The organism is Aeromonas sp. s10 (assembly GCF_040907975.1).
GTDB classification, from domain to species: Bacteria; Pseudomonadota; Gammaproteobacteria; order Enterobacterales; family Aeromonadaceae; genus Aeromonas; species Aeromonas caviae.
This window is the reverse complement of sequence record NZ_JBFOCV010000017.1, coordinates 1-53976: the sequence shown is the minus strand read 5'-3', so window position 1 is coordinate 53976 and position 53976 is coordinate 1. Positions and strand designations below refer to the sequence as shown.

Here is a 53976-nt window from a genome sequence, read left to right as displayed (position 1 = left end):
CCGCCCTCCCCCCCAGCGCCGCTGAATTTAGCCCTTGGGCCGGGGGACTTCGCCTGTTAAAATTCCGCACTTGAAATTTTCCAGGGCCAAGCCGCCCGAACTAGCGAAGGTCTACCGCGATGCGTACCAGCCAATATCTGCTTTCCACTCTCAAGGAAACCCCCTCCGACGCTGAAGTTGTCAGCCACCAGCTGATGCTGCGCGCCGGGATGATCCGCAAACTCGCTTCCGGCATGTACGCCTGGCTGCCGACCGGCCTGCGGGTCCTGAAGAAGATTGAAAACATCGTCCGCGAAGAGATGAACAATGCGGGTGCCGTCGAAGTATCCATGCCGGTGGTACAGCCCGCCGAGCTGTGGCAGGAGTCCGGCCGCTGGGATGACTACGGCCCCGAGCTGTGCCGCCTGACCGACCGTCACAACCGCCCCTTCGTGCTGGGTCCGACCCACGAAGAGGTGATCACCGCGCTGGTCCGTTACGAAGTGAACAGCTACAAGCAACTGCCGCTGAATCTGTACCAGATCCAGACCAAGTTCCGCGATGAAGTGCGCCCCCGTTTCGGCGTGATGCGTGGCCGCGAATTCCTGATGAAGGATGCCTACTCCTTCCACATCGACAAGGCCTCCCTGGTCGATACCTATGAGAAGATGCATGCGGCCTACTGCACCGCCTTCACTCGCATGGGTCTGAACTTCCGCCCGGTGCAGGCCGATACCGGCTCCATCGGGGGCACCGGCTCCCACGAATTCCAGGTGCTGGCCGAGAGCGGTGAAGACTTGATCGCCTTCTCCGATACATCCGATTACGCCGCCAACATCGAGATGGCCGAAGCCCTGGCACCGGCTGGCGAGCGCGCTGCCGCAACCAAAGCCCTGACCAAGGTGGCCACCCCGGCCGTCCACACCATCGACGAAGTGGCCGCTTTCCTGAACGTGGCGCCGACCGCCATCGCCAAGACCCTGCTGGTACTGGCCGAGGAAGACGAGCACGGCAAACAGGCCGTCATCGCCCTGGTACTGCGTGGCGACCACGAGCTGAACGAAATCAAGGCCGAGAAGCTTTCTGGCGTGGCTAACCCGCTGACCTTCGCCAATGACGAGCAGATCAAAGCGGCCGCCGGTTGCGATGCAGGCTCCATCGGCCCGGTCGGCTTTGCCGGTCGCATCATCGTCGATCGCAGCGCCGCCCATCTGAGCGATTTTGTTTGCGGCGCCAACGAGACCGGTTTCCACCTGACCGGTGCCAACTGGGATCGCGACATCACCTCTTTTGAGGTTGCCGACCTGCGCAACGTGGTAGAAGGCGACCCGAGCCCGTGCGGCCAGGGCAAGCTGCTGCTCAAGCGCGGTATCGAAGTGGGCCACATCTTCCAGCTGGGTACCAAGTACTCCGAAGCGATGAAGGCGAGCGTGCTGAACGAAGGCGGCAAGTCCGTCACCATGGAGATGGGTTGCTACGGTATCGGGGTTTCCCGTCTGGTGGCTGCGGCCATCGAGCAGAACAACGACCAGTACGGCATCATCTGGCCGGATGCCATCGCCCCGTTCGAAGTGGCCATCGTGCCGATGAACATGCACAAGTCCGAGCGCGTGGCCGAGCAGGCGCAGCAGTTCTACGCCGAGCTCAAAGCCGCCGGTGTGGACGTGCTGTTTGACGACCGCAAGGAGCGCCCGGGTGTGATGTTCGCCGACATGGAGCTGATCGGTGTGCCCCACGCCATCGTCATCGGTGACCGTGGTCTCGACAACGGCGTGGTGGAGTACAAGTGCCGCCGCTCCGGCGAGAAGCAGGAAGTGGCGATCAAAGAGATCGTTGCCCTGCTCAAGGCCAAGCTGGGTCGCTGATAACGCGACACCGCCTTTCGCTTTTCATAGGAAAGCCCCGAGTGCCACGGCACTCGGGGCTTTTTATATGGCTCTCAGCCATGATGCACAAAAATGCGTCTCCAGCGTGAACCAATGAGATAACTGCATTGCCCTGTACACGGCACGGCTGATTTCCTAGACTGGCGCTCTTTACCCAGCTTGCCCGAGAAGTTATGTCCATCGCCTCAGCCAATACCGTTGTCGTGCTCGACTTCGAGACCACAGGGCTTTCACCCGGACAAGGGGATAGAGCCATCGAGATCGGTGCCGTCAGAATCAAGGATGGCCATATCAGTGAGCGTTTCTCGGCATTGATGAATCCGGGCTTCAACGTGAGCAGCTTCATCGAGCAATATACCGGGATCAGCAATGCCATGCTGAAACAGGCTCCCCCCTGTAACGAGGTGATGGCGGATTTCGTCGACTTTATCGGTGATGACAATCTGGTCGCCCACAACGCCTCCTTCGACAAGCGCTTTCTGGATGCGGAAATAGAGCGATTGCCGGCGCAATACCGCGGCCAGTTCGCCTGTTCCCTGCTGCTATCGAGGCGCCTGTTTCCCGATGCCCCGGATCACAAGCTGGGTACCCTGGTGCAATACCGGAGCCTGCCCAATGACGGGGTGTTTCACCGTGCCCTGGCGGATGCAGAGGTGACGGCCCACCTCTGGCTTGCCTTGTTGGAAGAGCTGGCGTGCCGACATGGCATTATCGACCCGGACTTTGAATTGCTGCTGACCCTTGGCAAGAAGCCAAAACAGGTGATTCCATCCTTCCTGCGGGAATATGCGACTCGGAAATAATATGTGCCGACATGCATCATCAATCATCCATGCCATGTCGGCACTGAATTTACCCGCCTTCACATCCATGATGGCCCGGCGTAAAGAGAGGCAGGCAAGCAGATAATTTAGCACTGCACATCAATGAAAAAGCGCGCCAAATGGCGCGCTTTTTGTTTCCTTGTCATCTGGCGACCGGGCCGGTTCACGGCGCTTCAGGCATTGCGACCGATAAAGAGATCCGTCACATGGCAGCTACTTCTCGCGGCCAGCGCATCCAGCATGTAGGCTGCCGCGTCTTCCGGCGTCATGAAGCCACTCGAATCCACGTGATCCGAATTCTCCCAGAACTCGCTGCGGATCCCGCTCGGATAGAGGTTCACCAGTCGCAGGGGAGCACTCTTCAGCTCGGCCCGCAAGGATTCGAGAAAGCCGCGCATCCCCCATTTGGAGGCGCAATAGAGGCTCTCGTTGGCCTTGCCGGTCTGGGCGGCGGAGGAGAGCACATTCGCCAGCACGCCGCCCTTGTCGCCGATGAGGCGCACCGTCTGCTGGGCCACCAGTATGGTGGAGATGAGATTGCTCTCCACCACCCGGCGGATCTGCTCGGCGGTGTAGACACCCACCGGGCCGAACTCGCCGACACCGGCACAGTGGATCACCATGTCGGGCAGGCCGCCCCACTCCACCGCAGCGGCAAAGGCGACATCCACCTCTTCGTGGTGTGCGAGATCGGCGGCAATGCCGATCACCGCCTTGCCGAGCAGCTCTTCCTGCTCCTGCAGTTTCTGGTAACGGCGACCCATCATGGAAACCTGATGGCCGCGTTCAACCAGCCCTATGGTCAGGGCGCGGCCCAGTCCGGACCCCGCGCCAGTCACTATGATGTGGCCCATGTGTGCTCCTCAGGGAGATCAGAAGGTGAATTCACCACCGATGAACCAGCCGTCGATGGTCTGATCGACGCGGTCGAAGTCCATCTCGGCCTCACGCCAGCCAGCGCGGATCTTGAGCGGCACGGAAGAGAACTTGTAGGAACCGCCCAGACGGTAGTCGTAGTTGTCGGCATCCTGCACGCGGGCATCGCCGAAGGCGGCAAAGCCGGTCCCCGGGATACGCACTTCGGCGCCGGTGTAGGCCATCAGCACATCTTTGTCATAGGAGTAGTGCTGGGTGTTGAAATCACCGTCGTAGCGACGACCGGTCAGACCCAGATCGATCTGGAACAGGTCGTTGTTGAACAGGCGATAGTAGAGGCTCAGGTCGTAAGCCAGCAGATCGTTGTTGAAGCTGCCGCCGCTGCTGCTGAAGTCGGACATTTCGAACTTGGCGTTGGGCAGCAGCAGGATGCCGTGCTCCAGTTGCAGGTAGCCGCTCCAGTTGTAGTTCTCGTCGTAGCTGCCATCGGCACCCACGCTGCTGACCTGGCCACTTCCCTGGGCATTCCACAGATCGGCACCCGCCGCAAAACGCCAGTCATTGGCGGCCATGGCCCCATGGCTGAGCAGAGCCATCACAGTGCCGGCAATCAGGGTCTTCTTCATCACTTCGCTCCATTTTGGACTGGAAAGGCCATCATTTTACCCGCTGGGCAAGGAATACCTAGAGTAAAAAGCTGAACAAGCGTCCATAAATGTCAGTGCTTCATCCCTTTCATGGGTTCGACCGGCTTCACGGGCAGGCTCAGTGACAGCGTCTGCCCATCGTCCAGGGTCAGGGTCAGCGGGAAGGGCGTGCCCTGGGCCAAGGTATGGATGTCGAACAACATGATGTGCAGGCTGCCGGGCTTGAGCACGGCCTCCCCCTTGGCCGGGATCTCGATGCTCTCCACCTGGCGCATCTTCATGACGCCGTTCTCGTGCAAATGGGTGTGCAGCTCGACACGGCCCGCCTCAGGGGACGCTCCCGCCACCAGTTTCACCGGTTTGTCCCCATCGTTCCTGAGCACCATGAATGCCGCCGTGTTCGGCGAGCCAGGGGGCAGCAGGCGCACATAACCATCGACCGCGTCGACCTTGGCCAGGGCCGGGGCGGCCAGAAGCAGTGCCATGGTGGAATAAAACGCACGTTTAAACATGGTTGAAATCCTTTTATGATGTTGTTAAACGAGACAAAGCTTACCCCTGTGGCAAGCTTTTGACAGCCCCCGACAACAAGGATTCAGACATGGCCCTCACAATTCTGGCCGAACAGCAGGACGGCTTGCTCACCCTGACCTTCAATCGACCGGAAAAGCGCAATGCCCTCAACACGCAGACGTATCTGGCGCTGACCGACGCACTGCGCCAGGCCGCCCGGGACGAAGAGGTCCATGTGCTGCTGTTGCAGGGCCAGGCGGAGTGCTTCACCGCCGGCAACGATCTGGCCGACTTTGTTGGCAAGCACGCCCTTGAGCCGGACGATCCCATCCTGCAATTTCTGCACACCCTGGCCGACTTCCCCAAACCGGTGATCGCCGCCGTGGGCGGCCCGGCAGTCGGCATAGGCACTACCCTGCTGCTGCACTGCGACCTGGTCTATCTGGCTGACAACGCCCGGCTGCAGCTGCCTTTCGTCGAGCTGGGACTGGTGCCGGAGTTTGCCGCCAGCCTGCTGCTGCCACGCGCCGTCGGTCACCTCAAGGCGGCGGAACTGTTGCTGCTGGCAGAGGCCATCGATGGAGAAGAGGCGCTGCGTCTCGGGCTCGCCAACCGGGTGCTGGCCCCGGCGGACCTGCTCCCCTTCGCTCGGGAGCAGGGACTGAAACTGGCGGCCAAGCCGCCGATGGCGCTCCAGAAGAGCAAGGCGCTGCTCAAGCAGGAGCTCAAACAGGCGGTGCATTTCGTCATCGACCTGGAAGCGCGCGCCTTCGCCCAGGCCCTGCAAGGGGAAGAGGCGCAAAGCCGCATCGCCAGCAAGCTGCAAAAACGGCGCTGAACTCAGTTGAGACGGAACCGGCCTATCAGCTCGCAGCCCTGCACCCTGTCCTGCACCTGGATAAGCCGGGCAATCTCCGGATTGGGGTGGCGCTTCAAGAAGGAGAGCAGGGCAGCGCGACAGCAGCCCAGCTCGCTGATGAGGGATTCGCACTCCCGGTTGGGGCACTGGGGCACCAGGGCGGTGACCAGCTCGGAGGCGAGCTTGAGGTAGCGCAGTTCATAGGCGGGCTCTTCCATGGCACGCCAGAAGTCGGCCATGCGGTGACAGGTGGCGACCCGCATGCTGGCCAGTTCGTCCAGATCCCCGGAGGCCAGCTCATAGACTTCCCCCAGGGCCTGCTGATAGAGGCAGATCGCCGTGCCCAGAGCCCCCATGCCAAGGGCATTCTCCGCCTCCAGCATGTAACGTTGCCAGTTCTGATGTTCCATGTTCCTCTCCTTTGCCGACACGAGTGGAGTCTGTATCATGGCCAATCGAGAACAAATATCAACCAGACCCTTTGTGCTGGTTTTTATAGCACTTGGCTACCTGGGGGCGTCTCGATTACGATCCTCACCCTCGATATTCAACTGCATGCATCACTCATGACGCCTCGTCTCCCTCAAATGCTGGGCTGCTCCCTGCTCTGCATCCCCCGCATGCTGGTCTGGATCTATTAGCTGCGCTCAATCGAACGCCACTAACCAGATCCATCAACAAGAGGGAATACCAAGATGAAACCCTGCAAGCACTGGTCTCAGGTCGAATATCTGCACCTGACTGTGACCAATCCCAACATCTGTCTCAAAGGGAAGCACAGCTACTACTCCGGCGCCTGGGACGGTCCGTTCGAAGACGCCGCCGTACGCTATCTACATGGCGACAGCTTTAGCCGCCATCCCGACACTGGCTGGGAACCGCTATGGCATATCGACAGACTTCACATCGGCGACTACGTGCAGATCGCCGCAGGTGTGAAGATCCTGATGGGGGGCAACCATACCCACAATACCGACTTCATCAGTACTTATCCGTTTCTGGAGATGGAGGCACTCAAGCGCAGTTATCGACCGGCTGGCGATACCCGCATAGGCAATGATGTCTGGATCGGCATGGACACGATGATTATGCCCGGAGTCAGTATTGGTGATGGTGCCATCATTGCAGCGCGCTCGCTGGTCAATCAGGATGTCCCCCCCTACGCCATGGTCGCAGGGACGCCCGCCAAAGTCCTGCGAATGCGTTTCGGCGATGACGACATCGTGCGACTGCAGGCGCTGGCCTGGTGGGACTGGCCCGATGAAAAGGTACAGGCGCTGCTCCCCTGGATCCAGCAAGGGGAAGTGTCCCTGCTAGAGCAAGCGGCCAAGCAGTGGCAAGAGCATTCGAGCCCACTCACTGGGCGCTGAATACAAAAAAGGGCGACCCGGTGTCGCCCTCTCTTGTGAATATATTTGCTCATTTCGCAATTTGTGACGGATTGACGCGACACTGCTTGCCGGGGTAACCAGGCAGATCCGCCGCCTTGCTGCTGCACGCCAGCCGTTTGGCTTCGGCGAGGCGATCCGCGAGGTTGACCTCATCGATCGGCTGCCAGGCCATCTGCTGGCCGAGCCAGCTGGCCCAGGCAAACTCGACGAAGTAGACCTGATCCTTCTTGCTGAAGTAGCCCGCATCCTGCAACAGCCCCGCCAGGGTGCGGTAGGGATAATCCGGCAACTCACCGATATGGCCGGGCAACTGCTCGGGAGTCAGGGGTTGACCCCGTTCATCCTTGAGCCAGGCCCAGTGGTTGTTCTGCATCTGGCTCCAGAAATTGGCCCTGTCCTGCAACCGTGCAATCACCTTGACCCTGACCTGCTTCACCCCCTGCTGCCACAGCGCCTTGGTCAAGTGGTGCCTGTCCACCAGCCAGTAGCCCCCATCCGGCGCGATGACGATAGGGATCTCTTTCTTTTTCATCAGCTTGTCGAGCTGCTTCTCGCTCTTGTCCGCCAGCTCCCGGGCTGTGGTATCCACCTGCAACTGCCCCACGCCGCCCTGGGTGGGGTGCAGCGCCTCTATGTTCACTTCGCACCAGCTTCCCACCGGGCTGCTCTTCTCGCACGGGGACAACGCCCAGGCGCCCTGGCTCAGCACGCAGGCCAACAAGATCCATGCTCTCATCACTCTCTCCTTTTCCTGGCGCTCACGGCGCCCCCTCGTTGACAGCCGCATCGGATATCATGGGACTCATGCTGGCGGTCTGACCAGCAAAGGGGATATCATGATTTCCCATCTGCCGGCGATGCATTCTCGCCGAGTTTTCTCCCCGCTTCACACATTTTGAAGGATTCACCATGAAAGGATGGAGCCCCCTGCTGGCCCTGCTGGGCTGTGCCTGCGTCCAGGCCGCCGATGTGCCGCCCGGTACCCCACTCGCCGCTGAACAGGCCGTCGTCCGTCATCTCAAGGATGAACCGGCGAGCCTGAGCCCCCTCAAGCTGGTGGGACTGCCGGAGCTGCAGGTCCTCAGGGACCTTTACGAGGGGCTGCTGACCCAGGGACCGGACGGCAAGGTGCTGCCCGGGGTGGCCGCGAGCTGGGAGAACAAGGACAACCGGCAGTTCACATTCCATCTGAGGCAGGATGCCCGCTGGTCCAACGGCGACCCCGTGCGCGCCGCCGACTTCGTCTATGGCTGGCGCAAGCTGGTTGACCCCAGGGAAGCCGCCACTTTCGCCTGGTTCGCCCAGCTCGCCCGCTTCGACAAGGTGGACGACATAGTGGCAGGCAAGCTGGCCCCCGATGCGCTCGGGGTGGAGGCCGTCGATGACCATACCCTGAAGGTGACCCTCTCCCAGCCGGTGCCCTATTTCCTGAGCCTGCTGACCCATCCCAGCCTGTCGCCCCTGCACCGGGCCAGCATGGAACAATATGGCAACCAGTGGACCCAGCCCGGCAAGCTGGTGGGCAACGGCGCCTTCGTGCTGAGTCACCGGGTGGTGAACGAGAAACTGGAGCTGACGCCCAATCCCTACTACTGGGATCGCGCCCACACGGTGCTGACCCGCGTCACCTTCGTGCCCATCAACCAGGAGAGCGCGGCCACCCACCGCTATCTGGCCGGGGATCTGCACATCACCGAATCCTTCCCCAAGGAGCAGTACCAGAGCCTGATGGCCCAGATCCCGGGGGAGGTCTATACCCCGGAACAGCTCGGCACCTACTACTACGCCTTCAACACCCAGCGCCCGCCCCTCAATGATGTGCGGGTGCGCCAGGCGCTCTCCTACACCATCGACAGGGGCCTGATTGCCGACAAGGTGCTGGGCACCGGGGAGAAACCGGCCTACCACTTCACCCCGGACGTGACCGCCGACTTCGACCCCAAGCCCAATCTGCTCTCCACCAGCAGTCAGCAGGCGCTGGACGAGCGTGCCAGAGCCCTGCTGAAAGAAGCGGGCTACGGCCCAAGTAATCCCCTCAAGCTGACCCTGCTCTACAACACGGCGGAAATTCACAAGAAGATGGCGCTGGCCATCGCCAACCTGTGGAAACAGAAGCTGGGGGCCCGGGTCGAGCTCACCAACCAGGAGTGGAAGACCTATCTCGACAGCCGTCAAAGCGGCCAGTTCGAGGTGATCCGCTCCTCCTGGGTCGCCGATTACAACGACCCCTCCGCCTTCCTCGGGCTCTGGGGATCGGGCCACAGCGGCAACATGGCCCGGTTCGCCAACCCGGCTTACGACAAGCTGCTGGCGCAGGCGGCCAACAGTCAGGATCCCGCAGAACGGGCCCGCCTGTTCGATGAGGCCGAGGCCATCTTGCAGAAGGAGGCCCCCATCGCCCCCATCTACCAGTACACCAATGCCCGGCTCATCAAGCCCTGGCTCAAGGGGTATCCCATCAACAACCCGGAAGACGTGGCCTACAGCCGTCAGCTCTACCTCGTCAAACACTGAGTCCGGGGAGGGGTCGGGACATCTGACCCCTCCTGGCACTGTTCCTGTTCAAGTTCCCGGCATAAAATGCCGCCTCTTTTCATTCATCAACCCCGTGATCCGATCCTGCCATGCGTGCTCTGCTCCTGATTGCCCTGTTTGTTGCCCTTCCCGCCAAGGCCGCCGATGAAACCGAATGCCGCCAGGCCTTCCTCGAATGGATGTTGAGCCAGCAGAAGCAGTTCAGCGACCGCAAGGCCAGCAAGATGGAGCGGCGCAATGCCGAACGAGCCATCGATCAGGCCCGGGATGCCTTCGCCAAGCAGGAGAGTTTCTGCCAGGCCATGGCCTGGGTCGCCAGCGCAGAAGACAATGACCCCCGCTTCAAGCCGAGGACGGGGGAGATCCACGACTTCACTCCCCGCGGCTGAGCCGCCATCTACGACTTTTTTCAGCCTTTCCCGTGTTGATTTATTGACCCAAGCCAAGGTGGTGTAACAGTCCGCATCTACAATGACGCCGTAACAATCACAAAAATAAAAAATAACTTTATCAGTTACTTGGCTCATTCAGGATGCGCACATGACCACAACCCGGCACGAAGGGGAGATCCGTTTCCCCGATCACATATCACTGATCTCGACCACGGATCCCGCCAGTCACATCACTTATGCCAACCAGCACTTTTGCGATGTGGCGGGCTACAGCGCGACCGAAATGGAAGGGGAGCCCCACAATCTGGTCCGCCACCCCGACATGCCCAAGGCCGCGTTCGCCGACATGTGGCGCCGCCTGCAACAAGGCAAGAGCTGGATGGGGCTGGTAAAGAACCGCGCCAAGAGTGGTCAGTTCTACTGGGTCAACGCCTACGTCACGCCGATTCTCAACGATCAGCAGCAGATCATCGAATACCAGTCGGTCCGCACCCGTCCCCAGGATCACGACATCGCCTGGGCAGAGCAGCTCTATGCCCGGATCCGTGACGGCAAGGCACTGCCCTGGCTGACCCGGCTGACCCTGGAGCCGGGGCAGCTGTGTCTGCTGCTCTCTGGCACCGCCCTGCTCGGCATGGGGGCCAGTCTGGTCACCGGCCAGCCGGGGTGGGGAGTCATCACTCTGCTCTGCTTGCTGGCCCAGATGGGACATGGCTGGCATCTGCAACGGCGGCTGGCCAGGCTGCTGGCCACGGCGGGCGAGGAGCAGGGCAGCGCCCTTTGCCAGGTACTCTATGCCAGGCGTCAGGACAGCCTGGCCGCCCTTGAACTGCTGCTGCGCATGAAGAAGGCGGAGCTGCGCGCCGTGGTAGGTCGCAGCGCGGACACCAACCAGCAGATCCTGCAGGCGGCGGAGGATGACAGGGGGCATATCCAGACCATAGACACTCACCTGCAACAGCAGCGGGCCCAGAGCGAGCAACTGGCGGCGGCCATCACCCAGATGAGCCAGTCCATCCGCGATGTGGCTGACAATGCCCACCAGGCCAATGCGCTGGTGGGCGAGGTCCAGCAGGTGTCCGCCAGTGGCCAGCAGGCGCTGGCCACCACCCGGGATTCGGTCGACAGGCTTCATCAGGAGCTGGACGCCAGCCAGGGCGTGCTGGCGCGCCTGACCCAGGACAGCCAGAAGATCAACGGCATTCTGGAGGTGATCGGGCAGATTGCGGATCAGACCAACCTGCTCTCCCTCAATGCGGCCATCGAGGCGGCACGGGCCGGTGAACAGGGGCGCGGCTTTGCGGTGGTGGCCGACGAGATACGGGCCCTGGCCCAGAAGACCCGCAGTTCCACCGGCGAGATAAGCGACATGATAGGGGCGCTGCAACAGAGCACCCGGCAACTGTCCGATGGCATGGAGCAGGGGGCCCAGACATCAGTGCTCTGCCAGCAGCACATGGGGGCCACCGCCGAGGTGCTCGACCAGATCAACCGGATGCTGGCCCGGGTGACCCACACCAGCGACGAGATAGCCCAGGCGGTGAGCCAGCAGGCGGATGTCACCAGCACCCTGGATCAGGGGATCCACCAGATCCACCAACTGGCGAGCCACACCGCGGACAACAGCCGTCAGGCCCTCGATGGCATCACCCTGCTGGTGGAGCGGCTGCAAAACCTCTCCCGCCTGATCAACCAGTTCCACGACTGACCCCCTTGCCGTGTAGTTTGGCGCGCCCCCGGGCGCGCTGCCGATCTCTCCTCTCCTTCACGACGACAGGCTCCCGCCGGGGGCAGGAAGTCCGTCTCAGGATTTGCCCTTGAACTGCTTGATGCTGCGCTTGCCCTGGGTGCGACGGTTCGCCTGCTTGTCTCTTGGCGCCCGTTTGCTCTCCCCGCTGGCGGGTTTGTCGGTCACCGGGAAACCTGCCAGCGCCGCCAGGGGCAGGGGCCGACCGGTCAGGGCCCGGATCCCCTCGAGCGCCTCCCCATCCCCGTGGCAGGTAAGGGAGATGGCCAGACCGCTCTGTCCGGCACGGGCGGTACGACCGATACGATGCACGTAGACGGGCGCATGCTCCGGCAGATCCAGATTGATCACCACGGGCAATGCCTCCACGTGGATGCCGCGCGCCATCAGGTCCGTGGCCACCAGCACCCGCACCCTGCCCTCCTTGAAATCCGCCAGCGCCTGCTCCCGCGTGGCCTGATCCTTGTTTCCGTGCAGGGCCGCCACCGTCATGCCAGCCCTGGCGAGTTTCTTGGCCACCCCGTCCGCGTCGTCCCTGGCACTGATGAAGACCAGCACCTGGGGCCACTCTCCGGCCTCCAGCAGGGCGATCAGCGCAGGCACCTTGCTGCTCCTGTTGACCAGATAGAGCCGCTCCTCGATGTCGTTCACCAGGCTGTTGAGCGGCTCGGCCTCGATGCGCACCGGATCCTGCAGCAGGCCCGAGGCCAGGCTCTCCAGCTCGACCGGCAAGGTGGCGGAGAAGAGCATCTGCTGCCGCGCCTCCGGCATTGCCTTCATCAGCCACTGGATATCGGGCCAGAACCCCATCTCCAGCAGGCGATCCGCTTCATCCAGCACCAGCATGCGCAGGGCACCCAGCCCCAGCGTCTGCTGGGCCAGCAAGTCCCGCAACCGTCCGGGGGTCGCCACCAGCAGTTGGGGGCCGAGAGCCAGTTCCCGCTCCTGCCACTCCTGGGCCACCCCGCCACACAGGGTCAGAAGGCGCACCCCCAACCCGTCGGCAATCTCCTGCAGGGCGGCGCTCACCTGGCTTGCCAGCTCCCGGGTGGGGACCAGTACCAATCCCTGTACCCGGTCGCTGGCTGCGTCCAGCCTCTGCAGCAGCGGCAGGCCGAATGCCAGGGTCTTGCCACTGCCGGTCCTGGCCAGGGCAAGCAGATCCCGTCCTGACAAGGCAGCAGGAATGGCTAGCTGCTGAATGGGGGTCGGTTTTTCCAGCGCGGCGGGCAGCAGGGGCAACAGGGCGGGGTCAAGGGCGAGTTCGTCAAACGTCATGGGGATCGCAGATACAGGCTGAACGAGGATGTGGAGGCGAAGTCTAGCCAGACCCACCCCATAAGTAAAAGGTTCGGGAGCGCAATAAAAACGGCCTGCCCCGTGTGAACGGGGCAGGCCGTCAGGCAATCAGCCTGTGGCGCGACTTACAGAACGGCCAGGGCGGCGGCGTAGTTCGGCTCGTCGGCGACTTCGGCCACCAGCTCGCTGTGCAGCACCTTGTCGTGCTCATCCAGTACCACGATGGCACGGGCAGCCAGACCCACCAGCGGGCCGGAGGAGAAGGCCACGCCGTAGTCCTGCAGGAAGGAGACGCCACGCAGGGTGGAGAGGTTCACCACCTTGTCCAGACCCTCGGCGCCGCAGAAACGGGCCTGGGCGAACGGCAGGTCGGCAGAGATGCACAGCACGACGGTGTTGTTCAGGGCGCTTGCCTGCTCGTTGAACTTGCGCACGGAAGTGGCGCAGGTCGGGGTGTCGACGCTCGGGAAGATGTTCAGGATCTTGCGCTTGCCGGCGAAAGTCGCCAGGGTCGCATCGGACAGATCGCCAGCAACCAGGGAGAAGGGCTTGGCCTGCTCACCGGCAACGGGGAAGTGGCCGGAGACGGAGACGGGGTTGCCTTGCAGGGTGACGGTATTGCTCATGTTAGGTCCTTGATGATTGATGTGGGATCCAGGGTCCCCAGTATAGGCCCGCCACGGGATGACAAACACCCGCTAATGAAAGGGATTTGGCATCCCTTTGCGTCCCCCCTGCTCCAGGGGCAGATCAGCGGCCACTGACATGGACCCGGACAAAGAGGAGAAGAGGGCTTGACCTTGGACTTTACACCAAGGTTTACACTCGGCGCAGTCATCCAGGATCCCGCAGGGGCGGGATCCCTCAAGAGGAACGCATCATGAGCAAATCCTGCTGCAGCCATCAACACGCCGCCGCCCCCATCAAGGCCGTCAGCAAGGCCGCCACCCCACAGGCCGGGCACAGCCACACCAGCCACTGCTGCGACAACGGGGCACAGGCCAGTGGTGTCGCCAACCCGACCCGCCACGATCATCAGGGGCAAAGTGGCGCAGACGGCCCGGGTGATGAAGAGCCCCCCAGAGGCACTTGCGCCACCGACACAGCCCACGGCCACGAACACGACCACGACCACGACCACGATCATCATGAGCAGGGGCACGAGCACGCCCACACGACCGCCGCGACCGAGCCGCCGCTGGCTAGCCCCGAGCAGAACAGCCGCCGCCATAGCTGGCAGGTGCTGGGCATGGATTGTCCCAGCTGTGCCCGCAAGATAGAGACCGCCGTCAGCCGGGTGGAGGGCGTGCAACAGGCCCGCGTGCTGTTTGCCACCGAGAAGCTGGTGGTGGATCTGGCCCCCGGCCTCTCCCCCGACCCCGTTACCGCCGCCGTGCTGGCCGCCGGCTTCCAGCTCAAAGGGGGAGTTCAGAACACGGCTCGCAGCGAACCGGGCCGCAGCCCGCTGATGCAGAGAGTCAGCAACCTGCTGGGCAAATACTGGCAGCCCCTGTCGCTCGCCGGATTGATGGGGGGGGCGGCCCTGCTGCCGAGCCAGCTCGGTCAGCCGCTCTTTACCCTGGCCACCCTCTGGGGCCTGTGGCCCGTCGCCCGCAAGGCATGGGCACTGACCAGAAGCGGCTCCCCCTTCGCCATCGAGACCCTGATGACGGTCGCCGCCGTGGGGGCCCTGTTCCTCGGCGAAACCGCCGAAGCGGCCATGGTGCTGCTGCTGTTCATGCTGGGGGAACATCTGGAGGCCTACGCCGCCGGCCGCGCCCGCGCCGGGGTCACCGCCCTGATGGCGCTGGTGCCCGACAAGGCGCTGCGCATCCGCACCACTGCCGAGGGCGAGGTGCGCGAAGAGGTCGCTGCCGACCAGCTGCGCCCCGGTGACATCATCGAAATCGCCCCGGGTGCCCGCCTGGCCGCCGATGCCCGCCTGCTCGACCCCCTCGGTGCCTTTGACGAGAGCGCCCTGACCGGTGAATCCATCCCGGTGGAGCGCCGTCAGGGTGACAAGGTGCCCGCCGGCAGCCTGGCGGCGGATCGGGTGCTGCGCCTCGAGGTGGTGTCCGAACCCGGCAACAACGCCATCGACCGCATTTTGCATCTCATCGAAGAGGCCGAGACCCAGCGCGCCCCCATCGAGCGCTTCATCGACCGCTTCAGCCGCTGGTATACCCCGGCCATGATGCTGGTCGCCCTGCTGGTGGTGCTGGTACCGCCGCTCGCCTTCGGCCAGAGCTGGGACGAGTGGGTCTATCGCGGGCTGGCGCTGCTGCTGATCGGTTGCCCCTGCGCCCTGGTCATCTCCACTCCGGCAGCGGTCACCTCGGCGCTGGCGGCAGCCACCCGGCAGGGGGCCCTCATCAAGGGGGGCGCCGCGCTGGAGCGGTTGGCCCACATCGATACCCTGGCCTTCGACAAGACCGGCACCCTGACCCTGGGCAAGCCGCAGCTGACCGAGCTGGTGAGCCTCAATGGCCAGCCTGAGGCCGAGCTGCTGGCGCTGGCGGCCGCCATCGAGCAGGGCTCCCACCACCCGCTGGCCCGCGCCGTGGTGACGGCGGCCAACGAACGGGGCCTCAGCCTCGCCGCCGCCCAGGAGCTGCGCGCCCTGCCCGGCATGGGGGTAGAGGGTCGCATCGACGGCGCCCTCTGGCAGTTGCTGGCGCCGAGCCGGGTCGCCACCCTGGATGCGGCGATGCAGGCCCGGGTCGCCACCCTGGAGCAGCAAGGCAAGACAGTGGTGGTGCTCGGTCAGCCTGACGCCGCCCCGGCCGCCCTGCTGGCCCTGCGCGACCAGATCCGGCCGGAGGCGGCTGCGGCGCTGCAAGAGCTCAACCAGCTTGGCCTGCAGAGCATCATGCTGACCGGGGACAACCCCCGCGCCGCCGAGGCGATCGCCACCGAGCTCGGCATGGGCTGGCGCGCCGGCCTGCTGCCGGAAGGCAAGGTAGAGGAGATAAGCCAGCTCGCCAGCACCCGCAAGGTGGCCATGATCGGCGACGGCATCAACGACGCCCCGGCCATGAAGCGGGCCAGCATAGGCATCGCCATGGGAGGCGGTACCGACGTGGCGCTGGAGACCGCCGATGCGGCACTGACCCACAACCAGCTCGGCGGGGTCGCCGCCATGATCCGGCTCTCCCGCGCGGCGCTGGCCAACATCCACCAGAACATCGCGCTGGCGCTGGGGCTCAAGGCCATCTTCCTGGTCACCAGCCTGCTCGGCATCACCGGCCTGTGGATTGCGGTGCTGGCCGACACCGGCGCCACCGCCCTGGTCACCGCCAACGCCCTGCGCCTGCTGCGAAAACGCTAGTCCGGCCGTTAACGGTACAACCAACAGCCGCCCCAACGGGGCGGCTTTTTTATTGCCTCGCCCACAGCAAAGAAAAAGCGCGGCTGCCGGTCGGCAGTCGCGCTTTGCTTACTCTCTCGGTGTTATCCCGCCCTTGGCGAGGCGGAATTCAACCCGGGGCTGCCGAGCCAGCCCCGGGCTCGATGGGAAAGACTTACTTGGCGCTGCACTCCTGGATGATGACGCTGCCCACCTCGCCGGAAGTCTGGGTCGGGTCAACCTTCACCAGGAAGCTCCACAGACCCTGTTCCAGCGTGATGCTGTTGTTGCCCATGCCGCCGTCGCCGTGCTGGAGCGGGTAAACCTGCTCGGGCTCCAGTGCGATCAGGGTGCCACCGGCATCCTTCACGAAGAACTGCTTGCTCCAGTTGCCATCGTCGTTGGCAAACTTGAAGTCAAAGCTGCCCGCGTAGTTGAAGGCGGCCTGATAGATGGCGAGGTTGCCTTCCATCCCCTTGTAGCTCAGCTGGTAGGCCGGCTGGGCGTTCCAGTCGCTCAGACTGCCACGCACATAGAGCGGGAAGCCGAGCGGATTGCCCGCGACGGTATCCAGCACCTTGCAGCTCTGCGCCGGTTCGGTGTAGCTGACACTCAGGGTCGGCTTGTCCTTGTTCATGGCGGTAAAGACGAACTTGTAGGTGCCAGCCTTCTCCACGTTGAACGGCAGATCCCCGCCATTGGCACAGAGCGTATTGACCTGGCCGGTCGCAAGCTGGTCGGTATCGCTGCACTTGCCGTAATTGACGGGGCCGCTCCACTCGTTGCCAGCGATCTTCACCTGGGTCGACCCCAGCTGATCCGCCGTCACCTCGGTGGTGAACTCATAGGTGAAGTTGCCACTGAAGTTCATCTTGTTGACCGGATCCCACTGATTCAGGAAACCGCGCACGAACACCTCGGTGTCACCGAAGGGAGGCAAGGTGCTCAGATCCGTCTTCTTGCTCACCGGCAGCCCCGCGCCCTGGGCACCGCTCTGCGGCTTGACGAACACCGCCGCCGACCAGGCGCCAAGGGTCAGCTGACCGCTGTCATTGGCCGCACCGCTGGCGATGCTGTCGGAGTCACGGTGGGCACCGCTCAGGACCATGCCGGTCAGATCGATGGGCTGATCCTTGCCGTCACGGAAATCGCCGATGCTCTGGGGCTGATTGGTGGCGTTGATCATCACCACCAGGCCGTCGATGGCCGGATCCAGATCCGCACCGGCGCCCACCCCGTCATCCACGCTCATCACGATGAGACCCGGGATCTGCTCAGGGCCGGTGTTGCGGAAGTCGACCCGCTTGATCACCTCGGCGCCGCTGCCAAGACGCAGCAGACGAGAGGATTGACGCAGTTCGGAGAGCTCCTGGTAGAAGTTCACCATCTGATGCATCTCGGCCGAACCCGGCTTGGCGTGCTGGCCGAGCACCTGCTCGATCAGCTCGTAGTTGGCCTCGTCCTTGTCCTTGCGCGGCAGCCCTTTGTCAAAATTATTGTCACTTAAGCCGTAGTCGACCCGGTTGTACCAGTCACCGGAGTCGTAGCTGTCCCGCTCCATGGACTTGGAACGCAGCAGCTCGACACCCGCGTGGGTGAAGGGAATGCCCTGACCCAGCATGGCGGTCGCCAGAGAGACCCCCTGCATCCGCACCAGGTCGGCCCCGGCGGGTGCCTTGTACACCAGGTTGTCGAACAGAGTCTGGTTGTCGTGCTTGTCGACATAGTTCTGGATTTCGGTCGGATCCTGGGCATAGCCCGCCGGTTGACCGTTGTAGTCGATGTCGGAGCCTTTCTTCGGAATGCCGTCCTTGTCGGTCAGCACGAACTCCTTGAGGTTGCCCGCCATGCCGAGGCGCACCAGATCGGACTGATGCAGGGCGGTGGCGAGATCGACGCCGTCCAGCTCGTTGGCATCCACCAGGGCGCCGTTGCCAAAGCCCTGGGTCTTGCGAATGGCTTCGCCGCCGTCGAACGGGCTGCCGCCGCGCACCGCATCACGCAGCCGGTCGGAGAAGGAGCCGATGCCGGTACCGGCCAGGTGCTTCTGGGTCGCCTGTACGAAGCGCTTGTCATCCTGTACCTCACCGAAGTTCCACCCCTCACCGTAGAAGTACATGTCCGGATTGACCTTCTTCACCTCGGCCAGGGCCTGCACCATCTGATCTTTCGGGTGATGGCCCATGAGGTCGAAGCGGAAGGCATCGATCTTGTAGTCCCGCGCCCAGGTGACCAGGGAGTCATCCATCAGCTTGGCGAACATGGCGTGTTCCGGCGCCGTGTTGGAGCAGCAGGTGGAGTTTTCCACCGAACCGGTCTCCGGATTGAGGCGCTGGTAGTACCAGGGCACAATCTTGTCGAGCACGGATTTGGAACCGAGACCCGCTTCGTTGGTGTGGTTGTAGACCACGTCCATCACCACGTTCATGCCGATGTTCTGCTTGATGGCCTGCACCATCTCGCGGAACTCCTTGATCCGGGTCGTCCCCTCCGCATTGGTGGCGTAGGAGCCTTCCGGAGTGGTGTAGTGGTAGGGGTCATAGCCCCAGTTGAAGGAGTCCACCCCGCGCAGATAGCCGTACAGCTCCTGCACCACGGGGTTCTCCTTGCTGTCGCTGGCTTGCAGATCACCGAGCACGGCTTCGATGGTCTCGCCGCCACCACAGTGGCTGGCAAACCTGGAGTTCTTGACCTCGGGATTGACCTCGCACAGCTTGCTGAAGTCATCGCCGATGTTGGCCACCTTGGCCGGGTCCTCGTTGACGGTAGCGATGTCGAACACCGGCAGCAGGTGCAGGTGGCTGACGCCGCTCTTGGCCAGGGATTTCAGGTGGGTGACGGGCACGCTGTCGCTGTCGGTCAGCCCGAGGAACTTGCCGCGGTGCTCCACCGGCGTCGACTCGTCGTTGCCGGTCAGATCCCGGACGTGGGCCTCATAGATGGTGATGTCGGCGGGGTTCTTCTGGCTGTGGGGCGCCTTGAGGCTGTCCCAGCCTTCCGGCTTGAGGGCCGGATCGTCGAGATCCACCACCTGGCTGAACTCGGAGTTCATCGCCAGGCTCAGGGAGTAGGGGTCGGTCACCTGATAGGATTCCAGCTTGCGGCTGACCGGGTGATAGACCTGGATATCGTAGCGGTAGTATTTGCCGACAAGATCGCTGCCCCCCTGCACGCTCCAGCTGCCGCTGGCCTCGTCCAGGGTCATGGCGCGCTCGCCAAGCGACTTGTGCTGCTCGTCGAACAACGCCAGCTTGACCGACTTGGCGGTCGGCGCCCAGAGCCGGAAGGTGACATTGCCTCCCTCCACCACGGCGCCGTAGGCCAGCTTGGTGGCCGCTTCGCTGTAAAGGGCATCGAGGGCACCGGCACTCTGCACCAGGGTCGCCCCCTGCAGGATGCCGTCCGCATCGGTCCCGATGGCGACCAGCTCACCCTTGAGCAGGGGCTTGAGATCTTTTCCCGCAGGCAGGGCGAAGGCGGCGGCATCCTTGAGGTGCGGGTATTTGGCCTGCTGCTCTTCGGTCAGGCTGGTCGGGGTCAGCTTGAGGTAGGGGAAATCGAATACACCCTCGCTGTTTGCGGTGATGGTGCCTGACTCTGTGTAGTAGAGGCGCACATAGGGCTTGTCCTTGCCCCCTTGCCAAATCAGGGTGTTGTCGTCGATGAGGTGGGCACTGGCCCCCGCCACGCCGAAGGCGGCTGTGAAGGCTTCCGCCCGGCTGCCGAAGATCTCGTTCTTGCCGGCCACGATGGCCACGGTGCGATCCGGGTGATCACTGAAGACCACCTTCATGTCGCTGCCGGTCAGGTTCGCGAGATCGCCATTGCGGGCGATGAAGTTGATGCAGCCTTCCATCTTGGAGAGCGGCACGACCCAGGCCGGACCAAAACTGTCCGCCGCGGACGGCGTCTTGCTCTTGTCATCCCAACCGGTGTTGAGGCCGCCCTCCGAGGTCGAGTTGCAGGCATCGTTGTTCCACAGGTGCAGGCTGTGGCTGGCGAACGGGCCGGTGACACCGCGCGCCGCGCTGGTCTGGGTATCCACCAGGGCGATGACCGCTTCGTCGGGGCCGGCCGTCAGCAGTTCGGCCGGGGGCTGGACGTTGGGAAGACGAGCGACGGGCTCATCCTGAGGGGCAGGAGCAGAAGAACTGTTGTCGTTACAGCCTGACAAAAGCGCGAGCAGTGAGGCTGTTACCAGCGCCACTTTGGTCTTTTTCATATCCATTTTTTTATAATTCCCGCTGTAGTTAGTCTCGATATCCGAGTACCCGGTCATTGCCGAGCGGTGTCATATTAATCAGCGGGAATTGCCGTAAATGTGAGCGGATGGGCAAAAAAAACCAATCCGCATCAACAAGATAACGTTTTCATAACGAAAATTCGATCGCGCTCACAGACCTGGCACCGCTTTCGGCCCATACCAGCGAGAAGAGGGGAGCGAGTGACGAAATCAATGTCCAATCAAATGGATAGAGGGGGCTGGGTGATGAAACGGATTGAGGAGCAGGCCAGGCGGCTGGACCAGGAGTATCAGGGCATTGCCCAGTTGTTCGATCAGTTCTGCCAGCAGGCCGGCGTGCTCGCCGAACGCTATCACTTCTTCAACTGGCCGGATTATGAAGAGAGCCCGCCCCTCGCCCGCGCCTTCACCCTGCTGGGGGAACCACGGGAGCTGCGGCTGCGCTGTCAACCCGGCGAGGGGGGTTCCCTGAACGGCCTCCTCCAGGTGTGTGGCGAGGAAGGCAAGGTTCACGCCAGCCTGGGCTTTCATGCCGACGGCCACCTGCTGCTGGAGCCGGGCCGCCTGCTCGACGACCCGCCGGGACTGCTGCTGAGGCTGATGCTGGGCTCCCTCTGGCAGGATCAGGGGAGCGAGCCTCCCCGCTGACACCCGCCAGGGGTGTCAGTCGGCAGACACTTCGATGGTCAGGTGCACCAGCTCCTCGTGGATGGCGAGGCGCTCGCGGATCGCCTGTGCCGGGACCGGGGTCGCCATCTGCAACGACATCGCGGCGGCATACTGCATCTGCCCCACCCGCCAGACGTGCAGATCGCGGATCTCGGCGCCAGGCAGCTCGGCAATCACCTCGCGGATCTCGTCCACCAGGGGCGCATCCATCTCCGCATCCAGCAAGACGCGCCCGGTATCACGCAGCAACCCCCTGGCCCACACCGCCACCAGCACGGCCCCGGCGATGCCCATCAGGGGATCCAGCCAGTCCGCCCCCCACAACATGCCTCCCACCAGCGCCAGAATCGCCAGCACCGAGGTGGCCGCGTCCGCCAGCACGTGGAGGTAGGCGGCGCGCAGGTTGAGATCCTGATGGCCGTGGTGGTGATCGTGCGAGTGGTCGTGATGACCGTGATGGTGGTCGTGACCATGGTGATGGCCGTGATCGTCCCTGAGCAGCCAGGCACAGGCCAGATTCACCAGCAGGCCCAGCAGGGCAATGCCGATCGCCTGCTGATAATGGATGGGGCTGGGGTCCAGCAACCTGGCCACCGACTCGAACAGCATCAACCCCGCCACCCCCACCAGCAGCAGGGCGCTACTGAAGCCCCCCAGCACCTCTATCTTCCAGGTACCGAAGCTGAACCTGTGATCCCGCGCGAAGTGGCGGGCAGCGCGATAGGCCAGCACCGAGAGGCCGAGGGCCAGGGCATGGGAGCTCATGTGCCAACCGTCGGCCAGCAGCGCCATGGAGTTGTAGAACCAGCCGCCACCGATCTCCGCCACCATCATGACGACGGTGAGCAGCACGGCCCAGCGGGTCTTCTGTTCGGCCAGGGGATTCCCTTCGTGGACGACGGGGTGGTGGCAGTGGGATGAGGCGAGGGATGGCATGGATTTCTCCTGAAAACGAGGATGCTATATACTATACCCCAGTATAGTTTTATTGATCGAGAGGATCCTGCATGTCACACACGGTTCACGACAAGAAGAAGCTGCTGGCACGGGTCAGGCGCATCAAGGGGCAGACCGGTGCCCTGGAGATCGCCCTGGAACAGGAAACAGACTGCGCCGCCATCCTGCAGCAGATCGCCGCCATCCGCGGCGCCGTCAACGGCCTGATGCTGGAGGTGCTGGAGGGGCACATGCGCGAGCATCTTGGCGCCGAGGAGGCGACCCATGCCGAGCGGCTGGACGATCTGGATCAGGTGGTGAGGGTACTGCGTTCCTATCTGAAATAAGGGCGCCCGGTGATGACGGGCGCCCCTGTCAGTCGAAGTCCGCGTAGGGGGTGAGAGGCCTTGGCGGCATATCGAGATCCCCTTGCCAGGGCTTGAAGGTGTAGCGCAGGAACAGGGTGACATGGCTGGGGGCATAGTCATCCGCCTGCTGGATGTCCACCCGGCCACCGATGCGCCAGTGTTCCGTCAGCCTGTGTTCCACCACGCCATTCAGGGTGTAGCCGAATCCACTGCTGCTGCCCCCTTTCACAGGCGCATTTCTGTCTGGCAAACCGCTTGGCAACAGGCCTTCCAGCGGGTAGCGACGGCTGTCGTCGGTGCGGGCGTAGGACCAGGATCCCGATCCCCCCAGCTCCCATGACCAGTCCGGGGTACGCTGCCGGTAGCTGACCGGCACCGAGAGCGAGAAGTACCCCTGCGGGCTGTAATAACCCCCTTGTCCCAGGGTATAGCCCCCCAGATCCTGCTGGTAGTGCCACAGCATGGTGCTGAGCCCCACGCTGGCACGGCGATGGGTCTCGTTGACGAACTTGTAATAGCCCCCTCCCATGAGCCGGGTGCGCCAGTTGTCGGGCACGTTCTTGCCGGTCAGCAGGTGCTGCTGGGCGCTGCCCCAGAACCCGACGGCCCCTCCCAGATCCCGGCTGAGATCGAGGCGGACCCCGTTCGCCCGCACCCCGCCCCAGCTGATGCCCGTGCCCGGATCCACCGTTCCCCCATAGGAGAGCAGCGAGCTGCTGACGGGCCGACGCGAGAGGGTCATCCCCCACCCCAGCGTGTGCCAGTCACCGGTCAAGGTGGCGCCACCAACCCAGTCCACCACCTCGAAACCGAGGGGCGTGGTCCCCAGATCGAACGCCCAGGCCCCCCGCTGCCAGCCTGCAGCCAGGGTGGTCCCCCGGCTCTGCTGGTGCGCGTCCCCGCGGCAGTCCCTGGCCGCACAGGTACCGAACTGCGCCCGGTAAGGGGAGTCCGGCAGATCTCCGGTATCCATGTCGACCAGTTCAAGGCGGCCGAAGGCGGTACCACCGGCCAGCGACGTATCCAGCTGCGCCATCTGGGTCAGCGCCCGCAGATCCGAATAGCCCCCGGTACCGCTGGAGCCCCAATAATCGCTGTCGAGGGAGAAGGTGGTCTGGCTCTGCCGGTAATGCCTGTCGAGATCGCTGCGCAGGCCGGATGCCAGCCACCCCTCCCCATCCTGACTGCGGGCCAGCCGGGTCAGCGCCCCCCCCTCCAGATCCTCGCGGGGGGCCAGACCTGCGGCCACCAGCCCCTTGCGATCCCGCACCAGAGCCCCTTCCACATCATGCTCGGCAACGCGCTGGCGGGCGGCATCGCGCCAGAACAGCGCCGTCTGCTGGGAGGCCGGTTGCATCGCCACCAGGGGTTCGTAGTCGGTGAAGATGGCGCGGGCTGTCTCGCCCTCTCCCAGCGCCTGATAGAGATTGGCTACCCGGCGGTAGTAGTTGGCCCCCTCCGGGGGCAGCGGGCTGACCGGCCAGGCGGGCAGCCAGTGACGGGCCTTTGCCAGATCGCCCCTGGCCCTGGCCAGTTCGGCCATGCCGAGCCTGGCCTCGGGCTGTTGCGGCGTGCGGGCAAGCACCTCCTGATAGCGCTGCTCCGCCAGTGCATAGGCCCCCCGATCCGTGGCCCACTCCGCCAGCATCAGGCTCGCCTCTTCATCCGGCTGCAACGGCTGAAGCAGGCGTTCGGCCCCCTCATCATCCCCGGCCTCGTGACTCGCCCTCGCCCTGGCGAGCACCTCGTCACGGGCGAGGCGCCGATCCAGCGCATCCATGTCCTGTGTCCAGCCGGACCTAGGGATGGCGGCCAGCACCCCTCTCGCCTCCACCGTCTTGTCCTGCCCCGAGAGATAGAGGGCGGTGGCGTAGCGCAGGGTGGCGTCCTGGGGCCGCGCCGCCAGCCGTTCCCGCAAGAGCCGCTCCCCGCTCCCGGCTTCCCCGAGACGGGCCCGGGTATCGGCCACTCGATAGGCCAGCCACACCTCTTCCGGGGTCAGCGCAAGTGCCTGCTCGCGAAGGCGCAGCGCCGCCGCCACCTTGCCGGCCCGATCGAGCTGATCGGCCTCCTCCTGCAACAGCCCGGCCTTGAGCCGCCGCCCTTCGGCCTGCATCCCGGGGGGGCCCTGCTGCTCCAGCAGGGCCAGAGCACGCGCCGGATCCTGCTCCTTGTAGAGATCGAACAGGCGGGCCAGTGCCCGCTCCCGCGCGCTCCCCATGGCGAGCGCCTTGCGGTAGGCGGACTCCGCGTCGGCATCGCGATGGCGGCCACGCTCGCTGTCTCCGAGCCCCAGCCAGGCTTCGGGCTCACGCCCATCCTGGGCGATGGCACGGCGATACAGGGTCGCCGCCTCATCCCACTGCTCCCGTTCCAGGGCGCTGCGCCCCTGGCTCACCAGCAGCCAGTAGCGGTTGGTGGCCAGCAGGCTGCGCCATTTGTCCTTGTCGGTCACCTCGGGGTGTGCCAGCACCCGTTCAAACTGGGCGATGGCCAGCGCTCGCTGATCGTTGCGGGAGTAGGCCTGCCCCAGGGCCCCCATGAGTTCGGGATCCCCCGGGTTGGCAGCCAGGGCACGCGGCAAGCGGGAGATGGAGGCACCACCTCCCGCCGTGCTTGCGAGCGCCGACTGGCGTGCGCGATAGGCAGGCGAGGCCCACTTCTCCTCCTGGGTAGCGAGCAGCTGTTCCGCCTTGGTGGTATCCCCCTCGCCAAAGAGCACCATGTACTCCTGCAAGGCAGCGATACTCCCGGGCCCGATGGGCAGGGATTCGATGTCCGCGAGCCAGATCTCGGCGGCCTCGTCCCGTTGATAGGGATCTCGCGCCATCTCGCGCAACAGGTTCTGCGCCCCCTGGCGCCGACCGTCCGCCAGATAGAGGCGAGCCAGCCCGCCCCGCACTCTGGGCTCACCCGGATATTGCCGGTTGAGTGCCTCCAGGGCTGCCAGCCCCTTCGCCTTCATGGCCGGGATCCGTGTCTGCAACAGGGCATAATCCACCGCCACGTCGAGATTGGGGGGCAAATCACCGGAGAACAGGGAGCGATAGAGACGCTCGGCCTCCTCCAGCCTGCCGGCGCTGGTCAGCAGCCTGGCTTGTTGCAGTTGCTGGCGCCTGGCCGGTTCGTTCAGGGCCAGGTTGGCCATGCCCTGACGATAGAGCGCAGAGTCGGGGTCTTGCTTGCCAAGGCGGGCAAGCAGTGCCCCGGCCTCCTTGACCTTGCCCTGGCGCAGGGCCTGACGGGCCTGGGCTGCCAGCAGCTCCGGATGATCGGGCTCCACCAGGGAGAGGGAATAGAGGCTGTTGCTGACGAGATCTTCCCGCCCACGAGCCTCGCCAATCCTGACCTGCTCCAGCAGCCAGGCCACCGGCTGTACCGTCCCTTGCGCCAGGGCTCCGCTCATCAGGCAGGCGAGCAGGCACCCCAGGGTCACTCTGCCTGACATGACTCGCTCCAATCCGGCTGCAGGGTACCGTCGGCGGCAAAGCGATAACGCCCCTGATCCCAGCCTGCGCCGAACAGGGTCAGCACGCTGCCGTAGTAGGCATCCGCATCCAGCCCGTGATCGGAGACCTGCTTGCGCAAGGTGACCTGCGCCGGCAAGCCCCGTGACAGGGGCAGGAGGGCGGCGGCAAAGCCGCTCGGCCCCTTGCCCTGAACCTGGCCGCTCAGGCTGGAGACCCGCTCGGGAAGATGACCCGATTCGGTCAGCTGCGCCAGCATGGGGGCAAAATGGGCCACCAGGGAAGCCCTGGCGGGATCCTCCTCGCTCAGCATGCCGAGCCAGAGATAGACGCGGATGGCGTCATAGCCACCGGTGTCGCCCTTGTCCGCCGTCACCTGCCATCCCTTGTCGGCCTGCCAGTCCACCCAGTCCGGGGCAAAGCCACGGGGCGCACTCTCCTGCAACAGCTTGGGCAAGAGGGCCCGCATCTCGCCCCAGGGCCCCTGGAAGGAGGCGAATCTGGCCAGCAGTTGTGGAGGCAGATAGCTGGGATTGAGGGTCCAGCGTCCCTCCCCCTCATAGCCTTTCGCCCCGGGCTGCAACACGGGGCCGAGACCCGGCAGCGTGGCGACCTCTTCCCGGGCGATGCGGCGCAGCAACAGGGTGCCGAGGGCAGAGTAGCTGTGGTTGTCCCACAGGCGACCTGCCTCCAGCAGGCTGTAGGCTATCCAGAAATCCGAATCGGACGCGCTGTTCGCGTCCAGCACGCCCCAGTTGCCGTCCTGCTGCCTGCCCCAGAGCCAGGATGGCAGGAAGCCGGTCAGATCCCCTCGGGCGAGCTGCCGCTCCGTCCAGTCGAGCAGGCGGGCAAAGGTCTCCCTGTCATCGTTGACCAGGGCGAAGAAGAGGGCATAGCTCTGGCCTTCCGAGGTGGTGATGCGGCGCCCCTCGGCAGGGTCGATGACCCTGCCCTCTTCGCTGATGTAGTGCTGGCGAAAGTGATCCCACTCCGGCCAGTGGCAGACGGCCTGCGCCGGGAGGGAACAAAGGGCCCAGAGGAGCAGGGCACCACAGACATTTTTCATCTGAGTCATCTCTTAATCTTCCTTCAGACGGCGGCGGCTGGCACTGGCAAGCAGCACCCGCAGGCCCCAGCCCAGTACCAGCATGCAGAGCAGGGTCAGCCCGGCAAGACGCACCGGATAACGGGCAAACAGTTGCCAGAGACGCTCCCACCACGGCAGGTAGCCCACCTCGTAGCGATCCCCCACCACCAGGCTCTTCACCCCGGATTCCCGGATGATGGCCACCGAGCCTGCCACCTGATCGCGTAGGGTCCGGGTCTGCAGGGCATCATTGAGCAATGTGACCCCCGCCGGCCCATCCGCCAGCAAGGCCACCAGGCTGCGCTGATCATGGGTCGGCGATTGCAGCCCCAGGATGACGGCGATGGCCCGATTGCCCGTCATGCCCACCCGGGCCTGGGGCTGGCGATCGGCCATGGTGTGCAGCAGATCCCCCTTGTGCTGGCGGGTTGGCTCGTTGACCCAGCTGCGCGTGGATTGCAGCAGGGCGTCGGGGGCCAGATCCCCTCGAAACTCCTCCGGCAGGGTGCCGATGAGCAGGGTGTCCCGATCCGCGGTGCGCGCTCGCTCCCAGTCGTCCAGAACCTGCAGGGAGAGCGCCGGATACCCGGTCTCGGCCCCGATGGCACCGACGGCATCGAGCAAGGTGGTGATCTGCCCGGGATGGGGTCTGGCCGGCATGACAATCTGGGTGTCGGCGAGATCCGCCATCCGGCTGAACGGGAAGCCGGCATAGGCGAACGCCTTGAGGTCGGGCATCTCGATGAAGTGACGATAGCCGGTGAAGTCGATGGTGGAGCCCTCGTCGATGCGCACCTGATGGGCAGGCGGCATCACCAGGTCGCAACGGCCATCCTCCGTTCCTCCCATGTATTGCTGGGCATACTCGAACGAGAAGCTCAGGCTGTTGGCCTGGGTGGTCTTGAGCCCGGGCATGCGCAGTGCCATGGTGTCGCCATCGTCGGCAAACCAGAGCGGCAGGGTCAGCAACCGCTCACTCTTGACCTCGCCGGGCTCGAGCGTGAACGACTTCATGAGCTGGCCGTTGACCCCCACATCCAGCCGGGAACCGTCGCGCAGGGTGGGCGAGGTATGGTGATACTTCAGCTCCGTCCTGATGCCGTTCTCCCCCAGCAGATAGAGATCCGGCGGCAGGCGCAGCGTCAGGTTCATGGGCCACAGCGTGCGTCCCGTTGCCTGCAACTGGCCCGGGTACTCCGTGAGCTCATCAAAGCGCATCTTGCGATCCAGTCGCACCCAGTTCGGGGCATCGTAGGGTTGACGCGGGGAGAGCGGCTTCACCTCGTCCACCATGACGCTCTGGCCACGCAGCATGACATCGCCTCGCGCCAGCCCCTGCACCGCCGTCAGCAGATCCTGCTGATCCCGCCCCAGGATCAGCAGCAGCTTCACATAGGGATTGCCGGGGGAGCTGATCATGTCGATGGTGGGCCCCTTCACCTCGGGATAGTCCACCAGGAAATCGGGGCGCGCGTCATTGGTGGCAAAGATCACGGCGTTGCGATCCGGCAACTGGTTGATGAGCACCGGGAAATGCTGGCCCCGCCACTGGGCCTTGGTGCCGAACCAGGAGGCCAGCACCGCCGCCGCCTGCTGCTGCTCCGGGGGCACTGAGCCCGTGAACACCATGGGCAGAGTCAGCTTGCCATTGTCCCGCACGTCGAGGAACGGCATGGGGAAGAAGGAGAGCTCGTTGCGCACCGGCAGGGTCTGCAACTGCAGGGTCAGCTTGCTGTCCCGGTTGACGTTGAGCCAGAGGGTATCGCTCGCCGGGTTCTCGCACACTTTCTGATAGTGGCCGACGAAGCTCACCTTGAGGCGGTTGAAATCCTTGGCATAGCGGGGATCCAGCTCGATGCTGGCATGGGTCATCGTCCCCATCTGATCCTGGTTGAGGGCCGTCACCCCCATCAGCTCGTCATTGAGATAGACCTTGACCTGGGAGATGAGCGGCAGCAGGGAGGGCGATGGCGTGAAGTTCAGGTCCAGGGTGGCCCGGGTCACCACCTCGTCCCGCCGCACGGTGAAGTCGGCCAGTCCGTCTGGCGCATTGCCGCGCAGGGACAGGGTGCCTGGCGATGATGCCATCTGTTCGAAGCTCATCCCCTGGGTGCGCACCGGAGCGGGAACAGGCGGCAGGGGGCCGACGGCCTCGGCGGCGGTCGCACCCTGAGCCATCAGCAGGAGAGGAATAAGGTAGCGTTGTGGTTTCATCATCCTTTCACTGTCTGTGAGGTCGGAGTCCCGGCCCGGAAATCTGGGGAGACGCGACGGGGAACGAAGGAGAGGAGCCAGCGAGCCAGCTTCTCGAGGAGGATACAAACAAAGCCGATGGGTGAGGTACGGGCCAGACGCCAGTAAGCCCCCCAGCCGAGCAGGGTAATGTCGATCAGGCTGTGGAGGGGGCGATCCTTGCCCAGACGCTGCTGCCACAGGGACCAGGTATCGGCCCGGGCGAAGGTGCACTGGATGAACTCGACATGCTGCGCCTGCGCCATGGGTTCCAGCTCCAGTCCCAGCTTGCAGCCGAACACCCGCTGCACCTTGGCGGCGAACGCCTGCTCCCGCTGGTCATGGCGCAGCAGCAACCAGACCCTCTCCTTGTCGGCCAGGGGCAGGGGCGCCTCGAGCAGCACCCCGACCCCCCCGTTGGAGTAATCCCTGACGGTACAGGGGTAGAGGTGACCGTTCGCCAGCCTGATGGCCGCCGGCATCACCATCTCCACCCTGGGGTTGGCACGGACCTGGCGCGACTCGAAGGCCACCGCCAGGGCGCCGCCCAGTATGGTCATGTTGTAGAGGGTCCAGATCATGCTGAGGATCAGGGTCGGCACCTCGTCGGCAGGGCCGGTGCCGATGCGCCAGAGGCCGAACCCCAGCCCGCACAGATTGAGCAGGATCAGCAGCAGATAGGGGCGGGAGGCCGACAGATCGAGGAACACCTCCTCCGTCATCCCCCCCTTGGCAGTCACGTTGAACGTCCCCTTGTGAGGTGCAAAGAGCGCCACCGTGGTCGGCCTGGCGATGTACCAGGCCAGCACCGTCTCATAGACCTCGCCCCAGAAGGAGTGGCGCACCTTGCCCTGCAACCGGGAGTTGGTCAGAGCGCTGTGGAAGATGTGCGGCAACATGTAGAGGGCGATGGCCGCCGCCGGGGCATAGATGATGTAGGCGTGCAGGATCAGGAAGGCGAGCGGCGCCGTCAGGAAGATGAGCCTCGGTATGCCCGAGAGGAAATGCAGCATGGCATTGAAGTAGCACAGCCGCTGCCCCAGCTTGAGCCCCTTGCCGAAGAGAGGGTTGTCCAGACGCAGGATCTGCACCATGCCGCGCGCCCACCGGATGCGCTGACCGATGTGGGCAGAGAGGCTTTCGGTGGCCAGCCCCGCCGCCAGCGGGATCCGGATATAGGCCGAGGTGTAGCCGAGGCGGTGCAGCCGCAGGGAGGTGTGGGCATCCTCGGTGACCGTCTCCACCGCGATGCCGCCGATCTCGTCAAGGGCAGTGCGCTTGATGACGGCGCAGGAACCGCAGAAGAAGCTGGCATCCCACATGTCGTTGCCATCCTGCACCAGGCCGTAGAAGAGAGCCCCCTCGTTCGGCATCTTGCGAAACCGTTGCAGGTTGTGTTCGAACGGATCGGCGGAGAAGAAGTGGTGGGGGGTCTGGACCACGCCCAGACGGGGATCCCGGTAGAACCAGCCCACCGTCATCTGCAGGAAGGAGCGGGTCGGCAGGTGGTCACAGTCGAAGATGGCGACCAGCTCCCCGGTGGCCATCTTGAGGGCGTGATTGATGTTGCCCGCCTTGGCGTGCTCATGGGTCGACCGGGCCACATAGCGGATCCCGGCCTCCTCGGCGAAGTCTCGAAACGCTGCCCGCCCCCCGTCGTCAAGCAGCCAGATGGTCAGCTTGTCGGCGGGCCAGTCGAGCCCCATGGCGGCGTAGACAGTCCCCTTCACGATGGCGAGATCCTCGTTGTAGGTGGGGATCATCAGATCCACGCTGGGCCACTGGGCCGGATCCGCCGGCAGTTGTGCCGGAGGGCGGTGCAGGGGCCATGCGGTCTGCCAGTAGCCGAGCAGCAGCACCAGCCAGGCATAGGTCTCGGCGGCCAGCAGCAGCAGGCCGCAGGCCAGGCTGACGGGATCGAACCAGTCGAGGGTCGAGGTGTAGCGCCACCAGATGTAGCGGCAGGAGATGGTGAGGGAGAGCACCATCATCATCAGCATGGGATAACGGCCCGGCACGGCCCGCAGGATGAAGGCCATGGCCGCCAGCAGGAGGACGAACACCAGCTGCGCCTGCAGGGTGAACGGCTGGGTGACGCAGAGCAGGGAGAGGCTCCCGGCCACCACGCAGAGCAGCACGCTCTTCCAGCGTGCCTCGCGGGGCGTGGCCCTGGCGGCGGCCAGCCCTTTCTCCTCCTGGCGGGCCAGGAAGGCGCCGAGAGTCTGTGTGCCCCGGTGCCAGATCCGCTGCCAGGAGGCAGGCCAGCGCAGGGGGATGGGCTGTGGGCGACGCACTATCATCCAGAGGCTCTGCAACAGAACGCGCAGGGGATCCCCCACCCGGGGGTGCGTCAGCTGGGGATAGAGCCCCCGGGCATGGCCCAGCACCCATTGCCAGCCATGACGCTCGAGGGGGAAGAGAGCCCAGGCCAGCAGCCAGCCCAGGGTCAATGCGGCCGCCCCCGGGCGGGAAGCCCCCCGCTCACGCAGTGCGCGATAGCGCTGCGAGCACCAGAGGCCCGCAGCCGGCGTCAGCAGCCGCACTCTCATCGGGGGGCCTCCCCCTCTGCCAGACACCAGGTCGCCAGGGCGGCCAGCTCGTGGGCAACCAGACTGGTGGGGGCATAGCGGCCGACCGGCAGCTTGGCGGCCATGGCCTCCGCCATGGCTTCGTCCCTGTGCAGATGAAGATTGAGCAGAGGGAGCCCCCCTGCCAGCCAGAGATCCAGCAACCCCTGCTGCAGGGCCCGCTGGCTGGAGAACTGGGTCACCAGCAGACGCTCATCGGCCGCCCAGGGGTGGCGGTGAAGCCGCACATGGCAGTTGGCATCCGCATTGACCACCAGCAAGCGCCTGCAGGGAATGACGGGGACCATGCCCAGGGGCAGATCCAGCAGCACCAGATCATAGCCATCGATCCCCGCCAGCCACTCGGCCGACGCCCCCTCCCCCCCGCCATGGGAGAGCAGATCCAGTCCCTCCTCCCGGCGGTGAAGCGCACCTCGCCACTCCCGCGCCGGCTGGGTCAGCCGACTCCAGCCTCCCGGATCGTCATGGGGCAGGCCAAGGTGGATGCCAAGCTGGTTGTCCGGGCAGAGATCCACCGCCAGTACCCTTGCCCCCTGCTCATGGGCAGCCTGGGCCAGTCCGGCCACGATGGCGGTGGTCCCCACACCTCCCCGGATCCCCTGCAGGGCGATCACCTTCATGCAGACCTCCCCTCGCCAGTCCCCTCGGGCCCTTTCACTGCCACCTCCGCCAGCAGGGGGAAGCGTGCGCACAAGGCGGCGAGCCGCTCCCTGGCGGCAATATCCTGATAGGAGAGGCTGACACCAAAGGCCTGCTGGACCATGGCCACGTCATTGATCACCGTGCCCTCCACTGGGACGCCGAAGGGGGTCTGCATGTCTGATTGCCGTTCGCTGCGCATCGTCACTTCCGGTCTCATTGGGGATAGGGGACCCAGTCCCCCTGCCCCAGCTTGATGTGGTACTTGCCCTGATATTCGATCACCACCGAGCCCTGGTTCTCGGACACCAGCGGGGTCTGCGGCAGGTCGCCCAGCAGGGCATCCCAATCAATGGTCTCGCTCCCGAACACATCCTTCCCCACCAGCCTGGAGACCAGTTCTGATACCGCCAGGAAGCTGCTGGGGGTGTCCACGTTGCGGGTCGCTTCATGGGGCGCCTTGGTACCGAGCAGGGCAATCCCCACCGGCACCTGGGTGATGCTCGGGCTGGGAATGTCCCGCAGCCCGGCCATCTGCATCTTGTCGCCGGTGAGAGCGGCGCCGTGCTCAGGCACCATCACCACGGCCACCTTGCGGCCGGATTGCTCCAGCGTCGTCATGAAGTCGTCCAGCTGATCCAGCAGGGTCTTGAGCCTCTCCTTGTAGGGCGCTATCTGGCGGCTCGCCACATAGCGGTTGCCATCGTGCAGGGCGATGAGGTTGAAGAAGGTGATGTTGCGTGCCGCCTGACTCTGTGTCCGCTCGTTCAGCCAGCGGCCGAACAGGGCATCCCCGCGATAGATGGGTTCGCCATCGAAGGAGGCGAGATCATGGGCCAGCCCCTTCTTGTCCATGGGGGTCACATCCAGCCCGGCATACTGCTGCAGGCCGGTCAGGTAGTTGCCAAAATCCCCCGAGTGATCCATGGCCACCTGTTTGGCAAAGCCGAGCTGGGCCAGATTCTCGAACAGCAGACACTGCTTCGGCGCCGTCACATAGAGCCCCTGGTGGCTGGTCTGCCCGCAACTGGCCCGCAGCAGGCGAATGGAGCTCGGGCCGCTGTAGGAGGTGGCGGAGTTGAAGCGGTTGAAGCGAATGTCGAAGTGGGACCAGACCGGATGCCCGCTCAGGCCGCTCGCCTCCACGTCATGCCAGGCCAGGGAGCAGACATTGATGATGAGCACATCGAAGGGGGTCGCCTGGGCTGGCAGGCTCTCCGGGAAGTGCACCAGTCTCTCCTGCTCCTCCCGATAGAAGTCATCGAGATAGGCGTTGAGGTTCTCGTTGGTCGGCGGGGCACTCTGGTCAAGCTGCTCCTCCATGGGCAGCACTGAAGAGCGGGTCTCCTCCCGGGACGTGTTCAGGGCATGCTCGCTCGCCCCCTTGCTGCTCGCGAAGGGATTGCTCACCTGGGGCGAGACCCAGAGCCAGAGCAGCGCCAGCAGGATCCAGGGGGTGAAGCGCAGCCACTGGGCGATGAAGAGGTAGAGGGTCAGCATCACGAAGCCGATACCCACCATCTCCCAGTTGATGAAGCGCCCGAGCAGCTCCAGCCAGTAGTCCAGGGTGAAGGAGAAGACCTGGCTGCCCTGATCGAGAATGCTCTCTATCCCCGGCAACCAGGTGTCGTGATAGAAGATCCCCACCCCGATGGGCAGCGCCAGCCAGTGCCGGAGGCGCCGCAGCCCCGCCCCGGGCAGGGGAAAGATCAGGAAGGCGGCAAACACCAGGTTAATCAGCGGGTGAAAATTGAGGTATCCCCCCCAGAGCAGGGCGAACTTGGCAAGAAAATAGACATTCCAGCCACCCAGGCCGTGCCAGTCCAGCCAGGGGGAATCGGCATCAGAAACATGTCGGGTCATCGGCGATGAGTCACCTGTTATCGTGGGCCCCCCGAAGGGGCCGGGCACACTGCAATGGTTGTCAAAAGAATAGCCTGACTATTATGCAACTATTAATTTGTCTCAGGTGGCGCTGAACCTGACTCCCCCGGATGGGTGTAAGGGGAATGAGAGGGGCCGTATGTATCCATATATTATCCAAACGATCCCGATAAGGCAGCCTTCTCTGACAAAATGGGGGGAACGTGCAGACGGGATGCAGGATCCTGACAAGGGCCCCGCGCTTACCACTGCGACAGACTTTGTCAGCCCTGTCGCCATCTCGAACAACTTGAGGCCACCTCTGGATTGCGCCATCATATCGGCCCGGCTGATGGCCGGCCGAATTGGACAGTCAACTTCAAGGACCCCCCATGTTTGAACACGTCGATGCCTATGCTGGCGACCCCATACTGACGCTAGTCGAGACCTTCCATAAAGATACCCGCGAGCAGAAGGTGAACCTGGGGATTGGCCTCTATTACGACGAGCAGGGCCGCATTCCGCTGCTGCCGTCGGTGCAGCAGGCCGAAGCGCAGCGCGCCGCCGCCCCGGCCCCGCGCCCCTACCAGCCGATGGAAGGCGCCGCCAACTACCGCACTGCGGTGCAGCACCTGCTGTTTGGCGCCGAGCACGAAGCGGTCAAGGCGGGTCGCATCGCCACCATCCAGACCATCGGCGGCTCCGGCGCCCTGAAGATCGGTGCCGATCTGCTCAAGCGCTACTTCCCGACCTCCGAGGTGTGGGTCAGCAATCCCACCTGGGACAACCACAAGGCGATGTTCGAGGGGGCCGGCATCAAGGTGCACGACTACCCCTATTACGATGCGGCCACCGGCGGCGTGCAGTTCGACGCCATGATCGACTGCCTGAGCAGCCTGCCTGCGAAAAGCATCGTGCTGCTGCACCCCTGCTGCCACAACCCGACCGGGGTGGATCTCTCCCGCGCCCAGTGGGACCAGGTGATCGCCCTGGTGGTCGAGAAGAACCTGATCCCCTTCATGGACATAGCCTATCAGGGCTTCGGTGACGGGCTGGAAGAGGATGCCTATGCCATCCGCGCCATGGTGGCCGCCGGTGTCAGCTTCTTCGTCAGCAACTCCTTCTCCAAGAACCTCTCCTTCTACGGCGAGCGCTGCGGCGGCCTGTCGGTCATCTGCCAGGATGCCGAAGAGGCGAGCCGGGTGCTCGGCCAGATGAAGGCCACCGTGCGCCGCAACTACTCCAGCCCCCCCACCCACGGCGGTCAGATCACCGCGGCTGTGATGAGCCAGCCCGAACTGCACGCCATGTGGGTCGGTGAGGTGACCGAGATGCGCACCCGCATCAAGGCCATGCGCCAGAAGCTGTTCGAGGTGCTGAGTGCCAAGGTGCCGGGCCGCGACTTCAGTTACTTCATCAACCAGCGCGGCATGTTCAGCTACACCGGCTTCACGCCGGAGCAGGTGGACCGCCTTCGGGAAGAGTTCGCCGTCTACCTGGTGCGCTCCGGTCGCATGTGCGTGGCGGGCCTCAACAGCCGCAACGTCGACTACGTGGCCGACGCCATGGCCGCCGTGCTCAAGGGCTAAGCCCGCAAGCCCCGCTCAGGCGGGGCTTTTCATTTGTCCCCTTGCCCGTGGAACCGTGATGGATCTCATTGCCCTCTCCCGCCTCGGCGGTCGCCACCTGGTGACCCTGCATCTGCTGCTCGACACCCGCAGTGTCACCCGCAGCGCCGAGCGCCTCTGCACCACCCCCTCCACTGTCAGCAAGACCCTCAACCAGTTGCGCGAACTGCTGGGGGATCAACTGCTCTACCGCCAGGGCAACCAGTTGCTGCTGACCCCGTTTGCCGAACGCCTCGGCCCGACGCTGCGCCGCCTGCTGGGGGAGCTCAACGGCCTCACCAGCCAGGAAGGATTTGCCCCTGCCAACTGGCAGGGGGAGCTGAACCTGGCGATGCGGGAGAGCAGCATGATCTGGCCCATGGGGGCCGTACTGGGTCAGTTGATGCAGGAGGTGCCGGGGCTGATGCCCGTCGTGCGTAACAAGGACGAGCAGGGACTGGCTGCTCTGGCGGCGGGCAAGCTCGACTTCGTGATCCTGCCCCACGATCAGAGCCAGCCCGGGGTCAATCAGTCCGGCCTCGTCTGGGAAACCTTGCGGGAGGACGAGCTGGTCTGCCTGATGCGCGCGGAACATCCGGCGTTGATGTGCCCCTGGGATCTCGATGCCTACCTGAGCTGGCGCCACATCGCCATTCGCGATCAGGAGCTGGCCGATCCCTTCTTCGAGCAGAGTCTGGCCCAGCGCCAGGTACGGCGCAGACTGGGGGCCACCCTGCCGGATTTTGGCAGCGCCGCCGCCCTGCTGCGCCAGAGCGATCTCATTCTCACGGCCGTGAAGGGCTGGGCTACCCGGGCTTGTACCCAGGGGCTGGTGAGCCGCCCCGTTCCCTTCGATTACGGCGCCGTGACCCACAGCCTGGTGTGGTATGGCCCCCTGGGGGAAGATCCCGCCCTGCGCTGGTTCCGTCAGCGCATCCTGCAACTGGCCCGGGAGCTGGACGCCCCACAATGATGCCTGGTGGCAGGACTCAGGGCTTCTTGGTATAGATGGGGCCTGGGAAAGAGGTGACGTTGTTGCCCAGTTCGGTGATGCGGGCGGCCCCCTGCTTGCGCACCTGATCGACCCGCAGCACGTGGTGCATGGGAATAAGGGTGCGGGTGACGTCGGCAAATTCGCTCTTCAGCTTCTCGTGGCTGGGGTCGACGATGAGCGCCGTGTGGTTGTCCCACACGAAGTGGGCGATCTCGATGAAGCCGAACAGCTGGCCCTGATTCACCTCTCTTACATAGACTTCGTAACGCTCGCTGTGACAAATGAACTGCACTCGATAAAGGGCGTTGGATTCACTCATGGGTATCTGTTGGTGATGGACGGTTTGTCCATTCTAGCCGTCCCCTCGGACAGCCCCTATAGACAGAGTTCACAGTTGCGTCATATCGGGTCTCAGCATCCCGACGTGCCGCAGAGCTCAGATCGCAGGCAGCATCACCGACCCAAATCCCTTGGCCTTCAATGCGTTGGCCAGCACAGTCAGGTCAGCCGACCCGGCTTCTGGCCATGACAGCGCCTCCCCTCGCACCCCGTGGTGGCGAAAGCCGTTGAGGCGGATGGGCACGGGCCCCAGCGACAGCAAGAAGGTCGTCAACGCCTCCTCCAGCGCGCCGGTGGCATCGAGAAAATCGCTCCGCCCCGGCACCAGCAACAGCCGCACCTCCGCCAGCTTGCCCGCCTGCGCCAGCAGTTGCAGCGATGCCAGCACCCGCTCGCGGCCCCGCCCGGTCAGGGCCAGATGCACAGGCTCGCGCCACCCCTTGAGGTCTATCATGGCGCCATCCAGCACCGGCAACAGCCGCTGCCAACCCGTTTCCCCCAGGGATCCGTTGCTGTCGAGCAGGCAGGTGAGACGGGCCAGATCCGGCGCAGCCTTGATGGCCGTGAACAGGGCGATCACGAAGGGCAACTGGGTGGTCGCCTCCCCGCCGGAGACGGTGACGCCGGTGAGCAGCGGGCCATAGCGGCGCAGCAGGGCCAGCACCTCGGCCACCGACATCTGGCGCGTCTTGGGGCTGGCGTGGCGAGGGCAGACATCGAGGCAACGGTCGCAGTGGGCACAAAGCTCGGCTTGCCAGCTCACCCGCCCCTCCTGCATCGCCAGGGCTCTGCCCGGGCAACCGGGCACGCAGTCACCGCAGTGATCGCACAACCCCATGGTGTGGGGGTTGTGGCAGCCGGGGCAGCGGAAGTTGCAGCCCTGCAAAAACAGCACCAGCCGGTTGCCGGGGCCGTCCACGCAGGAGAAGGGCAGCCAGCGGCTCACCGTCGCCCTGAACTCGGCCCCCTTCTGCCTGCCGTTCTCAGTGCTCATTCAAGAGGGTCTCGATAGCCACCACCCGCGGTGCCCGCTGGCGGATCCCGGTCAGCTCGCTCGCCTCGGCGCCGAGGCAGGTGGTCTGCAGCCGCGAGCCTTCTGCCGCGAAGCGGGCCACATCGCGCTTGCGGATCATGTAGCCGGTCACCCGTACCAGATCGCTGTCCGCCACGTTGGCACTGAATTCGCGCATGCCGAGGGCGAAGGCCCCCTTGCAGAGTTGCAGCAGCGCCTGCGGGTTCTGGCGTATGGTGGGATCCAGGGTCAGGATCTCGCTGATCCCGGAGTGATAAAAGCCGTGGTGGGGCGCCAGGGCCAGCAGGTGACTGGCGGGATCCGGCTCCTCGCCATAGGGGATCCGTACCCCCGGGGTCACGCCCCTGTCCACGCTGAGTCCCCCCTGGGCGTGGAGCAGGGCGCGGCCGCCCCAGGCATGGGTCTGGCCCCTCCTGGCCACCCACTCGGAGAGGCGGGCCGAGATGCGATAGCCAAGCTGGTTGGCCTCATCGTCATGGCCATAGCGCCACGGCAAGCCTCCCTTCTCCATCAGCAGGTTCACCGCCTCCGCCATGCCAAAGATGCCGAACATGGGGACGAAGCGCGTCTCCTCGATCAGCCCCTCCTCCACCAGGAAGCTGTCGAAGAAACCCGACTCCCGGTGCAGGAAGGCGGCGCGCGCCTCGATGAGCCGCGAGGCCTGCTCGCAATAGTGAGGCAGTGTGCGCGCCATGAAATCCTCAACCCCTGCGCTCTGCCCGGCCACGCCCTTGAGGGAAAGGCGCACCAGGGTATTGGCACCGCCCCCCAGGGGCAGGGCATTGTAGCAACTGACGATGCCAAAGCCGCGTTCGTCGAAGGTGTCCCTGTGCAGCGGATAGTTGACGATGTGGGGCTTGCTGCAGGCCGAGATGTTCTCGACCCCTTGCAGCAACAGGCTGTCCGGAGTCTGCACCGGGTCGTGGAACAGACTGAGATTCGGCGCCACCTGCTGGAGTTCCCTGTCGATGCGCAGGATCAGCCGGCAGATCCGGTTGTCGTCGGGGCCGATGTTGACGTGCATGAAGGCATCCGGCAGCACCCGATCCAGATAGATCCAGAAGGCCTTCAGCTTGCGATGGAGCGTTTCATCATCCAGCTCACCGACGAAGGGCAGCAGCAGGTGATCGAGGCGCCCCAGCCAGACCGGCATGCCGGTGACGGAGGGCACGTGATGGTAGAGGATGCGCAGGGCATCGAGGGCCTCGTCGAAGTCCAGGGGTGGCGCCAGCTCCAGCCAGGCCGAGCCCTGTCGCAGAAACCGCGCGTAATCCGGCAGCACGTAGCGCGGTTTGTGGGGAGCGTGCCCCTCGAACATGTCGCACAGCACCCCTTGCGTCATCGCCTCGGCGACGTCGGCGGGCAACTCGGGATAGGGCAGCGCGTTTTCGGCGGCGAGCGCCAGGGCGTGGCTCTTCTGGGCCGGTGACAGCAGGGGGTCGCGCACGATGCGCTGGCAAGTTTCGGTGAAGGACATGGTTCACTCCGTGGCGGGTGGAACCAAAATCCTCACACTTGAGAGGTCTTTTTTGAAGTGACATTCCCAACAGGGCGGATATCCCATCAAGACATCCGCCATGCCGGATCACGGCACGCCCTTCACCAGGGCCAGAACAGGGCCACGCCCCCCAGCCAGCGCAGCAGGAAGAAGCCCCCCATGCCGACGACGACCACCACCAGGGTAGGCAGGCGCAGCAGGGTCAGCACCGTCACCAGCAGGGTGGCGGCCAGGTAGTCCGGATCCCAGTCCAGCCCGTGGCCGGGCTCATAGCTGAAGACGATGGGCAGCCAGATGGCGGTCAGCACAGACTGGGCCGAGAAGCTGAGGAAAGCCCCCATCTCGGCCCCCGGCTGATAGCGGGTCAACCGCGAGAAGAAGGCAAAACGGTTGAAGAAAGTGATCAGGGCCAGCAGCCCTATCATCAGCCAGCCCATGATCACCTCCTCATCCGGTGCAATACATAGCCCACCACCATGCCGGCCAGGGCCGAGACGATGATGTGGATCTCCGCCAGCAGCGGCTTGGTGACGAGTGCCGTCCCGCCGCTCACCAGAGTGGCCGCCACCATGGGCAGGTTCTTCATGGCGGGGAGCGTCATGGCGATAAAGGTGGCGGCAATGGCAAAGTCGAGCCCCATCTTGTCCAGCCCGTCAATGTACTGGCCGGCGGCGATGCCGAGCAGGGTCGCCATGTTCCAGAACAGATAGAAGACAAAGCCCGCGATGAGCGCATAGGCGGGATTGAAGGCGCCGCTGCGCTCCCTCTCTTTCAGCGCCACCGCAAACATCTCGTCGGTCAGGAAGAAGGCGAGGCTGGCCCGCCAGCGCAGGGAGAGGGGCAGCACGTCGCGCCGGAAGGTGAAGCCATAGAGCAGATGCTGGGAGGTGATCACCATGGTGGAGCCCATGATGGGCAGCAGCGGCGTCCCCGCCCCGAACAAGGTGGTGGCCGAGAGCTGGGCCGCCCCCGCATAGACCAGCAGCGACATCAGCTGTGCCTGGAGCGGGCTCATACCCGCCTGAAGCGCCAGGGCGCCACACAGTATTCCCCAGGGGATGACGGAAATGGAGAGCGGGAGCATATCCAGGGTGGCACGCCACCAGAGCGCCCCCGTGCGCTCGGGCACAGGGGGGCGGGTTTCCGACATCATGGGATCATCCTTGTCACAGCCAATGCGAACCGGAAAAACTAGCACGGCGCAGGAGGCAGTGTCACGTCATGGTCTGCGACAAATGCAACGCCCGCATGAGAGCGGGCGTTGGCAGACAGGATCAGGGCTCGATGATGATGGGGGTGCCGGGCTCGATGGCGTTCCAGATCTCGTCCATCTCGTGGTTCAGCACCGCGATGCAGCCATTGGTCCAGTTGGACGGCTGCACCCTGCGATCCCCCAGGCTGTTGCGCTGGCCGTGGATCATGATCATGCCGCCCGGGTTCACACCCAGCTCGTTGGCGCGCTTGATGTCGTCCAGATTCGGGTAGTTGATGTGAATGGCCTTGTAGAAACCGGAGTTGCTCTTCTTGTAGTCCAGGGTATAGCGACCTTCCGGGGTACGCTGATCCCCTTCACGCTGCTTGTGTCCCTTGGGAGCCGGGCCCAGGGCAATCCAGTAGCGCTTCACTTCCTTGCCATCCTTCATCAGGGTCAGGCTGTAACTCGACTTCTTCACCACCACCATATCGGCGGACAGAGTGGCAAAACTCAACGCGGGCCACAGCCCCAGCAAACACAGCAATACGGCTCTCACTATCCATCCCTCTGCGAGCCTTCTGGGCTCTCTTGTTAGCAAATCATCTGAATGCCGCCACCCTCTGGTGGCGAGCGAGCGCCATGATATGGGATCGCCGTGAATACTCAATATATCGGGAGAAACATATCTGTGGCCAGCAGGGGGAAATGGCCGTCAACCCGCCATGCAGACACCCTGCTAAGGGCAGGGCGTCGCCTCTTGCCCGCAACCGGGCGCCTCAGCGCTGATCGTCAAGGCCAGGAAGATGGCGCAGGAAGAAAAACCAGCGGGCAGCGCCGTCAAGGACACTTGAGCCTGTCCACCAGCCAATCCAAGGCTGGCGCCATGGGGTCAGGTCATCTCAACCCACAAAAAAGAGCCCCTGATGGGGCTCTTTTCATGGTGCGACACAGGGCTCAGGCCAGGGTCACTGGTTCAGCGGTCTCAAGGCGCCGGATCCAGGCCTCGAACTCTGCCAGCATGCGCGCCTCGGACTCGCTGTTGTCGGCGATGAGCTCGGCCCCGTGTACCACCCGGATATGGGCGTCGAGGGGCGTCCCCTCCCCTGCCGGTGGGCGCTGCCGCGCCGCCGCCATGCATGCTTGCGCCTGTTGCCACGCCTCGGCGGCACTCCGGTTGCACGCCTCTGCCAGCGGCACCGCACTGAAACCCTCGCCGGTGAGGCTCTGCAGTGTCTCGTCGTGGGTCATGCCGTTGCCCGGTCCCCAATAGTGGGCGGCCAGATCCGGCCCGATGCGCGGGTTGTCGGTGAGGTAGCCGTCGCGCCTCAGGAAATAGGCGCGGGTCTGCTCCACCGCCATCAGTGCCAGCAGATAGCCGTGATAGGCGCAGGCCGACTCCTGGTTCAGAAGGTGCGGGATGGCCAGCAGCGGGCGCGGGCTCTCCACCCCCAGGATCTTGCGCTCCCACTTGCGGGCCAGGGCCAGCACGGCGGCCGGGGTGCGCTCGCTATCTGCCATGGCGTAGAGATCCCGCTCGAAGTAGGCCACCAGCGCGATCTGGCGCTCGTTGAAGGCGCGAAATGGCTGGCGCGCTTCAATCATGGCCTGGATAAGCGCATCGGGGATGGGTTCTCCCGCCGCGTTTCTGGCGTAGCGCTTGAGCCAGTCCGCGTCGTCCAGCAGGCTGTCGCAGAACATGGACTGGGTCTCGGCATAGGCCATGGAGGTGGGCGGAAACTCCTGGGAGAAGCAGGGCGCGTTGCCGGTGACGTTGGCAAAGTGCGCCGCGTGGCCTCCCTCGTGGAACAGGGTGTTGAGCCCACTCCAGCCGCTGCCCACCTGGGCCGGATTGGCCAGGCTGGTGAAATTGACCACCGCCGGCACCCACTCCCCATCCTGCCAGAAGCTCGGCACCGGGCCGTGACAGAAGCCGTTCTCGTATTTTCCCTCCCGGGTCAGCAGATCCAGGGTGAGGGTGGCACCGCGGTACTGGATGCCGAGCCGGCGGAAGCTCTCGACCCAATCCTTCAGCGCCCGGGAGAAGGGCACGTAAGGGTCGAGCTGGCGGGTCACGTCACCGCTCACGCTGTAGCGCAGGTTGTGGGGCAGCAGGGCTGCTTCCCCCTTGGCCGCTTTCAGCTCCGCCAGACTCTGGTGCAAGCGGGCATCGGTGCGGGCGATGAAGTCGTCAAGAATGGCAAACAGCTGCTCCGGGCTCATCTGCTCGTTCTTGTGCACCTTGTAGTCGAAGTAGTCGCGATAGCCCATGGCACGGGCGAAGCGGTTGCGCAGCGCGACGATGGCCAGATAGCCGTTGTCGACCACCCACTGCTCCAGGGTCTGGAACATGGCGAGCGCGCTCTGGCGCACCGCCTCGTCGCGACTTGCGGCCAGCGCTGTGCTGGCGGCGGGCAGACTGCCGGGCTCCTGGCGGCCCTGCTCGTCCAGCAAGGTCAGCTTCAACCCCTTGCGACGGGCGAAGAGATCCGCCTCGGCGACCACCAGCTCGTCCATCAGGGCGGAGGCACCGGGATCTTCGATGACGTTGCACTCGAAGAAGGCGATCCAGCCCCCCAGGCCGCGCCTGAGATCCGCCTCTTCGGCCTGGGCATGCATCTCCCGCAGCACGGGCAGGCGGGCAGGATCGGCACAGAACGCCTTGTAGGCCTGTTCGGCCGCGGTGAAGCCTGCCTGATCGTCGCTGGTGCCCATGTAGGTGGACCAGAACAGGTCCTCCTTGCGTCTGTGCACCTGCAGGTAATCGGCATTGAGCTGGTTGAGATAATTCCTGGCAATGGAACTCATAACTTCCCTCTTGTTATGGGGCAACCACGGGGGCGCCCACTCCTTTTTGGTGAAATGCCAACCCATTCACACTTCTTGCAAATGGAGCAGACAAATTGTGCGCCGGGATGCGCGCCATCACGCTATCAAAAGCGAGGGTTTCTGTCTGCTGGCTATACTGGTTGTCAAACTGCTCAATTGGCTGTTTTTCATCGCAACCCATTGAAAGTTAATGGCATGTTAAAAACAACAACAATCAGGTCCGGCCGCTAGAACGGCCACAATCAGACCCGCATGGGAAAGTAAGGATAAGACTATGTTCAAGCTCGGTGATATTGCCGTGAGTCGCAAGCTGATGCTGCTGCTCTCACTGGCCCTGGTCGGCTTCATCGCACTGCTGCTCATCTCGGCCAGTGCCCTGCACCGCAATCTGATGAGTGAACGGGAAGCCAGGCTGCAGGCGGTGCTGGACCTGGCCATGAGCCGGATCCAGGCCCTGGCCGCCACCCTCCCCCCGGAGCAGGCCAAGGCACAGGCCAAGGCCATGCTCGACAGCATGCGCTTTGACGGGGACAACTACCTGTTCGTGTTGGATGAAGATCGTCGGGTGGTGGTGCATCCCGCCAAACCCGAGCTGGTCGGCCAGCAGATGGGCAACAACCCTGCCGAGTCCCACTGGCAGCACATGGTGGATCTCGGCAAGGGCGGCCACCAGGGCAGGCTGGAGTATCAGTGGGTCTACCCGTCCGGCGAGGCGGCCCAGAAGATGTCGCTGGTGACGGGCTACCAGCCCTGGGGCTGGATTCTGGGCTCCGGTGTGTTGTTGCAGGACATTGAGGCCACCATGTGGTCGCAATATGAGTGGATGGGTGGCGCCACCTTGCTGGTGATCCTGTTGATGGGGCTGCTGGGACTCGCCATCAGCCGCTCCATCGTCAATCCCCTGGCCGAGATCAACAAGGCCATGGCCCGGGTCGCAGCTGGCGATCTGGTGGTCAGCATCCCGGTGCTGGGCAGGGATGAGCTCGGCGCCGTCGCCAGCTCCACCAACCAGGGGCTGGATGCCATCCGCCGCGCCCTGCTGGAGGCGAGCCAGGGGGCCCGCAACGTGGCGGATGCCGCCCTGCGCATCGCCGCCTCCGCCGAACAGACCAACCAGGCGGTCAACAGTCAGCGGGATCAGCTCGCCCAGCTCGCCACCGCCATGAACGAGATGAGCGCCACCATCGCCGACGTGGCGGGTCACGCCGAGAATACGGCCCGCGACACCCAGGATGCCACCAGCGAGGCCGGGCTCGGCAACCAGGATGTCCATGCCAGCGTGCACGGCATCCAGGCGCTGGCCACCGAGGTGGATCAGGCCACCTCGCAGGTCAACCAGCTCAAGGAGGGAGTGATGCAGATAAGCGAGGTGACGGCGGTCATCAGCGCCATCTCGGAGCAGACCAACCTGCTGGCCCTCAACGCCGCCATCGAGGCGGCCCGGGCCGGCGAGCAGGGCCGTGGCTTCGCCGTGGTGGCCGACGAGGTGCGCCAGCTGGCCAGTCGCACCCGCCACTCCACCGAGGAGATCCAGAGTACCATCACCCAGTTGCAGCAACGGGCTGTCACCGCCGCCAACGCCATGGACGCCAGCCGCAAGCTGGCGGAGAGCAGCGTCAACCAGTCCGAGAAGGCGGGACAGGATCTCTCCCTCATCGTCAATCACATCCAGCACGTGAGTGACATGGCGACCCAGATCGCCACGGCGGCGGAGCAGCAGAGCATGGTGGCGGAAGACATGAACCGCAACGTCAGCGGCATCAACGACTCGGCGCTAGAGATGTCCCAGGCGGCCTCCCAGTTGGCCCAGGAGAGCGAACTGCTGGCCGGTCTCTCCCGAAGCCTCGACGAGCGACTGGCGGTGTTCAAGCTCGACAACGCCCAAGCCCAGGACAGGATGATGCGACCGACCCAGGTGTCCTCTTCCCGAGCAGGCATGCAACCCCGCCACTGAGTGGCCCCATGAGCCCCTGCCAGGCTTGCAGGGGCTCCCTTCCTGTCATGGCCACGGGAGCCTCTCCCGGGCCACCCTCTCGCACTGAACCAGCGCGCAGATCCCGATGGAGTGATCTGCCGCTGATGCGCTGCTCCGATGAGATGGCACTGTCAATTTTTACACTTAATTTTTTAACAAAATATAGTCATGATGAGTGGTCGCCACAGGCGGCACCATGATCCTTTCTGTAGTCATTTGGCAAACTGGTTGAAAGGCCAGGACGCAAAGCCTCCGGTCCAAAGACAAGCTGTCCAGGATAGCGGGGTTGCAGCACCGTGTTTCGGGGAACTCCCCTGCCAACGTGACTGCCCACATCACCGAACAGAGGAATGTATGGCAGCAAATATCCGACTCACCCATCTCGCGGCAGCGCTGGCGCTGCTGGCCAGTGGCGGCGTACTCGCTCACGGCTACATCAGCCAGCCCGAAGGGCGCAACTACCTGTGCAAGACAGGGGGCAACAGCCAGTGTGGCGCCATCCAGTGGGAACCCCAGAGCCTGGAAGCCCCCTCCGGCTTCCCCGATGGCGGCCCCGCCGACGGCCAGATAGCCTCGGCCGGTCACCCCCAATTCGGCGAGCTCAACACCCAGACCCTCGATCGCTGGACCAAGCGTGAGGTGCAGGCCGGTCCCTTCGCCATCAGCTGGACCTTCACTGCCAACCACGTGACCCGCAACTGGCGCTACTACCTCACCAAGCAGGACTGGAACCCGAACCAGCCCCTCACCCGGGATGCGTTCGATCTCAATCCCTTCTGCGTCATCGATGGCAACATGGTGCAACCCCCCAAACAGGTGACCCATCAGTGCACCCTGCCCCCGCGTACCGGTTATCAGGTCATTCTCGGGGTGTGGGAGGTAGGGGATACCGCCAACAGCTTCTACAACCTGATCGACGCCCGGTTCAAGGATGGCACCCAGCCACCGCTGACCTGGAGCCAGGGAGGGACCATCTATCCCTCCATCGACCTGGTGGCGGGTGACAAAGCCAGAACCCGGGTGTTCGATGCCAATGGCGAGCGCACCGATCTCCAGACCGAGCTGACCATCGCCAGCACCGAGCAGGGCCAGAAGAACAACTGGGCCCACGCCCTGGCGAGCAAGATCAACGCCGATCAGAGCCAGATCCGTGCGGGCCAGCAAGGCACGGACGGCCAGTTCAACCCCGTCTATGGCCAGAACCCGGTCTACCTCAAGGCTGGCAGCAACCTGCAACGGGTCGAGATCCAGCTTGAGCAACAGCAGCCCCCGGTGGAGAACGGGATCAGCGTGAGCGGTCTGGCGAGCGACTACACGCTCGACAACGGCAAGCTCACCCTGATGTTCACCGTCACGGCCCAGGGGGATCTCGCCATCACCAACACCCTCTATGACCACGGCGGTGTCGCCAGAGGGCAGAGCAGTGCCGACATCAAGGACGGCAGCCAGAGTTTCTCCATGGCGCTGACCGGCTTGAGTGCAGGCCACCATCAGCTGGTGATCGAGGGCAAACCCAAGGCCGGTGGTGACGCGGTGCAGCAGACCCTGGACCTCATGTTCAAGGATCCGGCAAGCGGGGGCGATTACCAGTTCACTTTCCCGGACGGCCTTAAGTCCTACACCGCCGGAACCCGGGTGCTGCAGCCGAAAAACGGCAAGGTCTATCAGTGCAAACCCTTCCCCTACAGCGGCTGGTGCAGCCAGTGGGCGAGCACGGCCACCCAGTATGAACCCGGGGTAGGTACCAATTGGCAGGATGCCTGGATCCAGGTGAACTGAGCCGCAGGCACGACATGACACCATCAACAAAACGGGGAGCCCATGGCTCCCCGTTTTTCATCCACCCCTCGGTTCAAATCTGGTAATCGAGCAGGGGCTCGTTGCTCATGGCGCGGGCCTGGATCTCCGCCAGCGCCAGCTCGGGGTTGCAGAGCTGGATGAACTGCCAGGCAAAGTTGTGCTGGAACTGCCCCTGCTTGAGGCCGATCCAGGCGGTGTGCGGCGCAAACAACCGACTGCCGTCTAGCTGCACCAGTCCCTTGTCCCGCTGGGAATCGAACGCCATGTCCGCCAGTATGCCCACCCCCATCTCCAGCTCGACATAGGTCTTGATGACGTCTGAGTCCTGGGCGGTCAGCAGGATCTGCGGCACTATGCCCGCCTCGGCAAAGGCATCATCCACCCGTGCCCGACCGGTGAGGCCGGCCTGATAGGTGACGATGGGCCAGCGGGCCAGAGCGGCCAGGGTCAGCTCCCGCTCGGCGGTGAGGGGGTGCTGCTCCGGCACGACGATATTGTGGTGCCAGCGGTAGTAGGGAAAGGCCACCACCCCTTCGCTCTTGTCGAGCTGCTCGCTGCTGATGCCGATGTCCACCTCGCCGGTCTGCACCAGCCGCACTATCTCCTCCGGGCTCCCCTGACGCAGCTCCAGCTGTACCAGGGGAAATTGCTCCCGAAACGCCTTCACTACCCTCGGCAGGGCATAACGGGCCTGGGTATGAGTGGTCGCGATGAGCAGCCGGCCCGAGTCGCGATTGGCAAAGGTGCTCGCCAGTTTGCGGATGTTGTCGGCATCCCCCAGGATACGCTCGGCGATCACCAGCAACTCCTTGCCCGGCTCGGTCATGCCGAGCAGACGCTTGCCATAGCGAATGAAGAGGGCGAGCCCCAGCTCCTCCTCCAACTCGCGAATGTGGCGGCTGACGCCGGACTGGGAAGTAAAGAGGGCATTGGCCACGTCGGTCAGGTTGTAATCCCGCCGTGCCGCCTCCCGAATGATTCGCAATTGCTGAAAGTTCACCTCATCGCCTCCTGCGCTGAGTGGCGGTGGCTCGTGCCACCGTCCTCTTGTTATGGATTGCCGGGATCATAGCCCGGCAGCAAGCCTGACAGAGGGCCGCACCTCGCGGCTTGCCCTCAGATCTGGTAGTCGGGATAGAGCTGTGCCTGCCTGGCCACCAGACGCACCCCCTGGCCGGGGGCCAAGGCCCGGGCGGCCTCCTTGCTCAGTTCGGCCTCGTAGTGGGCGCCTCCCGTCTCCCCATCGCCACGCAGTTCCACCCGGATGCGCGGCCCCATGGGCAGCAGGCGGGTAATGGTGGCTCGAATGCCACCGGGGGCATCCGAGGGCAGGATCTCCAGCTCGTGGGGGCGCACATAGGCAATGGCCGCACTCCCTTCTGCCAGATGGGAGGGGATGGGGCCACCCAGTTGCTGTTCACCGATGCCGAACCCCTGCCCGGCCACCCTGCCACGAAACAGGTTCACGCTGCCAAGGAAGCTGTGCACGAAGGCACTGGCGGGCTGATCATACACTTCGGCAGGGGTGCCAATCTGCTCTACCTTGCCGGCATTCATCAGCACCACCCGATCCGCCACCTCCAGGGCCTCTTCCTGATCGTGGGTCACGAACAGACTGGTGACATGCAGCTCGTCGTGAAGCTCACGCAGCCAACGGCGCAGCTCCTTGCGCACCTGGGCATCAAGGGCGCCAAAAGGCTCGTCCAGCAGCAGCACCTTGGGCTGCACCGCCAGTGCCCGGGCCAGGGCGACCCGCTGGCGCTGACCACCGGAGAGCTGGGTCGGGTAGCGTGCCGCGACGTGGCTGAGCTGCACCAGATCCAGCAGCTCCTTGACCCGGGTGCGGATGGCCGCCTCGTCCGGGCGCTCGCTGCGCGGCTTGACCCTCAGACCAAAGGCCACGTTCTCGAACACCGTCATGTGGCGAAACAGGGCGTAGTGCTGGAACACGAAGCCAACGTTGCGCTCGCGCACATGGAGATCCGAGGCATCCTCGCCGCGGATGATGACGCTGCCACTGTCCGCCTGCTCCAGCCCGGCGATGATCCGCAGCAAGGTGGTCTTGCCGCAGCCGGAGGGGCCGAGCAGGGCGACCAGCTCACCGTCGTGAAAATCGAGGTTGATGTCGGCCAGCGCCGCGTACTGATTGAAATGCTTGTTGAGCCCTTGAACCTGAATGCTCATGAATGCCTCTCCTATAACCGTTAATTCGGGATCAATGGGACTGGGTCGGTTGGCCGCGCAGCCTGGCCAGCAGGGTCTCCCCCAGCAGGGTGAAGATCCCGAACAGCGCCAGCAGGCTGGCCACCGCGAAGGAGGCACCGGTCTGGTACTCGTTGTAAAGGATCTCGATGTGCAGCGGCAGCGTGTTGGTCTGGCCGCGAATGTGGCCGGAAACCACGGAGACAGCGCCAAACTCCCCCACCGCCCGGGCGGTACAGAGCAGCAGGCCATACATCAGGCTCCAGCGAATGCCGGGCAGGGTCACCCGCCAGAACATCTGCAACCCGCTCGCCCCCAGCATGATGGCGGCCTCCTCTTCCTCCGGGCCCCGCGCCTCCATCTGGGGCAGCAGCTCGCGTACCACGAAGGGCACAGTGATGAAGGTGGTCGCCAGGATGATCCCCGGGGTAGCGAAAATGATCTTGATGTCGTGCTCGCTGAGCCACTCGCCGAACCAGCCGCGACTGCCGAACAGCAGCACGAACATCAAGCCCGCGATGACCGGCGAGACCGAGAACGGCAGATCGATGAGGGTGATAAGCAGTTGCCGGCCAGGGAAGCGGAACCGGGCGATGGCCCAGGCGGCAGCCAGCCCGAACAGCAGGTTCAGGGGCACCGAGCAGAGCGTCACCAGGGCGGTCAGCCCCAGGGCGCTCAGGGCATCCGGCTCGCTGATGGCGTGCCAGAAGAAGGCCAGACCCGGGCTCAGCGCCTGGATGAAGACGGTGGCCAGCGGCAACAGCAGCAAGGCGGCAAACCAGCCCAGACCGACGGTGACCAGCAGCCATTTGACCCAGACCGGTTCATGGGTCACCGGGGGATGACGCGCCGGGGTGGCCGGAGCGGACTCCTGGGCCTGATCGAGATGTGCAGTAGAGGCGTTCATATACGGCTTCCTCCGATGCGAGCCCAGCTCCAGGCTTGCAACTTGTTGATGAGCAACAGCAGCACAAAGGAAATGAGCAGCATGACGGACGCAATGGCCGATGCACCGGCATAGTCATACTCCTCCAGGTGACTCATGATCATCAGGGGGGCAATCTCGGACACCATGGGGAGGTTGCCGGCAATGAAGATGACAGAGCCGTACTCCCCCACGCCGCGAGCAAACGCCAGGGCAAAACCGGTGAGCAGCGCAGGTACCAGGGTCGGCCACAGTACCCGGATGAAGGTCTGCCAGCGGTTGGCACCCAGGCTCGCGGCCGCCTCCTCTTGCTCGCTCTCCGCTTCCCGCAGCACCGGCTGCAGGGTGCGCACCACAAAGGGCAGCCCGATAAAGGTCAGGGCAATGACCACCCCTATGGGGTTGTAGGCAAGCTCGATGCCCAGCGGAGCGACCCATTGGCCAATCCAGCCGTTGGGGGCAAAGATGGCGCACAGGGCGATGCCGGAGACGGCAGTCGGCATGGCAAAGGGCAGGTCGATCAGCGCATCCACCAGTCTGCGGCCGGGGAAGGTATAGCGCACCAGTACCCAGGCCAGTATCAGACCGAACAGACTGTTGAGCAGGGCGGCAATGAAGGCGGCGCCAAAGCTCAGGCGAAAGGAGGCGAGCACCCGGGGGGAGCCGATCACCTGCCAGAACTCGGCGGCGCTCAGGTTGTTCACCGCAAACAGCACCAGTGCCGAGAGCGGCAGCAGCACCAGTATGCCCAGATAGAGCAGACTGAAGCCCAGCGTTGGCCCCAGGCCTGGCAGGACGGAATAAGAACTTAATCGCATAACACATCCGTTTGTTATAAATACTTTGGATGTGACGATTTTGCTCACGGCGGCCAGGGACAACAAACACCAATAATGCCTTTGCTAAGCACTTTTTTATCTAACAATGGTGGAACAAGGCTTTTAGAGCGATAAGCATAAAAAAAGGTCTTTTATATAAATAAAAGACCTAAAAGACGGAGCGGTAAAACCGGGAACATGCAAAGTCAGTCACGCTGGCCAAGTTGCCAGCCTGTCTGGAAATCGTGCCGAGACAATCCGAGGGTCCCTCATCGAAAACTGAGTGCGGCCTGCTTGCCCCACTCGGCAGGAGCAGGCTCCACCACCATTTCGGCACGGCGGTATAGGGTGCCGAGCAAAGCGAGCCCCTGGTGCCACTCCCCATGGCCGGACTGGGCATTGATATGGCCCACTTCCCCCGCATCAAACAACGGCACCTGCCACTGCCGGCTCCAGAACTCTGCCCGCTCGAAACTCATCCAGGGGTCATTGCGGCTGGCGATCAACTGGGCAGAGACCTTGATGGACCCCGTCAACACCTCATCCGGGATACCGAAACGGGCAGGATCGGCAGGGGCAACGATGAAGATGGAAGAGACCTTGTCTGGTTGCAGTCTGGCAGCAGCGATGGCCGTCAGGGCGCCGAAGGAGTGGGCGACCAGGTGGACCCGGCTGCGCCGGCTCCTGAGCTTGCTCGCCAGCTTTGCGCTCCAGACCGTGAGATCCGGCTTGTCCCAGGGCAGACCCATCATTCTCTGCCACTGGGGAAATTGCTGGTGCCAGCGGCTCTGCCAGTGATCCGGCCCACTGTTGTGCAGACCGGGAACCAGAAGGATCTTGTTCATCGTGGTACTCCTATCTGTTGTCACAGGGGCCTTCGTCTCTTAGCGGCCCGGTTGGTAAATCTGGTCAAACGATCCGCCCTGGGCGAAGTGCTTCTTCTGTGCCTTGTCCCAATCGCCTTCCAGATCCTTGACAGTAAAGAGCGTCAGGTTGGGGAACTGGGCCGCTGTCTCCTTCAGGATCGCCGGATTGCTCGGACGATAGTGGTATTTGGCGATGATGCGCTGCCCTTCGTCAGAGTAGAGATACTCGAGGTAAGCCTTGGAGACGGCCTCGGTACCATGCTTCTTGGCTACCTTGTCCACCACGGCTACCGGCGGCTCGGCCAGGATGGAGACCGAGGGCACCACCAGTTCGAACTTGTCGCTGGTGCCCGGCTGATTGAGCACCAGCAACGCTTCATTTTCCCAGGCCAGCAACACATCCCCGAGCCCGCGTTCGATGAAGCTGGTGGTGGCGCCACGTGCCCCTGAGTCCAGCACCTTCACATTCTTGAACAGATCGCTGACAAACTGTTTCGCGCCCTCTTCAGTGCCGCTTTTCTTCAGGGCATAGCCCCAGGCAGCCAGATAATTCCAGCGCGCACCGCCGGAGGTCTTGGGGTTGGGGGTGATGATGGCGACATCCTTGCGCACCAGGTCGCCCCAATCCTTGATCTGCTTGGGATTCCCCTTACGCACCAGGAAGACGATGGTGGAGGTATAGGGAGAGGCATTGTTGGCCAAACGCCCTTCCCAGTCGCTGGCGGTGAGACCTGCCTTGGCCACCGCATCGACGTCATAGGCCAGCGCCAGGGAGACCACGTCAGCCTCCAGTCCGTCCACCACGGCACGAGCCTGTTTGCCTGAGCCACCGTGTGACTGGCTCACCACCACATCGTCGCCGGTTTTGGCCTTCCACTCTTTGGCAAAGGCACTGTTGTACTCCTGGAACAGCTCCCGCGTCGGGTCATAGGAGACATTCAGCAGCCGCACCTCGGCGGCTTGGACCTGACCGAGAGCCAGCAGGGAGAGAACGGTGAGAGCGGTCATTCGCAGTTTCATGGTGATACTCCATATCGTTGGGTTGAGTACAGCATGCCCGCTTATGCATATTCCATGAAGAAAGAAAAAGCGCTTTGCTTATCTCTTATCCGCATATGAGCTCCCGATGGTCCTCTGGCACTCTCGGTCAGAGCGTATTCGCGTGCTTGCGATGCTCATCTCCAGACACGACAAAGCCCGGCCGATTGGCCGGGTTGGGAAAAGATGGAGGAACAAAGGCAAACCAGAGCGAAAGGTAAGCCCTGGGCAAAGAGACAATACCAGGCACGCAAGCACCACAGGGGGGAAGAGGCGTGTTGTCAGTAACAGGCGGCAGACCCGTCGGTTGCCTCTTGCTCCCAGAGCTCTTATCCAGACGCCAGAAAGCAAAAAGGCCTTCCCGATAGGGAAGGCCTTCCAATTTAGTGGCGGAGCGGACGGGACTCGAACCCGCGACCCCCGGCGTGACAGGCCGGTATTCTAACCGACTGAACTACCGCTCCGCATTCGGTT

General features: G+C 64.0%; 43 protein-coding genes, 1 tRNA gene and 1 riboswitch. Of the genes, 14 read left to right on the top strand and 30 right to left on the bottom strand.

The window, feature by feature from the left end:
* Positions 1–119 precede the first annotated feature (119 nt).
* Entirely contained in the window at positions 120–1844 is a 1725-nt protein-coding gene (locus AB5Y59_RS04830) for a proline--tRNA ligase (RefSeq protein WP_128296422.1), read from the top strand.
* Between the two features lie 194 nt (positions 1845–2038).
* A complete protein-coding gene (locus AB5Y59_RS04825; protein ID WP_039039479.1) occupies positions 2039–2668 on the top strand; it encodes a PolC-type DNA polymerase III in 630 nt (209 codons plus the stop codon).
* A gap of 194 nt (positions 2669–2862) precedes the next feature.
* Here the strand turns inward: AB5Y59_RS04825 and AB5Y59_RS04820 are convergent, their stop codons facing one another.
* The 3 genes from AB5Y59_RS04820 to AB5Y59_RS04810 all read right to left on the bottom strand — a co-directional run bounded on the left by AB5Y59_RS04820 (position 2863) and on the right by AB5Y59_RS04810 (position 4724).
* The gene (locus AB5Y59_RS04820; RefSeq protein ID WP_045523363.1) at positions 2863–3543 is read right to left on the bottom strand and encodes an SDR family oxidoreductase; all 681 of its coding nucleotides are present in this window, start codon (positions 3541–3543) and stop codon (positions 2863–2865) included.
* Positions 3544–3561: 18 nt separating this feature from the next.
* Positions 3562–4191 (bottom strand): TIGR04219 family outer membrane beta-barrel protein, encoded by a 630-nt coding sequence (locus tag AB5Y59_RS04815; RefSeq protein WP_043155850.1) that lies wholly within the window; start codon positions 4189–4191, stop codon positions 3562–3564.
* A 92-nt stretch (positions 4192–4283) separates the two neighbouring features.
* Positions 4284–4724: a copper chaperone PCu(A)C gene (locus tag AB5Y59_RS04810; protein WP_039039478.1), complete on the bottom strand. Its 441-nt coding sequence runs from the start codon at positions 4722–4724 to the stop codon at positions 4284–4286.
* An 89-nt stretch (positions 4725–4813) separates the two neighbouring features.
* Here AB5Y59_RS04810 and AB5Y59_RS04805 point away from each other — a divergent pair, with 89 nt between their 5' ends.
* Positions 4814–5563, top strand: coding sequence for an enoyl-CoA hydratase-related protein (locus AB5Y59_RS04805; protein ID WP_286700720.1), 750 nt, complete (start codon positions 4814–4816; stop codon positions 5561–5563).
* A gap of 2 nt (positions 5564–5565) precedes the next feature.
* Here the strand turns inward: AB5Y59_RS04805 and AB5Y59_RS04800 are convergent, their stop codons facing one another.
* Positions 5566–5994, bottom strand: a complete 429-nt coding sequence (locus tag AB5Y59_RS04800) for a DUF2753 family protein (RefSeq protein ID WP_010672859.1) — start codon at positions 5992–5994, stop codon at positions 5566–5568.
* Between the two features lie 285 nt (positions 5995–6279).
* Here AB5Y59_RS04800 and AB5Y59_RS04795 point away from each other — a divergent pair, with 285 nt between their 5' ends.
* A complete protein-coding gene (locus tag AB5Y59_RS04795) occupies positions 6280–6954 on the top strand; it encodes a CatB-related O-acetyltransferase (RefSeq protein ID WP_043155848.1) in 675 nt (224 codons plus the stop codon).
* A gap of 49 nt (positions 6955–7003) precedes the next feature.
* Here AB5Y59_RS04795 and AB5Y59_RS04790 read toward each other — a convergent pair whose 3' ends face one another.
* On the bottom strand, positions 7004–7711 hold the full coding sequence (locus AB5Y59_RS04790) for a ParB-like protein (protein ID WP_103858046.1): 708 nt from the start codon (positions 7709–7711) through the stop codon (positions 7004–7006).
* Positions 7712–7884: 173 nt separating this feature from the next.
* Here AB5Y59_RS04790 and AB5Y59_RS04785 point away from each other — a divergent pair, with 173 nt between their 5' ends.
* The 3 genes from AB5Y59_RS04785 (at position 7885) to AB5Y59_RS04775 (ending at position 11610) form a co-directional block, all read left to right on the top strand.
* Entirely contained in the window at positions 7885–9489 is a 1605-nt protein-coding gene (locus tag AB5Y59_RS04785) for an ABC transporter substrate-binding protein (RefSeq protein ID WP_128296424.1), read from the top strand.
* A 110-nt stretch (positions 9490–9599) separates the two neighbouring features.
* On the top strand, positions 9600–9899 hold the full coding sequence (locus AB5Y59_RS04780) for a hypothetical protein (RefSeq protein WP_010672856.1): 300 nt from the start codon (positions 9600–9602) through the stop codon (positions 9897–9899).
* A gap of 151 nt (positions 9900–10050) precedes the next feature.
* Positions 10051–11610: a PAS domain-containing methyl-accepting chemotaxis protein gene (locus AB5Y59_RS04775; protein ID WP_210600064.1), complete on the top strand. Its 1560-nt coding sequence runs from the start codon at positions 10051–10053 to the stop codon at positions 11608–11610.
* Positions 11611–11706: 96 nt separating this feature from the next.
* Here the strand turns inward: AB5Y59_RS04775 and AB5Y59_RS04770 are convergent, their stop codons facing one another.
* Entirely contained in the window at positions 11707–12927 is a 1221-nt protein-coding gene (locus tag AB5Y59_RS04770) for a DEAD/DEAH box helicase (protein ID WP_139736411.1), read from the bottom strand.
* A 146-nt stretch (positions 12928–13073) separates the two neighbouring features.
* Positions 13074–13574: a thiol peroxidase gene (gene tpx, locus AB5Y59_RS04765; protein WP_010672853.1), complete on the bottom strand. Its 501-nt coding sequence runs from the start codon at positions 13572–13574 to the stop codon at positions 13074–13076.
* 254 nt (positions 13575–13828) lie between these two features.
* Between tpx and AB5Y59_RS04760 the strand changes: the two genes are divergently transcribed.
* Positions 13829–16276 carry a zinc/cadmium/mercury/lead-transporting ATPase gene (locus tag AB5Y59_RS04760; protein WP_368211565.1) on the top strand — a complete coding sequence of 816 codons (2448 nt, stop codon included), beginning with the start codon at positions 13829–13831 and terminating at the stop codon, positions 16274–16276.
* A gap of 193 nt (positions 16277–16469) precedes the next feature.
* Here AB5Y59_RS04760 and pulA read toward each other — a convergent pair whose 3' ends face one another.
* Entirely contained in the window at positions 16470–20522 is a 4053-nt protein-coding gene (gene pulA, locus AB5Y59_RS04755) for a pullulanase-type alpha-1,6-glucosidase (RefSeq protein WP_119196989.1), read from the bottom strand.
* 261 nt (positions 20523–20783) lie between these two features.
* Here pulA and AB5Y59_RS04750 point away from each other — a divergent pair, with 261 nt between their 5' ends.
* Positions 20784–21185 (top strand): hypothetical protein, encoded by a 402-nt coding sequence (locus AB5Y59_RS04750; protein ID WP_041211001.1) that lies wholly within the window; start codon positions 20784–20786, stop codon positions 21183–21185.
* Positions 21186–21200: 15 nt separating this feature from the next.
* Here AB5Y59_RS04750 and dmeF read toward each other — a convergent pair whose 3' ends face one another.
* Positions 21201–22142, bottom strand: a complete 942-nt coding sequence (dmeF, locus tag AB5Y59_RS04745) for a CDF family Co(II)/Ni(II) efflux transporter DmeF (protein ID WP_103260817.1) — start codon at positions 22140–22142, stop codon at positions 21201–21203.
* 71 nt (positions 22143–22213) lie between these two features.
* On the opposite strand from dmeF, the gene AB5Y59_RS04740 reads away from it, so the two are divergent.
* Positions 22214–22489 carry a metal/formaldehyde-sensitive transcriptional repressor gene (locus tag AB5Y59_RS04740; RefSeq protein WP_041210999.1) on the top strand — a complete coding sequence of 92 codons (276 nt, stop codon included), beginning with the start codon at positions 22214–22216 and terminating at the stop codon, positions 22487–22489.
* A 28-nt stretch (positions 22490–22517) separates the two neighbouring features.
* On the opposite strand, the gene bcsC is transcribed toward AB5Y59_RS04740, so the two are convergent.
* From bcsC to bcsG, 7 genes are read right to left on the bottom strand one after another with little or no spacing between them, the layout of a single operon-like run.
* On the bottom strand, positions 22518–25958 hold the full coding sequence (bcsC, locus tag AB5Y59_RS04735) for a cellulose synthase complex outer membrane protein BcsC (protein ID WP_368211564.1): 3441 nt from the start codon (positions 25956–25958) through the stop codon (positions 22518–22520).
* Positions 25943–27052, bottom strand: a complete 1110-nt coding sequence (bcsZ, locus tag AB5Y59_RS04730) for a cellulose synthase complex periplasmic endoglucanase BcsZ (RefSeq protein ID WP_286700725.1) — start codon at positions 27050–27052, stop codon at positions 25943–25945. The genes bcsC and bcsZ overlap by 16 nt, the downstream gene beginning before the upstream one ends.
* A gap of 3 nt (positions 27053–27055) precedes the next feature.
* Positions 27056–29278: a cellulose biosynthesis cyclic di-GMP-binding regulatory protein BcsB gene (gene bcsB, locus AB5Y59_RS04725; RefSeq protein ID WP_286700726.1), complete on the bottom strand. Its 2223-nt coding sequence runs from the start codon at positions 29276–29278 to the stop codon at positions 27056–27058.
* Positions 29278–31845, bottom strand: a complete 2568-nt coding sequence (gene bcsA, locus AB5Y59_RS04720) for a UDP-forming cellulose synthase catalytic subunit (protein WP_368211563.1) — start codon at positions 31843–31845, stop codon at positions 29278–29280. Before bcsA ends, bcsB begins: the two co-directional genes overlap by 1 nt.
* Positions 31842–32504 carry a cellulose biosynthesis protein BcsQ gene (gene bcsQ, locus AB5Y59_RS04715; RefSeq protein ID WP_139736406.1) on the bottom strand — a complete coding sequence of 221 codons (663 nt, stop codon included), beginning with the start codon at positions 32502–32504 and terminating at the stop codon, positions 31842–31844. Before bcsQ ends, bcsA begins: the two co-directional genes overlap by 4 nt.
* The gene (gene bcsR, locus AB5Y59_RS04710; RefSeq protein WP_010672842.1) at positions 32501–32725 is read right to left on the bottom strand and encodes a cellulose biosynthesis protein BcsR; all 225 of its coding nucleotides are present in this window, start codon (positions 32723–32725) and stop codon (positions 32501–32503) included. The genes bcsQ and bcsR overlap by 4 nt, the downstream gene beginning before the upstream one ends.
* Before the next feature lie 14 nt (positions 32726–32739).
* A complete protein-coding gene (gene bcsG, locus AB5Y59_RS04705; RefSeq protein WP_368211562.1) occupies positions 32740–34386 on the bottom strand; it encodes a cellulose biosynthesis protein BcsG in 1647 nt (548 codons plus the stop codon).
* Between the two features lie 392 nt (positions 34387–34778).
* On the opposite strand from bcsG, the gene AB5Y59_RS04700 reads away from it, so the two are divergent.
* Entirely contained in the window at positions 34779–35975 is a 1197-nt protein-coding gene (locus AB5Y59_RS04700) for an amino acid aminotransferase (RefSeq protein WP_102949194.1), read from the top strand.
* A 58-nt stretch (positions 35976–36033) separates the two neighbouring features.
* Positions 36034–36966, top strand: a complete 933-nt coding sequence (locus AB5Y59_RS04695) for a LysR family transcriptional regulator (protein WP_368211561.1) — start codon at positions 36034–36036, stop codon at positions 36964–36966.
* A gap of 16 nt (positions 36967–36982) precedes the next feature.
* Here AB5Y59_RS04695 and AB5Y59_RS04690 read toward each other — a convergent pair whose 3' ends face one another.
* From AB5Y59_RS04690 to AB5Y59_RS04660, 7 genes are all read right to left on the bottom strand, one after another.
* Positions 36983–37306 carry a DUF1820 family protein gene (locus AB5Y59_RS04690; RefSeq protein ID WP_010672837.1) on the bottom strand — a complete coding sequence of 108 codons (324 nt, stop codon included), beginning with the start codon at positions 37304–37306 and terminating at the stop codon, positions 36983–36985.
* Positions 37307–37423: 117 nt separating this feature from the next.
* Positions 37424–38272 (bottom strand): YjjW family glycine radical enzyme activase, encoded by an 849-nt coding sequence (locus AB5Y59_RS04685; RefSeq protein ID WP_221366623.1) that lies wholly within the window; start codon positions 38270–38272, stop codon positions 37424–37426.
* A 37-nt stretch (positions 38273–38309) separates the two neighbouring features.
* The gene (locus AB5Y59_RS04680; protein ID WP_139736403.1) at positions 38310–39836 is read right to left on the bottom strand and encodes a YjjI family glycine radical enzyme; all 1527 of its coding nucleotides are present in this window, start codon (positions 39834–39836) and stop codon (positions 38310–38312) included.
* 122 nt (positions 39837–39958) lie between these two features.
* Entirely contained in the window at positions 39959–40294 is a 336-nt protein-coding gene (locus AB5Y59_RS04675) for an AzlD domain-containing protein (protein ID WP_010672834.1), read from the bottom strand.
* Positions 40295–40296: 2 nt separating this feature from the next.
* Positions 40297–41010 carry an AzlC family ABC transporter permease gene (locus tag AB5Y59_RS04670; protein WP_134997060.1) on the bottom strand — a complete coding sequence of 238 codons (714 nt, stop codon included), beginning with the start codon at positions 41008–41010 and terminating at the stop codon, positions 40297–40299.
* A 121-nt stretch (positions 41011–41131) separates the two neighbouring features.
* On the bottom strand, positions 41132–41608 hold the full coding sequence (locus tag AB5Y59_RS04665) for a murein L,D-transpeptidase family protein (RefSeq protein ID WP_029313677.1): 477 nt from the start codon (positions 41606–41608) through the stop codon (positions 41132–41134).
* A gap of 398 nt (positions 41609–42006) precedes the next feature.
* Positions 42007–43857: a M3 family metallopeptidase gene (locus AB5Y59_RS04660; protein ID WP_368211560.1), complete on the bottom strand. Its 1851-nt coding sequence runs from the start codon at positions 43855–43857 to the stop codon at positions 42007–42009.
* A 295-nt stretch (positions 43858–44152) separates the two neighbouring features.
* Between AB5Y59_RS04660 and AB5Y59_RS04655 the strand changes: the two genes are divergently transcribed.
* Together AB5Y59_RS04655 and gbpA are read left to right on the top strand one after the other, a co-directional pair.
* Positions 44153–45832, top strand: a complete 1680-nt coding sequence (locus AB5Y59_RS04655) for a methyl-accepting chemotaxis protein (protein WP_368211559.1) — start codon at positions 44153–44155, stop codon at positions 45830–45832.
* Positions 45833–46061: 229 nt separating this feature from the next.
* A riboswitch (cyclic di-GMP riboswitch) is annotated at positions 46062–46147 on the top strand.
* 60 nt (positions 46148–46207) lie between these two features.
* Entirely contained in the window at positions 46208–47632 is a 1425-nt protein-coding gene (gbpA, locus tag AB5Y59_RS04650; RefSeq protein WP_368211558.1) for an N-acetylglucosamine-binding protein GbpA, read from the top strand.
* A gap of 73 nt (positions 47633–47705) precedes the next feature.
* Here the strand turns inward: gbpA and cbl are convergent, their stop codons facing one another.
* The 7 genes from cbl to AB5Y59_RS04615 form a co-directional block, all read right to left on the bottom strand.
* Complete coding sequence (gene cbl / locus AB5Y59_RS04645) at positions 47706–48653, bottom strand: HTH-type transcriptional regulator Cbl (RefSeq protein ID WP_368211557.1); 948 nt, start codon at positions 48651–48653, stop codon at positions 47706–47708.
* A 116-nt stretch (positions 48654–48769) separates the two neighbouring features.
* Entirely contained in the window at positions 48770–49837 is a 1068-nt protein-coding gene (locus AB5Y59_RS04640) for a sulfate/molybdate ABC transporter ATP-binding protein (RefSeq protein WP_139736399.1), read from the bottom strand.
* A gap of 31 nt (positions 49838–49868) precedes the next feature.
* Complete coding sequence (cysW, locus tag AB5Y59_RS04635) at positions 49869–50762, bottom strand: sulfate ABC transporter permease subunit CysW (RefSeq protein ID WP_368211556.1); 894 nt, start codon at positions 50760–50762, stop codon at positions 49869–49871.
* Positions 50759–51598 carry a sulfate ABC transporter permease subunit CysT gene (gene cysT / locus AB5Y59_RS04630; protein WP_039039454.1) on the bottom strand — a complete coding sequence of 280 codons (840 nt, stop codon included), beginning with the start codon at positions 51596–51598 and terminating at the stop codon, positions 50759–50761. The genes cysW and cysT overlap by 4 nt, the downstream gene beginning before the upstream one ends.
* Before the next feature lie 269 nt (positions 51599–51867).
* Positions 51868–52443, bottom strand: a complete 576-nt coding sequence (locus tag AB5Y59_RS04625) for an alpha/beta hydrolase (RefSeq protein ID WP_010672824.1) — start codon at positions 52441–52443, stop codon at positions 51868–51870.
* Positions 52444–52482: 39 nt separating this feature from the next.
* Positions 52483–53484 carry a sulfate ABC transporter substrate-binding protein gene (locus tag AB5Y59_RS04620; protein ID WP_042864432.1) on the bottom strand — a complete coding sequence of 334 codons (1002 nt, stop codon included), beginning with the start codon at positions 53482–53484 and terminating at the stop codon, positions 52483–52485.
* A 405-nt stretch (positions 53485–53889) separates the two neighbouring features.
* A tRNA-Asp gene (locus tag AB5Y59_RS04615) sits at positions 53890–53966 on the bottom strand.
* Positions 53967–53976: the final 10 nt, after the last annotated feature.

Excerpts from the sequence above, each read along its gene's own strand:
- AB5Y59_RS04830 (WP_128296422.1), top strand. The coding sequence starts at position 120 with ATGCGTACCAGCCAATATCTGCTTTCCACTCTCAAGGAAACCCCCTCC.
- AB5Y59_RS04825 (WP_039039479.1), top strand. The coding sequence starts at position 2,039 with ATGTCCATCGCCTCAGCCAATACCGTTGTCGTGCTCGACTTCGAGACC.
- AB5Y59_RS04820 (WP_045523363.1), bottom strand. The coding sequence starts at position 3,543 with ATGGGCCACATCATAGTGACTGGCGCGGGGTCCGGACTGGGCCGCGCC.
- AB5Y59_RS04815 (WP_043155850.1), bottom strand. The coding sequence starts at position 4,191 with ATGAAGAAGACCCTGATTGCCGGCACTGTGATGGCTCTGCTCAGCCAT.
- AB5Y59_RS04810 (WP_039039478.1), bottom strand. The coding sequence starts at position 4,724 with ATGTTTAAACGTGCGTTTTATTCCACCATGGCACTGCTTCTGGCCGCC.
- AB5Y59_RS04805 (WP_286700720.1), top strand. The coding sequence starts at position 4,814 with ATGGCCCTCACAATTCTGGCCGAACAGCAGGACGGCTTGCTCACCCTG.
- AB5Y59_RS04800 (WP_010672859.1), bottom strand. The coding sequence starts at position 5,994 with ATGGAACATCAGAACTGGCAACGTTACATGCTGGAGGCGGAGAATGCC.
- AB5Y59_RS04795 (WP_043155848.1), top strand. The coding sequence starts at position 6,280 with ATGAAACCCTGCAAGCACTGGTCTCAGGTCGAATATCTGCACCTGACT.
- AB5Y59_RS04790 (WP_103858046.1), bottom strand. The coding sequence starts at position 7,711 with ATGAGAGCATGGATCTTGTTGGCCTGCGTGCTGAGCCAGGGCGCCTGG.
- AB5Y59_RS04785 (WP_128296424.1), top strand. The coding sequence starts at position 7,885 with ATGAAAGGATGGAGCCCCCTGCTGGCCCTGCTGGGCTGTGCCTGCGTC.
- AB5Y59_RS04780 (WP_010672856.1), top strand. The coding sequence starts at position 9,600 with ATGCGTGCTCTGCTCCTGATTGCCCTGTTTGTTGCCCTTCCCGCCAAG.
- AB5Y59_RS04775 (WP_210600064.1), top strand. The coding sequence starts at position 10,051 with ATGACCACAACCCGGCACGAAGGGGAGATCCGTTTCCCCGATCACATA.
- AB5Y59_RS04770 (WP_139736411.1), bottom strand. The coding sequence starts at position 12,927 with ATGACGTTTGACGAACTCGCCCTTGACCCCGCCCTGTTGCCCCTGCTG.
- tpx (WP_010672853.1), bottom strand. The coding sequence starts at position 13,574 with ATGAGCAATACCGTCACCCTGCAAGGCAACCCCGTCTCCGTCTCCGGC.
- AB5Y59_RS04760 (WP_368211565.1), top strand. The coding sequence starts at position 13,829 with ATGAGCAAATCCTGCTGCAGCCATCAACACGCCGCCGCCCCCATCAAG.
- pulA (WP_119196989.1), bottom strand. The coding sequence starts at position 20,522 with ATGGATATGAAAAAGACCAAAGTGGCGCTGGTAACAGCCTCACTGCTC.
- AB5Y59_RS04750 (WP_041211001.1), top strand. The coding sequence starts at position 20,784 with ATGAAACGGATTGAGGAGCAGGCCAGGCGGCTGGACCAGGAGTATCAG.
- dmeF (WP_103260817.1), bottom strand. The coding sequence starts at position 22,142 with ATGCCATCCCTCGCCTCATCCCACTGCCACCACCCCGTCGTCCACGAA.
- AB5Y59_RS04740 (WP_041210999.1), top strand. The coding sequence starts at position 22,214 with ATGTCACACACGGTTCACGACAAGAAGAAGCTGCTGGCACGGGTCAGG.
- bcsC (WP_368211564.1), bottom strand. The coding sequence starts at position 25,958 with ATGTCAGGCAGAGTGACCCTGGGGTGCCTGCTCGCCTGCCTGATGAGC.
- bcsZ (WP_286700725.1), bottom strand. The coding sequence starts at position 27,052 with ATGACTCAGATGAAAAATGTCTGTGGTGCCCTGCTCCTCTGGGCCCTT.
- bcsB (WP_286700726.1), bottom strand. The coding sequence starts at position 29,278 with ATGAAACCACAACGCTACCTTATTCCTCTCCTGCTGATGGCTCAGGGT.
- bcsA (WP_368211563.1), bottom strand. The coding sequence starts at position 31,845 with ATGAGAGTGCGGCTGCTGACGCCGGCTGCGGGCCTCTGGTGCTCGCAG.
- bcsQ (WP_139736406.1), bottom strand. The coding sequence starts at position 32,504 with ATGAAGGTGATCGCCCTGCAGGGGATCCGGGGAGGTGTGGGGACCACC.
- bcsR (WP_010672842.1), bottom strand. The coding sequence starts at position 32,725 with ATGCGCAGCGAACGGCAATCAGACATGCAGACCCCCTTCGGCGTCCCA.
- bcsG (WP_368211562.1), bottom strand. The coding sequence starts at position 34,386 with ATGACCCGACATGTTTCTGATGCCGATTCCCCCTGGCTGGACTGGCAC.
- AB5Y59_RS04700 (WP_102949194.1), top strand. The coding sequence starts at position 34,779 with ATGTTTGAACACGTCGATGCCTATGCTGGCGACCCCATACTGACGCTA.
- AB5Y59_RS04695 (WP_368211561.1), top strand. The coding sequence starts at position 36,034 with ATGGATCTCATTGCCCTCTCCCGCCTCGGCGGTCGCCACCTGGTGACC.
- AB5Y59_RS04690 (WP_010672837.1), bottom strand. The coding sequence starts at position 37,306 with ATGAGTGAATCCAACGCCCTTTATCGAGTGCAGTTCATTTGTCACAGC.
- AB5Y59_RS04680 (WP_139736403.1), bottom strand. The coding sequence starts at position 39,836 with ATGTCCTTCACCGAAACTTGCCAGCGCATCGTGCGCGACCCCCTGCTG.
- AB5Y59_RS04675 (WP_010672834.1), bottom strand. The coding sequence starts at position 40,294 with ATGGGCTGGCTGATGATAGGGCTGCTGGCCCTGATCACTTTCTTCAAC.
- AB5Y59_RS04670 (WP_134997060.1), bottom strand. The coding sequence starts at position 41,010 with ATGATGTCGGAAACCCGCCCCCCTGTGCCCGAGCGCACGGGGGCGCTC.
- AB5Y59_RS04660 (WP_368211560.1), bottom strand. The coding sequence starts at position 43,857 with ATGAGTTCCATTGCCAGGAATTATCTCAACCAGCTCAATGCCGATTAC.
- AB5Y59_RS04655 (WP_368211559.1), top strand. The coding sequence starts at position 44,153 with ATGTTCAAGCTCGGTGATATTGCCGTGAGTCGCAAGCTGATGCTGCTG.
- gbpA (WP_368211558.1), top strand. The coding sequence starts at position 46,208 with ATGGCAGCAAATATCCGACTCACCCATCTCGCGGCAGCGCTGGCGCTG.
- AB5Y59_RS04640 (WP_139736399.1), bottom strand. The coding sequence starts at position 49,837 with ATGAGCATTCAGGTTCAAGGGCTCAACAAGCATTTCAATCAGTACGCG.
- cysW (WP_368211556.1), bottom strand. The coding sequence starts at position 50,762 with ATGAACGCCTCTACTGCACATCTCGATCAGGCCCAGGAGTCCGCTCCG.
- cysT (WP_039039454.1), bottom strand. The coding sequence starts at position 51,598 with ATGCGATTAAGTTCTTATTCCGTCCTGCCAGGCCTGGGGCCAACGCTG.
- AB5Y59_RS04625 (WP_010672824.1), bottom strand. The coding sequence starts at position 52,443 with ATGAACAAGATCCTTCTGGTTCCCGGTCTGCACAACAGTGGGCCGGAT.
- AB5Y59_RS04620 (WP_042864432.1), bottom strand. The coding sequence starts at position 53,484 with ATGAAACTGCGAATGACCGCTCTCACCGTTCTCTCCCTGCTGGCTCTC.